This window comes from Leptospira congkakensis (assembly GCF_004770265.1).
GTDB lineage: Bacteria > Spirochaetota > Leptospiria > Leptospirales > Leptospiraceae > Leptospira_A > Leptospira_A congkakensis.
The window spans coordinates 576,714-634,384 of record NZ_RQGQ01000004.1; the positions used below are offsets into that span (position 1 = coordinate 576,714).

Genomic DNA, 57,671 nt, shown 5'->3' on the forward strand with positions numbered 1-57,671 from the left:
CCCTGGACTTTCCACTGCTTCACAAATCACCAATGTTTCTGGTCGTGGTGTAGGCCTTGACGTAGTTTTACAAAACATCGAATCCTTACGTGGGAACATTACTGTAAAATCAACTCCGAACCAAGGCAGCCGATTTATTCTCAGATTACCTTTAACCTTAGCAATCATCGATGGATTTTTGGTAGAAGTTGGGAATAACCAATTCATCATACCGATGGATATGGTTCTCGAATGTTTGCATTTTACGGATGAAAACAGAGCCGACGCAAACCAATTTTTTGCCCTTCGCGGCAGTTTGATTCCTTACCTCCGTTTAAGGGATTATTATCCATCAGAATCTAATGATCAAAATTTGCGGGAAAACATTGTGATTGTTCGGAACGGCGAAAAAAAAGCAGGAATTGTTGTCGAAAGACTACTGGGAGAATACCAAACAGTCATCAAACCAATGGGATCTGTTTTTCGTCATGTAAAAGGTGTTAGTGGGTCTAGTATTTTAGGAAATGGGAATGTGGCTTTAATCATAGACATCCCTTCTCTTTTTGAAAGAACGATTACGTTAGAAAATGAAAGATTAAATCAATAATGAGGATGATATGAAAAATAATAAGATAAACACGAAACTAATCGTTTTTTTCCTTACAGGAATACTATTTGCGATTTGGACATCCGTATATTCCTGGAGAACATTCTCGGGTTCTTTCCCTACAGAAGAAACAACCAATGCTCATTTACAAAAAATGGGAAAACTGGAATCTGCTTGGAACTTGAGCCAATCGATCCAAGCAGATCTTTTGGCCCTCCTCGGAGCACCAGACGTAGATAAAACCTTGGTAGCCAAGGTAAAATATGATTTGGAAAAATTATCTTCTTCCTGGGAACAAATTTCCTCATCCCCAGCTTCCAAGGAAGAATCTACCATTCTTGCGAACTTCCATTCAGAGAAAGAAGGATACATTAGTTCCGTAAAAAACTTTATCACTGATCCAGAAGACCAAACCAAAAAAGACCTTCTAAAATCCTCTTTACCTTCCTTATGGAAAGTTTACTCCAGTTCTATTTTTAAACTGAGTGCACAACTTACCAAGGATAGCATTTTAGATATTGCAGAAAGATCCAACTCTGAAACAGGAAACCTCCTCCCCATTTATTTCTCGGGTGGACTTTTCCTGATCATCACGGCTTATCTACTTTTTACTTTGTTAAAACAAATTGAAAAACCAATGAAAGATGCAATCCAAATCAAAACAGCTTTGGACAGCGTATCTACAAATGTGATGATTGCCGATTTAGATTTAAACGTGGTGTATATGAACAAAGCCATTCATTCCATGTTTGCCAAGTCAGAAAACGAAATCAAAACACAGCTCCGCAATTTTTCACTCAAAGATTTAATGGGAAGTAATATTGATGGATACCATAAAGATCCGAGCCACCAACGCCGTTTGCTTGGAACATTCACAGCAGAACACAAAACTAGCATTACCATTGGAAGTCGTGAATTTAACTTAATTGCAAATCCGATCATAACAGCAACCGGAGAAAGGTTAGGAAGTGTTGTCGAATGGGCTGATGTTACAGAAGCCAATGCCAATTCTAGAGCCATTAACAGATCACAGGCTACGATTGAATTCAATATGGATGGAACCATTTTGACAGCCAATGAAAACTTTCTCAAAGTCATTGGTTATCCACTAGAAGAAGTCAAAGGCCAACACCATAGAATCTTTGTAGATACCCAAGAAGCCAATTCCGAATCTTACCGCCAATTTTGGGCGGCCCTCGGTCGTGGAGAATTCCAAGCAGCCGAGTACAAACGTATTGGTAAAAATGGAAAAGAAGTCTGGTTGCAAGCAACGTATACTCCGATCATTGATGCCAACGGAAAACCATTTAAAGTCATCAAATACGCAACAGACATTACAGAACAAAAGAAAATCACACTCGAAACAGCGCGTATTGTTGATGACCTAGTCATTGGACTTGCTGCTTTAGAAAACGGAGACCTCACCCAACTCATTACGAGTGATTATGATGGAGGTTTTGCAAAACTTAGAGATTCTTTTAACAATACTTCCAAAAAGTTAGTAGAAATCATCAATGATGTCAGGACAAATACGGACGCACTGGTCAACGCAGCTGACGAAGTTGCATCGACTGCCAGTACACTTTCTCAAGGTGCCAGTGAACAAGCGGCTTCTGTGGAAGAAACTTCCGCTTCCTTGGAAGAGATGGGTGCTTCCATCGACCAAAATGCAGAAAATGCAAAACAAACTGATACCATCGCCACCAAGTCAGCAAAAGATGCAAAACAAGGTGGAGAGGCTGTAAAAAATACAGTATCGGCAATGAAAGAAATTGCAGATAAAATTTCCATCATTGAAGATATCGCATACCAAACCAACTTACTCGCATTAAACGCTGCCATTGAAGCAGCAAGAGCCGGTGAACATGGAAAAGGATTTGCAGTGGTTGCCTCTGAAGTCAGAAAACTTGCGGAACGTTCCCAAAAATCTGCAAATGAAATTGGAAGTTTGGCAGGAAGTTCGGTACAAATTGCTGAATCAGCTGGAAAACTCATTGAAGAGATTGTTCCTGCCATTAACAAAACAGCAGACCTTGTCCAAGAAATCACGGCAGCAAGCCAAGAACAATCTTCTGGTGTAAACGAAGTGAATAAAGCAATGGGTCAACTGGACCAAGTCTCACAACAATCGGCCTCTGCCTCTGAAGAACTTGCTGCCATTGCAGAAGAACTACAAGCCCAAGCCGAAAAATTACTTTCCTCAATTAGTTTCTTTAAATTAGGAAAACAAGGAACATTTCCAGCAGCTTACGATTCAAAACTGACGAAATCGAAAACCTCCCGTCAGCCAGTATCCAATGTTAGAAAGTCTGATTCATCCGATGAATCTAGTAAGTTCCAAAAGTACTAAAGTAGGATATCCATATGCAGGAACTCCAATACTTAACTTTTCAAATTTCGGACGAACTTTTTGGTCTGGGAATTCTATACATCAAAGAAATCATTGAATTCGAGTCAGTGACTCATGTCCCAATGATGCCCGATTATATTCCTGGTGTGATCAATCTTAGAGGGAATGTGGTTCCGGTGATTGATCTAAACGCAAGGTTCTACAAAAAGAAAACAGAAACCAACCGTAAAACCTGTATCATCATCACGGAGGTAAAAATGGAAAATGAAATCATTGATGTGGGTCTCCTTGTGGATGCGGTCAATGAAGTAGTCGACATTACCCCAAATTCCATTGAAGAACCTCCTAGTTTCGGCTCAAAAATTCGTCTCGATTTCATCCAAGGGTTAGGAAAGTTAGAAAATAAATTTGTAATAATCCTTAAAGTAAACCAAATTTTGGAACTTTCAGAGTTACAAGCAATACAAGAAACTTCGTCCAATGTTCTGTAATGGAATCACCAAAGGAAGTTATTGATCGTTATTTAAATCCAGGAGAAATTTTTTTCGGAGGTTCAGACTTCCGAGTGAGAACCTTACTTGGGTCTTGTGTTTCCATAATTTTATGGCACCCCAATCGGCAAATTGGGGGAATGTGTCATTACCTTCTACCAACACCAGCTGACATCCATTCCGCCAAAACACATAAATATGGAATGGATGCATTTACGTATTTTTTGTCTGAAATCAAAAAACATAAATCTGAACCCAAAGAATATTATGCAAAAATTTTCGGCGGATCTAATATGTTCCTTAATGAAGAAAGAGAAATTTTGAAAGACCATTCAAGTTCCTTAATTGGAACAAGGAATGCTAACTTTGCCAAAAAAATTCTAGAAGAAAATGAAATCAAAATCATTTCAGAAGATACTGGCGGGAACTTATCACGAAAAGTTTATTTTACCGTTTGGGACGGTGAAGTGTGGGTAGAAAAAAAATAACACTATGAAAAAAATCAAAGTTTTTGTAATCGATGACTCCGCTGTCGTTAGACAAGTATTAGCTGAAATATTCAAAACTGATTCTAGTTTTGAATATTTAGGTAGTGCATCCGATCCCATATTTGCTTTGGATAAAATGAATAACGATTGGCCAGATGTTATTGTTTTAGACATTGAAATGCCAAGAATGGATGGGTTGTCCTTCCTTAAAAAAATAATGACAGAAAGACCTACTCCCGTTGTGATTTGTTCCACCCTAACTACGGAAGGTTCCGATACTGCCCTTCTTGCCATGAGCCTTGGTGCTTGTGAAGTCATTACCAAACCAAAGATTGGACTAAAAGATTTTTTACATGAATCTACTATTGAACTGACTGATGCTGTCACTGCAGCTGCATCAGTTTCATTAAGAGCATTACCATCGTTATCTGACAAAAAACAATTTTCTATCAAAACAGAAAAAAAACAAGATATCTCTCAACTGCAGGCTACTGAGAAAATTGTTGCCATTGGAACATCCACCGGTGGGACCATTGCATTAGAAGAAGTTCTTACCAAACTCCCCGCAGACAAAACTCCAGGCATTGTGATAGTCCAACATATGCCGGAAAAATTCACCGAAGCCTTTGCCAATCGTTTGAATTCCATTTGTGATATCAGTGTCAGAGAAGCAAAAGACGGCGATCGCATTGTACGTGGTCAGGCCCTCATCGCACCAGGGAACCGCCATATGACGGTTCGGCGTTCAGGGGCACAGTATTTTGTAGAGGTGATGGACGGCCCGCTCGTGAATCGCCATAGACCTTCGGTAGATGTCCTTTTCCGATCTGTTGCAAGACAGGCCGGTAAAAATGCAAAAGGAATCATTATGACAGGTATGGGTGATGACGGTGCATCAGGATTACATGAAATGAAAGAAGCTGGGGCGGAAACCATAGCACAAAATGAAGAGTCTTCTGTTGTGTTTGGAATGCCTCGTGAGGCAATCAAGAGAGGAGGAGTTGATCACATCCTTCCTCTCTCTGAAATTTACAAAACAATTATGGGTTACGGTTGATTAACCGAGACCCAATTCCTTTGTTACTTTTACCTTTCTAGTTCGAATTTCTTCCGGAGATTCTTCCTTTAGAATTTCATCTGGTTTGATTTTGAAGATTGGCTGCGCTTTTGTCACAATCTTTCCATCAGAATCCACCATTAGATTTTTAACAATGGTTCCACTCACTGGAGCAAGGATTTTGTTAAACATCTTCATAACTTCGATGATAAAGAGTGGTTGTCCTGCTTGGAAATGATCCCCTTCATTGATGAGTAAAGGAAGGTTTGGAGCTTCTTTTGAGTAGAACATTCCACCCATAGGAGCCACAATTTCATCCCCAGACATTTTTGGAGGTGGGTTTAATGTTTTGATAAACGCATCTCTTGTGTCTTTGTTTTTGTACTCGTCTGGCACAACCCCATCCAAATCAGCATTCACATCCAAACCAAAGAAGTTGGATTTGATACCGATTTTTGGTAAGAGTAAAAGGGTTTCAAGACCTGCTTGGAATCCATTATGACTTGCGATCGAGGCAGTCCAAAGTTCATCAGAAAGTGACTTAGAAGGATTTTTACCTTTCGTTAGGGCCTCGGATAACTCTTTCCAAGAACTAAGACCAGTTCGTGTAGACAATTCGGAATAGAATGCTTTGGCTTCCAATAGAAGGTTGGCATCATGATCCCAAATCTTTTCAGAACTTGCTTTGGCTTCCGTTGTATCTAAGTTCAAATAGTAATACAACGAATCCAAAAATTGGATTGGGTTTTCGTTAAACGCCACATTGTTTCCCGTGCGGGTCCAAAGTTTTCCATCAAAGTATCCTAAAAATCCACCAAGAAGATGCGGATTCGCAAGAAGTCTCTCTAAAGGACGAATGACGAGAGTCATCTTTTTATTAAGAACTTTTTTGAGATCGGCATCGGCAATTTTTGTTTTTTCAGACCACAGATACTCTAAATCCAAATCGTTGATGATGGATTGTAAAGCACCGATTCCCGCTAAATAGGAAATCATAAACGCAGTAGAAGGTTTGAACATCGCATCCTTACCTAAAATCCACTGGATGAGTCCATAGTGAACAAGTAAGTTGGTTTCGAGGTTTTGCCCTCTAAGCTCTGTTTTGCGAAGAATGTTTCCTAAAATTTCTAAGTTTTCTGTTCGGCTAGTTCCATAAGAAACAATCAGAGCTACGTTAGAATCATAAGCACCTGCTAAATTGTAATGAACAAAGGCACCTGTATCGGGGTTACGAGTACAAATCCCTTGGTCATCCCGAATCTCTTCAGGAAGTGCATTCGACCAGTTTTGAATGATCCCACCCGCATGTGGTTGGAGTGCACGGTTCGTTGCATTGATCCGAACTTCCGCCCCAGAAACATTTCTTAAAATTCTTTCTGGTTTCGGAACTCTTGTTCCATGGATAGAAAGGACTGCCATCGCTTCCACAAGAGAGTCAATATAGAAAATATCATTTGGATCGTTCGGGTTGGTGAACTTCATTTTGTACACCATCTCCGTCACACGATGTTCCACCTGAATCCTTGTGTTTACTTCCATAAAGAAGAAACTATTTCCTTCAACGATACATTCAAAAGTAGAAACAGAATTCAAACGAATGGCTTTTCCGAACACTTCCGCTTGGTGTTCCATATCTTTTAAAGTCTGAACATCTTTATCTAAGATGGCTGCTTTTTTTGAATTGGAAGAACGAACGGCATCAGCTTCTTTTTGTAATAACTCAACTGTTTGAGAAATTTCCAAAAGTTTTTGTTCGTGCATTTGTAAGGAACAATCACGACCCCCAAGGGACAAAGACCACTCACCGTTACCAATCAGCTGGATCTCGTTGTGGCGTGTGTTTTCGATGTTAAGCTCTATAAGGAAGTTTCTGTTGGAACCAACGGCAGTGACTTTGGATTCCGCAAGGATTTCCATCACGGCTGCATCAATTTCTGATTTTTCATTAATGACACGTTGGCCCTTTCCACCACCACCACCGATATACTTGAATCGGATTCGTTTGCCTGGATATTTTTTCCAAATATCTTCACAAAGAATAGCAGACTCTTTTTGTAAGTCTGAGATGGAAGTGATGTCTATGGTTTTTTCATAAGAAAGTTGGAGTAAATCTTCCGCATTGTCTTCCAATGCTTTGGAATCATTAAAAGAAAAGGTTAAGTTATTTTCTTTGGCAACTTTTAGGAGTCCATCTTTAGAATTTCCGGTTTTACGAAGTAAAGCAAGGGCAGTGATATTGTCGACCCCAGGAGTTACCGAAACATTCAAACTTCTTGCAAGTTTTTTAGCCTCATCTTTAGCTCCGGCACCTTTCGCAACATGAGAACTCGGTCCCATAAAGGTGATCCCTGCTTTTTCGATGGCTTCAATAAACTCAGCATCTTCTGCCATAAATCCGTACCCAGCAAAGATATGAGTGTATCCATTGTCTTTGGTGATTCCAATGATTTGGTGGATTCTTTGTTCTTTCTCTTCTTTACCCGCACCCATATAATCAGGAACGCGGTGGATATTTTCCGGGAATCGGAAGTTACGAAGTTCTGGAGCAAGTGCTTTTGGATAAACAATGGAATCTTTTTCAGAAAGTAAAATTCCATATTCCTTCACACCAATCGCATCAAAAACATCCATGGTTTCTTTACGAACGGGACCACGGCAAACGATGAGACATTTGATCGATTCCACACTGAAGGAACGAATCCATGCGGACTCGGACTCTTGGAATTGAATGCGTTTTAAATTCTTATCTAACATGGAATTATTCAAACTCCCTTTGAGGACCGGACATTTCCGCCGGTTTGTATTTGGACATTAGGAAACTCAAGTTTTTGGATAATACATTTCTTGTGTATCCTGGTAGAATGATGGAGGAAACAGAACCAAGAGAAAGTGCTTCTTTTGGATTCATGAGTTCTTTTTCGTATCGTTGTCCGATTTCGAAAAGTTTACCATCACGAACGGAAGCCGCTTCTTTTTCGCTCATTCCTTTTTTCACGTTTGCCAAAAATTCTTTTTGGATACTTGTGATTTCATCTTTGTAAACATACTCTTTTCCTGCAGGACCCATAACCGCAATCCTTGCTGTAGGAAGTGCAAACACCATAGAAGCTCCCGTAAAATAAGAGTTAAATGTTGCATAAGCACCACCAAAGGCGTTACGAATGATAAGAGTGAGTCTTGGAGTTCTAAGATCGATAATGGAATCGAGTAGTTTTCTACCTTCGAGAACGATACCATTTTGTTCTTGGTCACGACCTGGTAAAAATCCTGTTGTATCTTCTACAAATACCATAGGGATATTGTATAGGTTACAGAATCTTACAAATCGAGTTCCCTTACGAGAAGCACCGATGTCAATCTGACCGGAAGAAACTGCAGAGTTGTTGGCAAGAAATCCCACAACATGGCCACCAATTCTACCAAAAGCCGTTACAATGTTTCTTGCCCTTTGTGGTTGTAATTCAAAGAACTCACCATGGTCACAGATTTGTTGTAAGTAAAGAGTGATATCAAAAGGAGTGTTCATTCCTGTTGGGGAATTAAAAGTTTTTCTAAAAAGAATATCTTCTTCGTAAATGAACCTGTCGACCGGATCCGAAGTTGGATAAAACGGCGCAAAACTATGGTTATTGTCTGGTAAGTAAGAAAGAAGACGAATGGCAGTTCGTAACGAACCTAATTCATCACCTGTGACAAGGTCTACCACTCCGGATTGGCCGTGCACTTTTGGCCCACCTAAGTCCTCAGCAGAAACATCTTCACCAAGAACAGATTTTACCACCCCAGGGCCAGTGAGACCAAAGAAGGTTCCATCACATTGGATCATAAAAGATCCTTGGCGCGGAAGATAAGCTCCACCACCAGCATTAAAACCAAACATAAGCATGACGGAAGGAACCACACCGCTAATCTTACGGAGTGCTGTAAATGCTTCTGAGTAACCGTCAAGTCCACCCACTCCCGCAGGAACATAAGCTCCAGCAGAATCGTTCATTCCGATCAGAGGGATCCCATGTGTTCCCGCCATTTGGATGAGACGAGCTAGTTTGCTACCGTTGGTCGCATCCATGGAACCAGCACGAAGTGTGAAGTCGTGGCCATAAACCGCAACATCGCGACCTTTGATATTTAAAATTCCAGTAACTATCGAAGCTCCATCTAAGTTGGGGCCCCAGTTTTGGTAGGTGATATTAGGTTCTTCGTCAGTAAGGACTTTGATCCTCTCCCAAACCGTCATACGGTTTTTGGAGTGTTGGACGCGGATTCTATCTTCTCCGCCTCCCAGGAATGGCTTCTCTATGAGTTCCTTTCCTAGTTTGAGAGCATCATCATAAATTCCGGTTTGAGTTTCCGGAGCCTTAGTTTCTTTAAACGGGTTGTTTAGGGAATACTGCTTGGTTTCCATAAGTTTTTTTCCAATGTTTTGTTTAGGATCACTTAGAAAAGTGATTTTTACTTTAGTGCAGAGTCTAAATCAGGATAAATTGTAAATAGCTGCTGCATTCCAATGATATCGAATACTTTCTCTACCGCAGGTTGGAGACCGCAGATAGAAATGCTTATTTTTTGCTCTTGGCAAAGGCGTAGTGTTGTGACGAGCAACCGAAGTCCTGCAGAAGAGATAAAGGGAACATCACTCAAATTGAAAATGACTGGTTTCCCAGCGGCACCAACTAGCGCCATCAAATCCTTTTCAATTTTATGTGTATTGTGAACATCCAAATTGCCTTGGACATATACAACCAACTTGTTTCCAATTGCTTCCGAATGGATTCCAATTTTGTCTTCGTTCATACGATCGTTTTCTCCAAATAGGTAATGTTTTGTTTCCCGTTGAAGTCATAGGACACTTTGTCCATTAGAGTCTCCATAAGATAAACGCCAAATCCACCCTTCCTTTCGCCCTTAACATTGGCTTCTACGGAAGGTTTAGGAACTTTTTTTCTGTCAAAGGGTTTCCCCTCATCGATAAGAACAACCTTAAGGTTGTCTCCAATCAATTCGAGCCTACATTCAAAACTAGGTTGGTCTAGTTCTGTATCTTTGTAACTATGCATGACTATATTGGTCGCTGCCTCATCCAAAGATATAAGAATATCATCAAAGGCAAAGGGTTTTGTGATTTTGCCTTCTAAATGTTCTGAAATAAAATCACGTAAATGAGGAATTTCGTCTGCTTGCGCCGGGAAAATCCGAGAGACCTCAAAACTTGTCACTTCTGCAAATTTGAGGATCATCACAGTAAAGTCATCATACTGTTCCTCAGAACGAGAAAATTCGCGGATGTCGTCATATACTTCCTCCACGATTTTCTGAGAGGATTCATTCCTTCTTTCGATGATGAAGTTAATGAACCGATCGAGACCATATTCCTCTTCTTCTGGGTTCTTTTCTTCGATGGCACCATCCGTATAAAAGACCAAAATGTCCCCTGGTTCAATTTGAATTTCCCCGCCATGGTAATTGGTTTGGGGAACAACACCAAGAGGTGCCCCTTTTCCTTTGAGGAGTTCAAAACTTCCATCTTTTCGAATCCAAATTTGATCATTGTGTCCCGCAGATGCAAATTTCAAAGTTCGAGTGCGTCTTTGATAATTGACAAGGAACAAAGTCACAAACATACCCGATTGGGAATCTTCGTAAATCAATTGGTTGGCGCGAAACAAAAGCTCCGAAGGAGAAAGGTCCGTGGTCCGAGAAAGAGTTCGGATGATGGAACTAGACATTGCCATAAAAATAGCAGCGGGCAAACTTTTTCCAGAAACATCGGCCACTAAAAAAGAAAACTGGTCATCCCCAAAAGAATGGAAATCATAAAAGTCACCTGACACTTCTTTGGCGGCAACGGACATCACACCCAAATCAAACAAAGGAGATTGGATCAGAGAGTTAGGTAAAATATTGTTTTGGATTTTCCTTGTAATTTCGATTTCTTTTTCAATCGACTTCTTTGTAATGATTTCTTGGTTGAGACGAAGGTTTTCATAAGCCTTGGCAAGTGGCGAAGAAAGAGTTTTTAACATTCGAAGATCTGTTTCGTTAAAGGAATGAGCCGATTGTTTTCCACTCACATAGAGTGCTGCACGTAAGTTCCCTCCACGAGGGGCAATCGGTAAAATGAGAAAGTTTTTCTTTAAGGTATAAAACTCTAATTCTAAAAAAGATTCTTCCAATTGTGGGGTGACCGTAGCCATCCGCGGATTTCCCGATTCCATTAGGCTTAAAAAAAGTCGGCTTTCGGGCATAGGGAAAAATGATTCTCGAACAATGCCTAATTGCCTTGCATAAACCTGGATTCGATTTTTGTTTTTTTCCTCAATGATGACCATTCCGGCATCTTCGCATGACAATTCTTTGGTGAGAATACTTAGAGTTTTGGACATTAAACCCAGTTCATCATGAGATTCAAGTACAGCTTGTCCCAAATCAAAAATGGATTCCAAAGTACTTAGTTTTTGTTTCAGTTCTAAGTTTGTATCATTTAGATTTTTAAGAAGTCGCGTTTTTTGAATGGCAACCGCGCAGGCACTAGAAAAAGACAAAAAGGTATCGATATCATCTTGACTAAAATTGTTCCGATCAATGGTGTTGATGGCTTCAATGACACCAATCACTTCATCTCCCACAATCAGTGGACTTGCTAGAATATTTCGTGTAATGAAATTGGAGGCTTTGTCCACATCCCGAAAGACACGGTTGTCATTCTGAGCATCGTTGATGATCATGGGCTGTTTGGTAACAGCCACTGTTCCCGCAATCCCTTGGCCTACAGGAACTTTGATTTTTGCGACTTCTTCACGTTTTTCGCCTGTAACAGTGTGGAAAATCAAATATTCTTTTTTATCATCTAACAACAACAAGGAACTCGCTTCTGTTCGGAAAACGGATTTTGCCGATTCCATTACCATCACAAGAACATTTTCTAAATCAACACTGGTATTGATGAGAACCGCTACACGAATGATTTCTTCTAAAAAGTATTGAAGCCTGTTGTTATTGTTATGAATGTTTGCGTTATCAATGAGCAATAAAATGGAAGTGGTTAGTGAATTAAAAAACTGTGGTTCTGCTTCCGAAAGAACCGTATCTTTAAAAAGTGCATTCAGATTCGCACTAAAATAATTGATTAGATCCAAATCCTGTTCAGAAAAATTTTGGAAATGTTTGATCCCTTCTAAAACGAGTACTCCGAGAGCTAAATCTCCGATTTCATCTCCCACATAACAAGCTATATATGATTCTGCAACCGGGCCATCGGAATCTTTTAAATGAGAACCTTTTTTAACGAGTATACTTTGACGGGACTTAAAAACATGTTTGGCAATCGTGCCAGCAGAGGATTTGTTCTGGATCAAACCAAAACGACTTAAATTTCCTCTTTCATTTCGAAAATAGAATGCTGCGGATTTTGCAGAGACAAGTCGTTTTGCCTGACCTAGGATAAAATGGTATAAATCATCCAATTCAGAAGAAGAAGAAAGGTAAAATCCACCTTCTTCATTTTTTCGGATGATTGGCGGCAGAACACTTGGTTTCAATGGTTTAATCTTTGTTAAATTTTAATGATTCTTCTCTTAATTTTCGATTTGCATCTTCCAAGGTCTTAATTTTATCAAACGCAGACATAAGTTCATCTCGACTGAGATTGGATACCATTGAACTTGCTTGAACCGTCTCTTTCGCTTCTCTCAGTTCCACGCGAGAATAATCGATGATTTGTTCGTACATACGAATGATCTCATCTGCATTTGCTAATTCTTGTTCGTTTAGTCTAAGAACCTTTTCATAGCCTTTAATGATATCTGATTGGATTTTCAGTTTTTTAGTCAGTTCTTCTACCGTATCTTGTCCCATAACATCTCTGGTTCCTTAGCCATTTTAGGATTCTGTTGACAAGCAAACACTGTCACCCACCTTGGATTAGCGCAAGGGGACGTAGCTCAGTTGGGAGAGCGTTTGAATGGCATTCAAAAGGTCGGGGGTTCGATTCCCCTCGTCTCCAAAATCCCTCCCGAGATTTGAGCGTTTCAACCCTCCCCTGTCAAATTCTTTTTAATTTAGAAAGGAGTTCACTTGATCAATCAGTGACCTTTTTCAATCTATTCCATAATAGATTATGGCTGTTAGAAAAATCCTCAAGATTGGCAATCCCTTACTCCGTCAAACGAGCGAAGACGTAACTGAATCCGAAATTCAAACCAAGGATTTTAAAAAACTGATTCGAGATATGTTTGAAACCATGCGTCATGCTGAAGGTGTGGGTCTTGCTGCCCCTCAAATTGGAATCATGAAAAAATTGGTCGTGGTTGGTCAGGACGATGACAATGGACGGTATCCAGGTACTCCAGAAGTTCCCAACCAAATCATTCTCAATCCAGAGATCACCCCTCTTTCTCCGCCCGGAGAAGGGTTCTGGGAAGGTTGTCTTTCCGTTCCTGGTATGCGTGGGTTTGTAGAAAGACCCGATAAAATTCGAATGAAATGGCGAGATGAAAATTTCGTGGAACATGAAGAAATTATTGAAGGCTATAGAGCGATTGTATTACAACACGAATGCGACCACTTATTTGGAGTTCTTTATGTGGATCGCCTCAAAAGTACAAAGTTATTCGGTTACAACGAAGACATTGACACCGCAGGTAAGTTGTTAGATTAAATAGTTTTTCTCTCCTCTAGGAGTTTTATGGGCACATCCATCGTTGAATACTTTCTTTCGAAGAGTTTATTCGTAAACCTTCTTACCTTTCTTATTCTTCTTGTTGGTGGATTCACTGCTGCCACGATGAACCGCGAAGCATTTCCCAATATCAATTTTGATATTGTCAGTGTCACAACTGTTTATCCTGGTGCAGCACCTGCTGATGTCGAGAAATTGGTCACCAAACCTTTGGAAGATGCCATTAAAGAAGTAGATGGAATCAAAGAATTCCGATCTGCTTCTTTGGAAAACAGATCCGGTATCATCATCACCATTGATCCCAATACAAAAAATACTCAAAAAGTAGTCGATGATCTAAAGTCCGCCATTGACCGAATCCAAGATTTACCGGAAGATGTAGATGATCCCATTGTGACAGAGATCACAACGGCAAGGCAACCAGTCATAGAAATCCATTTAAGTTCTACCTTAAAAGACGGTAAACCCTTGTTAAATGGAAAAGAACTTCGTGACCAAGCAAAAATTTTAGAAGAAAAACTGAAAGACCTTCCTGCTGTAGCAAGAATTACCAAAAGAGGCTGGCGAGAAAGGGAAATGAAAGTGGATTTGGATCCAGACAAATTGAGAGCCTACTCCTTATCATCCACCCATGTCCTGAACGCCCTTAAGTTACGAAACATCAACTTCCCTGGTGGAAATATCAACGAAAGAACAAGGGAAATCATTGTTCGCACTGTTGGAGAATTTGATACTCCCGAAGAAATTGAAAATGTTTTTGTTCGTTCCAATGATGCCGGACGTTCTGTACGAATTCGTGATATTGCCCGTGTCACAGAAGGATTTGAAGATTCGGAATATTTAGACAAATCCAATGGAAATATTGCCATTGCCTTAACAGTGATAAAAAGGGAAAAAGCGGATGCCATCTCTGTCGTTGATGATTCTAAATTAGTTGTAGAAGAATTCATTAAATCCACTGGTGGAACAGTCAAACACGCATTTGTCAATGACCTTTCTAAATACATCAGAAGACGACTTGGAGTTTTAACATCCAATGCAGTATCAGGACTTTTTCTTGTAACGGCCTCTCTATTTGTTTTTCTCGGTTGGCGAATGGCACTCATGACGGCACTGGGAATTCCGATCTCCATTGCTATGACTTTTGTGGCGATGAACTATATGGGGTTAACTTTAAACTTAATCTCCATGATGGGCCTTATCATAGTTGTCGGAATTTTGGTGGATGATGCCATCATCATTTGCGAAAACGTTTACCGCCATTTAGAAATGGGAGAAGAACCCTTCGAAGCCGCGATGCGAGGAACAAGCGAGGTCATCGCTCCCGTGACGGCAACAGTAACAACAACCATTGCCGCGTTTGGGCCAATGCTTTTTATGACGGGGATCTTTGGAAAGTTTATCCATTCCATTCCTTTAGTTGTCATTTTATCTTTATGTAGTTCTTTATTTGAAGCTTTCTTTATGTTACCTTCCCATTTGTATGATGTGAGTAAAACCACAAATATGAAAGGTGAGGTGAAAGAAGAATCCCATTGGTTTATCAGATTCAAAGAAAATACCTATTTACCCCTCCTCAGTTTTGCACTGAAAAATCGATGGAAAATGATAGGCCTTCTTATGGGGTTATTTGTTTTTTCACTAGCCATCCAAGTCAAATTTGGAAAATTCAAACTCTTTCCGGGAGCCATTGAAACCTTCCAAATAAGAGTCACCGCTGAAACTGGATTAAAACTGGAAGAAACAGATCGTTTCATTCAGGCCATTGAAGTTGCTGTAGGCCAACTGCCTGACGGAGAAGTAGAAAACTATATCTCCCGTGTGGGTATCATCCAAAAAGATCCGAATGACCCCTTTACCAAAAGGGGGAAAAATTATGCGCAAGTGATGGTGTATTTAACCCCTGATGACAATCGAGAAAGATCTACGGAAACAATCATTGAAGTGGTGCGTCAAAACACCAAATTTATGTTAAATGAGAAGGCACTCCTCCTTTTAGAAGAAAAGTTAGCCAAAGAAAATGTTGGCAAAGAAGAAGAAAGTATTACAAAATCAGATGTTCCGAAAGAATTCCTTTCTTTAAAAGGAAAACTTGTTAACTTAGAATTTGAAAAACTGGCAGGTGGTCCACCAGTGGGAAAACCTGTGGCCATTGAAATCAAAGGGGATGACTTTGCCACCTTACTCAAAATTGGCGCTGAATTCAAAGCCGCCCTCGCAAAAATCAATGGAGTCACTGATATCGGTGATGATTTTAACGAAGGAAAAGATGAAATCCGAGTTTCTGTAGATGAATCACTGGCATCCTTTGCTGGTGTAAACGTTCAATCCGTATCACTTGCCATCAACACAGCTTTACAAGGAACAGTACCGACTAAAATCAAACGAGCTGATGAGGAAGTGGATGTGCGTGTTCGTTTCCCAGAAGAATATAGAGCTTCCCTCACCCATTTAAACAAAGTCTATGTCAATAACCTTACTGGTAACTTAATCCCTGTTTCTAGGCTGACTAGTTATGATAGGAACCCTGGCCGAGCCTCCATCAACCACTTAGATGGAAAAAGATTGTTAACGGTTACTTCCAATATCGATGAAACAGTCTCCACTTCCAGACAGGTCAACGTCGAAGCAAAAAAACTCACAGAAGGTATCATCGCCAAATATCCGGGTTATTCTGTGCGTTTTTCAGGTGAAAACAAAGATACGGAAGAATCCATGGCATCACTCGGAAGAGCTTTTCTTGTGGGACTTCTCATCATCTATATGATCCTTGCTTCCCTATTCCGTTCTCTCGCCCAACCTCTGATTGTGATGAGTGCCATTCCTTTTGCAGTGATTGGAGTGATTTTTGCTTTTTTACTCCACGGACAACCATTTTCCTTCCTTGCTTTTCTTGGGATCATTGGACTTGCGGGGGTGGTCGTAAATGACTCCATTGTCCTTGTGGACTGCGCCAACCAACTTCGTCTCGAAAACCCGAACAAATCCACTTTCGATTTGCTTGTGGAAGCAGGAAGCATTCGATTAAGAGCCGTTATACTAACAACAGTAACAACGGTTCTTGGACTCCTTCCGACTGCTTATGGAATTGGAGGAAAAGACCCTTTCCTTGTTCCGATGGCTTTGGCATTTGGATGGGGACTTGCTTTTGCTACCTTTATCACTCTCATTATGGTGCCGGTATTTTATTTAAACCTTTATCTATTTAAAGATTGGGCAGTGGCAAAATTCCAATCTCGGAAAAAACAGTTTGCGTAAGATAAAAAAGAAAACTTAGTCTTTTTTATCGTTTAAAACTTCTGATAAGGTCACAAATTTATATCCTTTTTCCTTCATTCGTTCAATGAAGGTAGGAAGGATATAAATCAACTTATCAAATTTTCTTGGTCCACCCAAATGCATCAGGATGATGGCTCCGTTCATTCCGTTCGGATCTGCTTTTTCCCAATGATCCAAAAAGGTTAAGGTCTCCTCACCAGTTTTGTAATGAGGATTTCTAACCACTTCCTTTTTACCTTTAGATGTTTTTTTATAAAGGAATTGTTTGCTGATATAATCTGGCAAATCAAGAGACCCTTTGGAGTTATTTGACCACATAATATGGTCTGTATAACCTAGGCTTGCATGGGCATCTAAAATCAATTGACTGAGTGCCCCATATGGTAGGCGGTAATATTTTTTTAATTCTTGTTTGGTGAGTGAATGAAAAGTATCCTCTACTCGCTTTAACTCTTCCGCCATTCTTGGTAAATCCAAAACTGATTTGGATAAATACTCAAGAACCGTCCTTTTTTTTAAGGAAGTTTCCGTTACAGATCTTTGGTAATTGAAATGAGACCAAGTATGGTTTCCAAATTCTACCGATCCAGTTTTGGCCATTCGTTTGATATAATCTAAATTATTCCGAATGAAAAAAGATCCATTGATGTCGGATGGTCTCTCATTCGAAAGAAAGAGAGTCACTTTGATTTTATGTTCTTTGATATAATTGTATAAAACAGGGAGGTCTTCTCCCGTTGCCAAATCAAAGGTAAGGGCAATTTCTTTTTGGGTTTCATTCCCACGAAGAATATTTCTGCCTTTTGTATTCTGGCTGACTTCTTTTAGAAATTGGATGTTTTCTTCGACTTGTTTGGTTAGTGCCGAATCAGGCTCTACATCACCCGCAAGAGCATATTCTTCTCGGAGTTGCTCTTGGTACATCAGAGAAAATAGAGATTGTTCGAGTTCTCTTAGATTCTTTTCTTTTTCTTTTACTTCTGTTTCGAGTTTCGTGACACTGAGACTTAAATAAAGTAAATACCCACAAAGAACAAGAACTGTAACCCCAACAAAAGCCAGTGCCGAAACAAGGGCAAACTTTCGAAGTTTTTTTGCAAATAACCTGTCCTTCTCGATGTCCTGGGAAAGTTCATGAACAATATCCTGAATTTCCTTTTCTTCATTTGTCGGGTCGAGGGACATGCGGGTATAGGTTTCCTTACTAGCTAATATCGGATTTGGTGCAAGCGTTCTAAAAGACTGGCCATCAGCTTTATGTTTTTATCTTTAAAAATTTTCCCTTCTTCCCTTGTCGGATCAGGTATTCTTTTCCCTTTTCCAAGGACAAGGAAGGATCGGTAATTTTTTCTTCATCCAAATACAATCCACCGGCTTGAACAAGCCTCCGCCCTTCCGACACACTGGGAATGAACTTCAACTGAGAGAGAACATAAACAAGTAGCGGAGGTTTTTCCGTAAAATAAGAGGAGTCCAATGTTTCCGTCGGAATTTCATCCGGCAGGGCTCTGTTTTTTGTATTGTGGATGGCAGTCCACTCTTCCACTGCCTTCCTATTTTCCTCTTCTGGATGGAGTTGGTCCATCACAAGGAGAGCTAGTTCCGTTTTCACTTCTTTGGGATGAAGAGATTTCGAACGAATCCCCTCCTTTCTTTTATCCATTTCGGAAATAGGGAGATCTGTCAAAAGTTCAAAATAATTCCACATCAGGTCATCTGAGATCGACATGATTTTTCCATACATGTCGATGGGTTTTTCAATGATGCCCACATAGTTCCCAAGTGACTTGGACATTTTTTTGACACCATCAAGTCCCACTAGTAATGGTAAAGTAACGACGGATTGTGGTTTTTGTCCGTATTCTCTCTGTAAGTCGCGACCCACTAACATATTAAACTTTTGGTCTGTTCCCCCAAGTTCCACATCTGCCTTCATCGCAACAGAATCATAACCTTGTACTAAGGGATATAGAAATTCAATCATGGAGATGGGAGTGCCCGCTTTATGACGTTTGGTAAAGTCGTCTCTTTCTAACATTCGAGAAACTGTGTATTTAGATGTTAAAACCAAAACATCTTCGAATTTCATTTCGGAACACCAGTGAGAGTTATATAGGATCTTGGTTTTATTTGGATCGAGAATTTTAAAAACTTGGTTTTGGTATGTTTTAGAATTTTCCAAAACCTCTTCTTTCGAAAGACGTTTCCTTGTTTCGGATTTGCCTGTAGGGTCTCCGATCATGGCAGTAAAATCACCAAGCATAAAACAAACTTCATGGCCCAGGTCTTGAAAGTGTTTTAGTTTTCGGAGCAAAACAAAATGTCCCAAATGTAAATCGGGAGCTGTGGGATCAAAACCCGCTTTGATGGTAAGGGAAGGTTTGGATTTTATTTTTTCTAGTAACTCTGCCTCACTGATGATCTCAACAGTTCCGCGGCGTATGGTATCTAATTCTTGGTTCAATTCTCTTTCAGTTTTCATAACAAATTCAAAAATTTTCGATGGTAGAAATGGTGACTTTTGACAATACTAACCGTAGAATCTCTATAGGCAACCACCAAAGTACGTAAAAACCCTTATGAATCATTTAGATGAAAGAAAACAAACGCTAAAACAATTAGAATCAACTGACTACGACGTCTTAGTACTCGGCGGAGGTGCCACTGGATCTGGCACCGCACTGGATGCTAGTTTACGTGGATACAAGGTAGCCCTTTTAGAAAAACAAGATTTCTCCGCGGGAACTAGTTCTCGTTCCACAAAACTCATCCACGGAGGGGTCAGGTATTTAGCCCAGTTCCATTTTAAATTAATCTACGAAGCTCTATCTGAAAGAAAACGCCTCCTCATCAATGCTCCCCATCTTGTAAAACCCTTGCAGTTTGTTTTACCAACATATGTTTGGTGGGAAAAACCTTTTTTCTCCATTGGTCTTACGATGTATGACATTCTCGCGGGAAGATCAATTGTTCCAGGACATGAAAGGATCTCAAAAGCCACAGCAGTTGATTATTTTGCCTCCATCAAAAAAGAGAAACTGAGAGGTGGAATTTCTTATTATGATGCTCAGTTCAATGACGCAAGACTAAACGTAACAACTGTTCGTGCTGCCAAAGAAAATGGAACCGATGTTCTTTCTCGAATGGAAGTGGTTTCCTTCTTAAAAGATGGAAGTGGGAAAATCATCGGTGTTACTGCAAAAGATCTCATCACCAAAAAGAAAATTAATATCAAAGCGAAAGTGGTCGCAAATACTACCGGAGTTTGGATTGATTCCCTTCGAAAACTGGATGATCCCAAAGCAGAAAATGTCCTCGCACCAAGCCAAGGAATCCACCTTGTCTTCGACAAAACAAAGTTACCTTGTCGCACAGCAATGATCATTCCCAAAACTGCTGACGGTCGTGTGGTTTTTGTAATCCCTTGGGAAGGAAAAGTTCTCCTGGGAACCACTGACACGGCGATCAAACAAATCGATGAGGAACCACTCCCTCTCCAATCAGAAGTTGAGTTTTTACTAAAAACAGGAAATGATTACTTAGATACAAAGTTAACCAAAGCAGACATTGGATCTGTTTTTTCGGGCCTTCGCCCTCTCATCTCTACGGGAGATAAAAAAGATACAAAATCCATTTCACGCGAAGAAGCCATTCTTGTCTCAAACTCTGGTCTTGTGACTATGTCTGGTGGGAAATGGTCTACCTTTCGAAAAATGGCCGAAGACCTGACTGATAAACTAATCTCTGTTGGAAACCTAGCTCCCAAAATGAAATGTGTGACGGCAAGTTTTGCTTTTCCTGGAGCCGATGGATACTCCAAACATTTGGTGGCAAAAATCCAAACCATGTATGATCTCTCTTATGACACTGCGGTTCGTTTGGTGGATGCTTACGGTGGAGAAGTATCTTTTATTTTAGGTAAAAATCCAAAGGAAATCAAAAAGGGCTCTGGATATTTCGTAGAAGAAATCAAACATTTTGTGAAAAAGGAATTTGCACTTTCCGTTACCGATGTTCTATCCAGAAGGTGGAGAGTTGTGTTTCTAGATTTAAAACTAGCGGAATCTCTCGCAGTTCCTGTCGCCAATACACTCGCCAAAGAACTAGGTTGGAAAGAAGCGGAAAAAAAATCTTCTTTAAACGAACTGACAAGTCATATCAAAGATTTAAAGAAAACGATCGCCTGATTCTGATTTGTTTCTATTTCGGTTTGGGAAGTTCATAATGATAAAAAGTTCTTCCCGATTCCTTTTCTTTTAAAACGAGTAAATAATGCGTTTTGGGATTAAATACTTCGGAGAATCGAGTTCCCAGTTTTGTTTTGAAATTTTCAAAGTCTTCATCACCCACTTCGGCACGTTTGAAAATCCAAGAGATATTTCTTTCGATACCACCCCCGTCATAATAACTTAAGTTTAACTCCAATCCTTCTTCGGAAGATTGTAGGATGCTATAAGTTCCCACAATGGATGGCAAAAATCCCAACGGGTCACCTTCTCCATACATTTCGGAAAAACTAAAGGTTTGGTCGGCTTTAAAAAAAACGGGGAGGATGGTTCCTTGATCATAAAAAGAAATGGTTCCCTTTTCATTGGCCAAAACCAATTGTTTGAATCCTGAATAATGCCTTTCGGCTTTTCCAAATTGTTCAATGGTACGTTTGATTTTGTCAAAGGATACCCAAGGATAAGAAACAAATTTTTCTTTTTGTATTTCTCCAAACTGAACCTCGGAAATACAAACCCTGCCAGTGGACCCCAAACCATGGGTTTCTAAAATTTCCAATCGAATGACATTACCATGAAACTTTGCATCTAAATCCAAAACTTGGAATCCTGATTTTCCAAATTTTGGTTTGGATAGTTCTAGATCCACAGTAGAACCTAATTTTAATTTAGATTTTAAATCATCCGTTTCCATCTCAAATGTTGTGATTCGAAGTTTTTTCACAGCATCGTTTGTTTTTAAGTCGTTTGCACTTCTATGGAATCCATTAAATATCTGTAAGGCGGAAAACTGAGAAAAAGAATTTAGATAAAGAGTAAATCCAGATCCAAATTCCTTGGCATTGGCACAAAATGCCGTAGAGACTTTATCATCCAATGAAAACTCAGGACTAAACCTCCATGGTTCTTCGGGACTGATTTGGCCGAGACTTTGTGTGCGAAGGTAATCTAGTTGTTTTTCTGATGCTTTACAGTGAAAGAATATAGGAATAAAAAGAAATACGAAAACAATACTAGAAAAGGATTTTGAATTTTGGAAAAATAAAGAAGACGGAGAAGATGATAATTGGTTCGAACCCATGGACTTTCAAACCATGGATCCGAACGAAACTTCGATCAAGCGAAAAACAATTTGATTTAATCGATATAATCTTTGAGTTTTTTTGATCGGCTTGGGTGGCGGAGTCGACGAAGTGCTTTTGCTTCGATCTGACGAATCCTTTCCCGAGTCACCTTAAACTGATAACCCACCTCTTCCAATGTTTGAGCATACCCATCATCTAAACCAAACCGCATCCGAATGACTTTCTGTTCCCGAGCAGGAAGAGTTTGTAAAACCTGACGGATTTGTTCTGAGAGAATGGAAGACGCGGCTGAGTTCAGTGGAGAGATGACTTCTTTATCTTCGATAAAATCACCAAGTTCAGAATCTTCTTCAGAACCTACCGGGATCTCAAGAGAGATTGGTTCCCGAGCCACGTTTTTCACAGCTTTGACTTTTTGGACGGGCCAACCAAGTCTTTCCGCAATTTCATCATTGGATGGATCGCGACCAAACTCTTGGACAAAAAGTCTTGTTTCCCGAATCACTTTGTTGACTTGTTCAATCATGTGAACAGGAACACGGATGGTTCTTGCTTGGTCAGAGATCGCACGAGTGATGGCTTGTCTAATCCACCAAGTGGCATAAGTGGAAAACTTATAACCTTTTTTGTATTCAAACTTATCTACTGCACGAATGAGACCGATATTTCCTTCTTGGATCAAATCAAAGAAATGCATTCCACGATTGGCATAACGTTTCGCAATGGAGACCACCAAACGAAGGTTTGCTCGCACAAGTTCTCTTTTTGCTTGTGCAATTTCCCTTTCCCCTTTGATGATTTTTTCACCCCAGTCTTTGATTTCCCCAACAGGAGAACCAGCTTCCTGTTCCATACGGCGGAGTTTTCTTTCGTTGTTGCGAATGTCTTTGATGACTTCTCTGACTTCATCAATGTCACAACCCATCATTTTTTCGATTTCATCTAAGTTTTCATTTTTTTCGATGAAACGGTTGAGGGCTTTGATTTCACGAACATCATGTCCGTATTTGGCTTTGATTTTAAGGAAATGTTTTTCGATTTCCTTAACACGAAACACCATCGATTTGATCTTTTGAGAGATCTTTTGGATTTCTTTTTGAGAAACTCCAATTTTACGAATGGCTTCATCAATTTTGCCAGTGGACAAATCAATTTTTTCTTTGAGTTCTTTGAACTTCTTAGAATTTTCAGAATATTTACGAATTCTATTTTGGGATTCGTTTAGAACTTTTTCATCCTGTTGGATGAGTTCCATGTTTTCAAAAAATACTTTTTCTAATTTGTCCGCTTGCTCTTGGTTGAGAGCGTACATTTTGTCCACTTTCACCAAGTCATAAACTTTGATTTTTTTGGACTTTATTTTTGGAATTAGTTTTGCAAAGTTTTGTCGTAGTATTGAAGAACTAAGGATTGTTTCTTCAATGATTTTTTCACCCTTCTCAATCCGTTTGGCAAGAAACACTTCTGTTTCACCAGAGATTAAAGATACTTTACCAATTTCTTTTAAATAAAGGCGAATCGGATCTTCTGAACTTGAAGAAACACTAGACTCTCTTTTTTTACGTGCAGGTTTCTCTTTTGTTTCTTTTGTAGATTCTTCTTTGGTTGTTGTGAGGGAACTAGACTCTTCCAAGGATTTTTTGGAATATTCTTCTACGATTTCAATCCCCATCTCGTGTAACAGAGTGAAGACATCATCAATCTTTTCGGAATTTAAAATTTTATCCGGAAGTATTTCATTGATTTCATCATAAGATACCTCTCGATTTGCTTTTCCGATCGAGATGATCTTTTGTACTTCTGGTAGGCTTGCTAGATTTTCCATTCTACCTCTATCCTTTTTAAACTTCTAACGTTTGGATCGTTCGGAGATACACGGATCTCTTATTTTTTTCACTTTTTAAAAGTGAAAGTTCTGACAAAAGATTGTTCTTTTCTTCAATCGTTAAGTCAGGTTTGGCCATCTCTTTGACAAGTTCTTCCATCCTTGCGTCATCCAACAAATCCGCATGGTAAAGAAACATCCCTTTAAATAGTCCTGGTGTTGTCGATTCATCGGCCGTAAAATGTTCGGCAATCATTCCCAGGTATTCCGAAGGAATCTCTTCCCTCGAAAGAATTTCTGCAGCTGTTAGGTTCTCATTCTGCAAATACTTCGTATATAAATAGTCCCAAAGAAAAGCGGATACTTCATCTCGAAACTCTAAAGACAACAAATCATCAGCGAAACTAAACAGTTCCAAATTCTGAATGAGCATTGCGATCATCTTACGTTCACAAACCAAAATGGGAGAAAGTTTCCCCGGTTTAGTTGCTGTCCGTTCTTTTTTAGTATCGACCACAGAGGGGGTCGAAGTTACACCCGGCTTGCCACGAAAATCCTGAAAAAGCGAAGAAAAAGAGAGTCCGAGTTGGCGCGCGCCCTCTTCTAAATAGACTTGTTTGTCCGTTTCTTTTTCCATGGGTTTCAGGAATTCAAAGAGTTTTTTGACACTGGCCTGCTTTTCTTCCGCCAAAGAAGAAGGACCGGCACCACCTAGGATTTCGCGAATCATAAATTGGGAAGCAGGAGCTGCCGCTTCGAGTAAATCCCGAATTTCTTGTTTATTATGATGGAGGGAATAATCAAAAGGATCTTTTCCTTCTGGGATATGACAGACCTTTACCACCACCCCTTCTTTCGAAAGGAGATTCACAGCACGAAAGGCACCTTTGGTTCCTGCTTTATCAGAATCCATCATTAAGTACACTTTGTCCGCCATGTTTTTTAAAATCCGAACATGACCTTCCGTAAATCCTGTTCCGAGTGGTGCGACCACAAACTCAATTCCTTTACGAAAGAGACCAATGGCATCAAACACACCTTCAACGATGACGGCTTCTCTTGTTTTTCGAATGCTGTCTTGGGCTAAATTCAAATTATAAAACGTACGACTTTTGTCGTAAATGAGGGAGTTGGGGCTATTGATGTATTTTGCTTCTTCTGATTCGCCCAAAATTCGTCCCGAAAAGGCAATCACTCGCCCCCGAGTATCAATGACCGGAAACATAATGCGACTTCTAAAAAAGTCATAAGGATCTCTGTTTTGGTCTTGTCTTTTGAGAAGTCCTAACTGTTCACCTAACTTAACTTCGGCTTCTGTTTTAAACAAGTCCTGACGTAAATTTCCAAATCCAGGAAGGCCAAATCCTATTTTAAAAACTTTTAAATCCTCTGCATACATCCCACGTGATTCTAAATACTTTAGAGCCACTTCACCAGCACTGGTATTTAAATTTCTTTGAAAGTATTCCAAAGCTTTTTGAGATACTTGGTAGAGAGCTTCCTTTTTACGTTCAGATTCTTCCTCTTCTTTGGTTCTTTCCACAAGAGGAATTCCAGAATAATCAGAAAGGATTTCTAAAGATTTGAGAAAGTCTACCTTTTGGTAGTCCATCACAAACCGAAACAAATCACCAGAAGCCTTACATCCAAAACAGTGATAGAATCCGCCTTCAGCGTTTACATTGAAGGATGGAGTTTTTTCATTATGGAAGGGGCAAATTCCAACGAGATTTCTGCCCATACGACGTAAGGGAACAAACCTGTTGATATAGGAATCAATGGAGACTTCTCTGCGAACTCTTTCTTTAAAACTTTGGTAAGGATTCACAGTATAACAGTATTAACGGACGCTAAGTGCTTGTTTAACGAGGGAGGATACCTTGGAGCCGTCTATATTTTGTCCTTTAAATTTTGCCATTACTTTACCCATCACCTTCCCCATATCCTGGGCTCCGCTAACATTCAATTCCACAATAACATCGTTGACTGCGATTGAGATTTCTTCTTCGGAGACTTCCTTTGGAATATAACGAGAGATGACTTCTGCTTCCTGAATTTCTTTACTCGAAAGATCAGGACGATTGGCTTTGTCGTATTCGACTGCCGTGTCCTTTCTTCGTTTGAAATTGGATTTGAGGATCTGCATCACAGCAGTATCCGTCAGTTCGGAAGCACCGGTTTTAGTTAATTCATATTGAATTTCTGCTTTGATCAGACGCAAAGTGCCGAGGACTGTTTCATCCTTGGCCTTTAATGCCGTTTTTAGATCGGTACTGATCGTCTCTTGCAGGGTCATTGGAAAACCAGCTTAAAGATTAAAGTTTATCTTTTTTAGCGAATAATCTTTTCTTTTTGTCTCGTTTGCGTTTTGCCGCTTCGACAGCCTTCTTTTTCACAACACTAGGCTTTTCGAAGTACTCACGACGTTTGATTTCGCTCATGATACCTGCATTCGCACAATCTCTTTTGAATCTACGAAGCGCCGCCTCGATAGATTCCCCTTCTTTTAAATAAATCCCTACTTGTGGGGTCATAGACAAACAACTGTCCTTTTGTAAAAATGGTCTAGTTTTGACGGTATCGGAAACCGCCCTGATTTGTCAATTCAGCCGAAAAACAAATCAGAAATTTTCAATGAAAATCGAGGAAAACCGCGAATCATCCGCCAGAATCTCCCGATCAATCGGGAAAATTTTCAGTTTATAGTCCAAAATCAAATGTTTGGACGGAAAGTAAAGCGAACCAAACCGGTTGTTGGCTCCATCCAATGTTTCGCCTGGACAAAATAGAAAATAGGAACGCGGGTTTAGTTGGAAATTGAATTCATTTTCTCTCGTTTCTTTGTGGAGGGTGGTTGTGACTTCCCTTAAAATCTCTTGGCTTTTCACCACACCCATTGGTTTGAAAAAGGGTGAAAGGTCTTGGAGGTGAAAGAAAGCAATCACTCCTGAAGTGACCTCTCCCGAAAAAGACCGTTCCATTTTTTTGCGGATTGGTTCGGTAATGGTTTGGAAGTCGAGAAGGTTCTTTTCTCGCATGGAAATGCCCGTGGCACAAAAGGTCAAAACCTGGTTGGATAGATCTTCCCAATTTCGATCTGAAAGTTCAGGTTCTATTTCTTGCACCACAAGGACAAAAACAGGAACTTCTCCCTCGGGAAGGCGCATGATATTGATTTTTAAATCTTTTCCTCTTTCGGCAAATGTTCCCAGAGGTTTTGGTTCCATAAATTCTAAACTACGAACCAGTTCCCCGCTTTTCTCAGAAACAAGACTCCGTAGCCATTCTTCCTTTTCGGTCCGGCCAAATTCATAAACAATTTCACCTGCCAGATACACCCAACCCAAATGGGCACCCACACTGGCAAAACTAATGCCAAGCCTTCGGGAATGGTAATCTGTCATTTGCATTGAGGGGGAAGTGCTTACATGAGTTGGATCTATCATTGGAATCTATCTTTAGTATCGGTTTTGGCAAGGCCAATCAAAAGGAGAAAGGATTGCTCCTGGAGTTATCCCCCCAAAATGGAGTAAAAACTACTCGGGGAACCTGTGAACGCAACACCGAAACAAAAAAAACTCATCTCTCTATCGCAATTCATTCTAGAAGAGCAACTCAAAATCCCTCATGCCTCGGGAGAATTTACAGCCCTACTCAGCCATCTCGTTTATGCTGCCAAAATCGTAGGCCGAGAAGTTAGAAAAGCCGGACTTTTGGATGATATCCTCGGGGCTACCGATGATACAAATGTCCAAGGCGAAACCCAAATGAAATTGGACCAATACGCAGACAATGCCTTCAACCAGTCCCTCAAAATTTGTGGCCACCTCTGTGTCCTTGCGAGCGAAGAACACGAACATATCATCCCCATTCCTGGTGGATACAATATAGGAAAATACACGATGGCAATAGACCCGTTAGACGGATCCTCGAACATCGACACCAACGTATCCATCGGAACCATTTTCTCCATCCACCAAAGATTAGAGCCAAACTCCAAAGAACCAGGCGACGAACGCGACCTCTTACAACAAGGCCATTTGCAACGCTGCGCTGGATATATCATCTACGGATCTTCTACAATGCTCGTGCTTTCTACCGGAAAGGGAGTTTCTGGATTTACCTTAGACCCAAGTGTGGGTGAATTTTTACTCTCTCACCCCAATATGCAAATGCCTGCATCTGGAGATATTTACTCTGCCAATGAGGGAAATGCCTCGTATTGGTCGCCAGAAGTACAAGCTTACTTACAAAAAATCAAATCCATCGAAGGTGGAAAAAAACCAAAAACAGCTCGTTACATTGGTTCCCTAGTTGCGGATTTACATAGGAACTTACTCAAAGGCGGAATTTTCCTCTATCCGAACGATACAAAATCTTCGAAATACCCAAATGGAAAGTTACGTTTGTTGTACGAAGCGGCACCAATGGCCTATATCGCAGAACAAGCAGGTGGGATGGCAGTGACAGTGAAGGGAGAAAGGATCCTTGACCTAACTCCCAAAGAACTTCATGAAAGAACAACGCTCATTATTGGAAGTAAGAAGGAAGTAGAAGAATTCCTTACCTTCGTTCCTAAAGCATAATTTTCGATTCGAATACAGAAATTTCTTTCAAAAGAAATCGCAATCGAGTAGTTTTGGCAGAATTAAAAGATTTTAGGAGAAAACTTTCAATGAATAAAAAACTACTCGTTTTAATTCTTGGTGTGACTATGGCTTCTGGACTTGCTTTCTGCAAAAAAGAAGAGCCTGTTGTTGAAGAAAAAATGGAAACTGTTGAAGATGCAGCTAAAAAAGTAACTTCAGAAGTAGAGAAAAAAGTTGATGCAGCAGTAAAAACAGCAGAAGCAGAAGCTAAAAAAGCAGCAACAAACGCGATCAAAGACGCAACAAAAGACATTAAAAAACCAGCTGGTTTCTAATCATCTTTTCTGTAAAAAGAAAACCAACCGGAAGCGGTTGGTTTTTTTATTTTAAGGCATTTTATTTTCCAAATCAAACTTAGATTTTTTTTCCCACCCTATCTTCAGTTGTTACAACCAACTAACGGTCATAGATGAAATTCTATTTTTATCTCTAACTATCAGAATATTTTATTTTTTCATGGAGTTCTTCTTCTAAAGCACATTTAGGATAAGTTCCTACATCCAAAGCAATTCCAATATGTCCAAAGGGATCTTGAGGAGAAATGATTCGAAGATCCCAACCATTGACGATCCAAGGACATTGGTAGTTTTTATCTCGGCATAAAATCTGTGCTGCTTTTGGTTTGGGATAAGCCCAAGCGGAAGTTTGGAACTTACACTTGTTTTCAATTTCTGCGATGGTTCGAATTTTTTTGATGGCTTGGTCAAATTCTTTGAATCGATCGATCATTGGATCCGCAAGATCCTTTCGAAAGAGTCCCTTCTCTGCATTATAAGTAAACATCACTAGAAGTTTTTCCGAAACATGTTCCTTATCAGAACTCACCTTTAAATTTTCCATGATATAACGGGCAATTTTTAAAGCATCCAGTGTCACTTCTGCTGTATCATCAGCGTATTCACCAGCTTCTTCTTCATCGTCACTGGCATCATCTTCCATTCCACTTCCGGTCAAAAGGTCTTGGTTGAGTTGGTGTTTGCGAAGATCATCCACATTCACATTTGCAGGGGAAACACCCGGAATTTCAAACGCACTAGAACCATGATTGTTGATTGCACTAATGACTTCTTCAGGAAGATTAAATTTTCGTGCGATTTCGAGAGAAAGACCCACGGCAGAAGTAAGGGAAGAACCAAAAAAACTTTGTTTATAAAATCCTTCTTTTGATACAGAAATATCGGCACAAAGACCAGCTAAAAAACTAAATCGATTCACCATTTTAAAGCCGTATTTTTTTTGAATGACGGCACCTAAACTAATCAATCCAAAGTCAGCTATATGATTGAAGAATTCTTTATGGCTGAGTAAAATTCGAAAAAAAGACAAAGCAAGTGATTTGGAATAAAAAGAATTTTGAATGATCCCTTTGAGGCTCGCCATTCGTTCTGCATTTTGTTCATATAAATGAAAGATAAATTCATTGGATCGGTCTTCGATACGACTTAAGATTGCTTTCGAGAGTACTGTTCGAAGCATCCGCATCAAATCTTTGGACATTGCTAGTTTAAACGAAGGGATATAGTTTCCTTCCATTCCTTCTAACTTCATTAAAATGTTTTCTTTGATCGCAACTTTTTCTTTGATCAGGATATTTCCATTTTTTCCGACAACAGGTTCACTGAGAGAAACTGATCCCAACAAATCATAATCCACAGCAAAATTTTTAAATTCATTGAATTCTAAGAATTCGATACCGGCATTCGTAATTTTCATAAGTATCCTATGGAAAGTGTCTCATAGAAGACCCTCTGAGAGCAAGATTTTTGCTTTCCTTCTGCGTCTAAATAGTGTAGTTTTTTAGTCGTTTTGGAGGTTCTCGTTGGTTTCTTCTATCCCAAAAGACTCACAATCTGTGAGCGAGTTGAAAGAGTTCTACAGACAAATGGTACTTATACGAAAGTTTGAGGAAGCCGCTGCCAAAGCCTATAGCGTAGGAAAAATTGGTGGTTTTTTACATTTGTACATCGGCCAAGAGGCTGTGGGTGTTGGATCTATCGCGGCCCTCACTCCTAAGGACTATATTGTTTCCACATATAGAGACCATGGACATGCACTGGCAAGGGGCTTAAATCCAAAACCTCTGATGGCAGAGTTATTTGGAAAAGGAACGGGTATCTCAAAAGGTAACGGCGGTTCAATGCACTTTTTTGATCGTAATGCTCATTTTATGGGAGGGCATGGAATTGTAGGAGGCCATATTTCTCTTGCAGCCGGGATTGCTTTTGCTTCCAAATTTAAAAAAGAAGATTCCGTTACCATTTGTTTTTTTGGAGAAGGTGCTGCCAATATTGGTTCGTTTCATGAAGGCTTAAACCTTGCTGCCATTTGGAAACTCCCTGTTGTGTTTATTTGCGAGAACAACCATTATGCGATGGGAACTCCCGAATACCGCGCTCTTGCAGTCAAAGATGTTTCTGTGAGAGCTTATGCTTATGACATTGCTCGTGATCATATCGAAGGAGATGAAGTCAGAAAGGTAAGAGACCATGTCCAAGTGGCAGTGGAAAGGGCACGTCGCGGTGAAGGACCAACGCTTATCGAAGTTTCTACTTATCGGTTTCGAGGGCATTCTATGTCGGATCCAGCAAAATACAGAACCAAAGAAGAATTAGAAGCCTATAAAAAGAAAGACCCTCTCATGCGTGCTAGACACGAACTTGAATTAGGTGGAATCAAAACGGATGAATTAGATAAAATGGATTTAGACATCCAAACACAAATTGATGAAGCTTATCAGTATGCAGAGACCTCACCGGAACCTCCACTCTCTCAACTACACAAGTATGTGTATGCGGAGGATAAATAAATGGCCATCCTAACTTATAGAGAGGCGTTAAACAGAGCCATGGTGGAAGAGATGGAAAAAGATCCACTCATTTACCTGATGGGAGAAGAAGTCGGACATTACCAAGGAGCTTATAAAGTTTCCCAAGGGATGTTAGATAAATTTGGGGAAGAACGAGTGATAGACACTCCTATTTCCGAAAATGGATTTGCCGGGATTGGAGTTGGTTCGGCAATGGTGGGCCTTCGCCCCATCATTGAATTTATGACTTGGAACTTTTCTCTTGTGGCTATCGACCAAATCATCAACTCAGCTGCCAAAATGAATTATATGAGTGGGGGCCAATTTCCCATGCCGATTGTATTTCGTGGTGCCGGCGGTGCTGGGGGAAGACTTGGTGCCCAACATTCCCAAGCCTTTGAATCTTGGTATGCCCATTGTCCTGGACTCAAAGTAGTTTGTCCTGCCACTCCAAAAGATGCTTACGGCCTACTCAAATCATCCATCAGAGACAATAACCCAACGATTTTTATCGAATCAGAAGTGTTATACGGATCCAAGGGAGAAGTTCCGGAACAAGAATACACCATTCCTTTAGGACTTGGAGAAATCAAAAGAAAAGGAACAGACATCACACTTGTGACTTGGTCAAGGGCTCTCGGGTTTGCGGAAGAAGCAGCGGCCATCCTAGAAAAAGAAGGAATCTCTGTGGAAATTGTAGACCTTCGCAGTTTACGCCCGTTAGATGAAAATCTAATCTACGAGTCTGTCAAAAAAACAAACCGAGCAGTTGTAGTGGAAGAAGGATGGCCTGTAGCAGGATTTGGAGCCCAGATTGCTTACCTCATCCAAAAAAATGCCTTTGCTTACCTTGATCATCCTGTGGAACGAGTCACACAAATGGATGTACCCATGTCTTACGCTGCCAACTTAGAACGAATGAGTTTGCCGAACGCAACAAGAGTTGCTGATACCATCCGCGAGATGTTACAGTAGGAGAACTGCCAATGGCAAAAATTCAAGAAATGACCCAACTTTCTCCTACGATGGAAGAAGGAACGATTGTTAAATGGTTGAAAAAAGAAGGAGATTCCGTCTCTCCGGGTGATATCATTGCCGAAGTAGAAACTGACAAAGCCGTAATGGAAATGGAAGCCTTTGAAACCGGAGTGATTTTGAAAATCCTTCATACCGAAGGTGCCAAATTAAAAGTGGGACAGGCTTTGGCTGTGATTGGGAAACCAGGAGAAGACGTATCCGCTCTGATAGCGGATCTTCCTAAACAAACACCAAGCCAAACAAAAGTGGATGCGCCACAGGCAAATAAAACCGAAACCCAAACAACAAAACCTTCCGTTTCGGAACCCACTGCCACCGTCATCTCAGCCCAACCAACTGAAACAAAACAAACACAGCAGCCAAAAGAAAACACATCGAACGCTGTCGTTTCCGCAAACAGAGGAGGACTTCGTGTCCTTGCCTCTCCCCTTGCCAAATCCATCGCTATCGAACAAGGAATTGATTTGCATACTGTGATCGGAACAGGACCTGAGGGAAGGATCACTAAAAAAGATGTTTTGGATACTTTAAACCAAGGCTCTGGTACAAGTCATTTCGCAAGCAAAACGGCAACACGTGCCGATGAAGTGGTTACCTTAAACGGAATGCGTAAAACCATTGCCAAACGCCTGACCGAATCCAAACAGAATCTTCCCCACTTCTATTTGAATGTGGATGTAAATGCAAAAGCAATGGAAACCTTTCGTTTAGAACTTTCGGAATTCCAAAAACATTTGGATCCAGAATTACAAGTGAAGGTCAGCCTAAACGATATCATTGTGAAAGCTACAGCAGCAGCCCTCAAGTTTCATCCCAAAGTCAACGCGAGTTTCCAAGGAGATTCTATTTTACAATTTGGACGAGTGGACGTTGGGATTGCCGTTTCTTTGGACGGAGGACTATTAACGCCCGTTATCCGTAATGCAGATGGGAAATCCATTTTAGAGATTTCTCGTGAAGTGAAGGAACTGGCCAAACGTGCCCGCGAACGAAAACTGAAACCTGAAGAATTTTCCAATGGAACCTTTACCATTTCCAATTTGGGAATGTATGGGATCAGTCGGTTTACAGCCATCATCAACGAACCAGAAAGTGGAATCCTAGCGGTTGGATCTGTAGAAGACAAACCTGTTGTGGAAAACGGGGCCGTGGTAGCTGGCCGGGTTTTGTCTCTGACCCTTTCTTGCGACCACCGAGTGATCGATGGTGCTGTTGGGGCCGAATTCTTAAGAACCCTAAAGAGTCTTTTAGAACAGCCAAACCTTTTGGCAGCTGTAATTTGATTCTTTAGGTGGCATAGGGGTTTTAAGCAGCGAAAAAATCGGCACTTTGGATGTCAGCGACGGGAATGCGCACAACACCACTCGCTAAGTTACCGATCACTACATCGTCCATCATTTGGCGATTTTTATCGAGTTCAATGCTTTGTCCGTCTTTGAGGTGGAGAACGATATCGATTCCTCGGTAGTGGATGTATCTTTCGAGTGTGCTTTTGAATTTGTGTGCTTTGTCCATCTGGTTTTCTGTTCCTTATCTTTGTAACTTACAAAGGGTATCGTACGAATTTATGAGACCTTTAGAAAATTTTGTCTCATTAGGTAAGTTTTTTTTGACAGTAACAGGAAACCGGGAGAATTATGTCACATGAAGCCTGAGAACAGTACATCCGCCACTCCTGGCGTACGGAAAGCCGCCCTCCTCCTTTTATCCCTTGGCAAAGAAAGAGCTGCCGATGTTCTGAAACACCTAGACGACTCGATGCTTGAAGCAGTGATTCTGGAAATGTCAAAGATTAGGTCCATTTCCAAAGAAGAAAGAGAAGTCATCCTAAAAGAATTCCATAATACCATTGAAGATTTGAACGAAACCACATCCGGTGGCCTCTCGACTGCCAAATCTCTGCTGGAACATACTGTGGGCGCTGAAAAAGCCAATGTGATCTTGAAGAAGATCCACAAAGAAGAAACAAAAAACGATTTTGAATTTTTAAACCAAGTAGAACCAGGAGTTCTACAAGGAATGCTCGGAACCGAATCCCCACAAATCATAGCGGTGACCCTCTCTCACTTGGATCCCAAAAAGGCTGCCGATGTTTTAAAACTATTTCCCAAACCAGAACAGGCTAAAATTGCCGTAAGACTCGCCACCACATCCAAAACCCATCCCGATGTGATTCAAAACATTGCTCGCATTCTCAAAAAACGATACGAAGAAAGAGACAAACAGGAATATTCCGAAGCTGGTGGCGCCCATGTCCTTGCGAACATTTTGAACTTTATGGAAAAAGGAGCCGAAGAAACGATTCTTTCCGAATTAGAAGAATCTTCTCCCGATGTTGCCGACCAAGTTCGTGAAAAACTCTATACCTTCGAAGATATTCTTTCTCTTGATAACAAAGAAATGCGAATCTTAATCAACAGGCTCGCGGATGACACTTCTATCTCTCTTGCCATCCGTGGTGCAGGAGATGAGATTCGAAAAAAATTCCTAAACAATATGAGCCAAAATAGATCAGAAGATATTTTGGATGCTCTGGATATGAAACCGCGAGTCACCTTACGAGAGATAAACGAAGCAAGAAGTAAGATTGTGCAGGTAGCTAGAGTATTAGAAGAAGAAAATCAGATTCTGTTCAAGAAAGAAAAAGAAGAGTATATTGAATGAGGGGAAAAACCGATGGCGGAGTTGACGGGGCTCGAACCCGCGACATCCTGCGTGACAGGCAGGCACTCTAACCAACTGAGCTACAACTCCATCGGAATAAAGACCAAACTATAGAATCGACTTCGAGAGTCAACACAGTTTTCATTTGTTTTCTTGCCTTTCGTTAGAATTTTTAGAATCTGGTATTGGTTCTATGCAAATCGAAGAAAAAAAAGCCAAAGACCTTTTCCAGGATCGAATCCTTACCCTTTCCAATTTCCTTTCTATATCAAGGGTATTGTTATTACCTTTTTTCTTCCAAAGCACTTATACTTATGCACATGATCCGGCGAACGTAAAAGAATTATTTGCTTCCATATTCTATGCACTTGCAGCAGTTTTCAGTGATTATCTAGACGGACTCTTTGCTCGCCTCCTCCACCAAGAAACAACTCTCGGAAGATACTTAGATCCAGTTTGCGACAAACTAGTGACACTTGGTGGACTCTTTGTTGTCACCATTCATTTTGATTTTCCAAGTTGGATCCTCATTGTTTATTTTATCAGAGAGATCCTCGGAGTATGGCTTGGTGGGTATCTGTATTTAAAAAGAGGATTACAAGGTCGACCTAACTGGTGGGGAAAATTTGGAGTGGGAATTGTTGCCGTCTCTGTGATTTGGTATATGTCATTGCCATACTTTTTACAGTTTGGTGCTCCTTATTCTTTTTTACTCCACCCAGGTATCTCGGCTTATGTTTTACTTTTTGTACTCAGTGCAGGTGTTGTGGCTTATATTCTTCGGTACTGGAATATTGTTTTCCATCCAGAAGCGATTGAGTTAGATCCAGAAAACAAAAAACAAGCAAAGAAATACCAAAAGATATAATTTGATTTCTACAAATGATTTCGATAACGATTTTAGGATTTTCATATACACCTTTCGCAATATCTGCTGACATTTCCATGACAGCACCGGTAGCAATACTTTTACTCATTCAAAATCGGGTGTCCGAACAGTAATATCATCCTACTTAATATCCAAACGACTGTTTGTTTTCAACTACCCTTCTTCTTTTGTTTGGATTTTTGTTTTGCTAATTTTTCAAATTCCCTTAGCCTTAACTTTAGAATCTCTAAAGTTTCTTTCATAACCGCTTTTCCATGATCCAAGTCAATTTCACGAACAAATCGAATGACCATACCAAGGGTGTGACTGAAATACAATGCAAAAGGTCTGACTTCTGATTCCTTTAAGATAGGTAGGCAACGCAAAGTTGTTTTTATGATTAAATCCGCATTTCTATAGGTATCACGATTGTCTTCTGATACTAATTCGGGAATGGCTCTGGCACCTGCCCAAAGATTGGCAAGGGCCGGGTCTTTTTGAAATATAGAAATAAATTGTTTGAATGCAATTTCAGCCGCAACTTCCAATTCAACGATGGTTCGCACTGGCTCTAAAATTCTTTTTGTTTCCTCATACAATGAATTGTAATATTGATTCATAATGGTTAACAATAAGGCACTTTTTCCTGGGAAGTATTGGTATAAAGATCCAATTTGAATCCCTGCCGTTTGAGCAATCTCACGCATACTCACAGCATCTATTCCTTTTTCACCGATTAATTCCCTGGCAGTTTTTAAAATGAGTTCGACTCGTTCACGACTTCTAGTTTGGACAGGGATTTTGAACTCAAGACTCATAAGAAAAGGAGAATTTCCTTATGATAATTTGCACTTCTTTTTTTCCCAAAAGACTCAATTTGACCTTGACTGATTCTAATTTATGATCAATGATCGCCTTAATGTGATCATTGATCATATTAAGGGTGGTAAGGACTATGGACCTCGTAAAAAACAACCAATCTGATTCTACTGGAATCATCGACAAATCAGATACAATTTGTATTGTCGGTGCCGGGCCTGCTGGCTTAACAATGGCTAGATCCCTGCTAGCAAAAGGAATCCCCTTTCAAGTTTTTGAAAAGCACAGCGATGTGGGAGGAATTTGGGATATCAGTAATCCAGGTTCTCCCATGTATGAAAGTGCTCACTTTATTTCTTCAAAGTATTTATCTAGCTATTTTGATTTTCCGATGCCTGAAGAATATCCGGACTATCCATCCAATCGACAAATTTTAAAATACCACAGAGATTTTGCGAAAACCTACAATCTCTATCCATGGATTCAATTTAACACATCGATAAAAGAAATCAAAGAAAAAGACGGAAGTTGGATTGTTGAAACAAACGCTAATCAAAAGTATTTGTTTGGCGGAATTGTTTGTGCCAGCGGAATCACTTGGTCACCGAACCAACCAAAAATGGAAGGTGAAAATAGTTTTACAGGACAAATACTACATAGCGTAAATTATAAATCTCCGAATCTTTTTCATGGGAAACGAGTGCTCATTGTAGGCGCAGGTAACTCTGGATGTGATATTGCTTGTGACGCAGGAGCCAATGCCGAACAAGCATTTATTAGCGTTAGACGAGGTTACCATTTCATACCAAAACATATACTGGGACAGCCTGCAGACGTTTTTGGAGATGGTGCTCATTGGATCCCCAATTGGGTTTCACAGTTGATATTTGGTAAGTTATTAAAATTTCTTGTCGGTGACTTAACAAAACTTGGATTACCGGCACCAGATCATAAAATCTTTGAAACTCATCCGATCATCAACGACCAGTTAATCCATAATTTAAGACACGGAGATGTCATTGCAAAACCGGATATCGAAAAACTTGAGGGTGATTCAGTCGTTTTTAAAGACGGGTCTAAGGAAAAAATAGACCTCATCATTCTTGCAACCGGATATAACTGGTCCATTCCCTATATGGATAGGAAATACTTTGAATGGAAAAATGGAAGACCCGATCTTTATTTAACTTTGTTTAATCGGAATTTCGAAAATTTGTATGCCCTAGGTTATATGGAAACCGATGGCGGTGCCTACAAGATGTTTGATGAAATGGCAAATTTAATTGCATCCTATATAGAAGCAAAACGGAAAAAAAACTCATCATATCTGCGTTTTGCCAATCTCATCAAAACTGATAGACCATTATTAAATGGTAAAATCCAATACTTGAATACAGGGCGCCATTCCGTTTATGTCAATCAAGTAGCTTATAAAAACTATAGATCCAAAATTCAAAGGAAAATGGGATGGTTCGATTTGAAACCAGGGCAATTTAACTTTCTAAAATCATCAATGGTCCCTTCTGGATCCCACGATCAAACTACTTCCTCTGGAATTTCCTAATGAAAAAAGACAATGCCCATCCAAAGAAAAAAATTGCATTGATTACCGGTGGAGGTGGTGCCATTGCAGAAGCAATTGCCCTCCGATTGGAAAAGGAAGGATACCAACTACTTCTCTCCGACATCAGTTTAGAAAAAATGTCTCAGGTAAAAGAAAAACTAAATGGGAATCCACGTTTTTTTGTCTGCGACCAAACGAACCCAGAAGAAATCCAAAATCTAATCCACTCCATTCAGGAAGATTATCCAGAAATCAGTGTTTTAATTAACAATGCAGGATATACCAAAGAAGGTCCTTTTACGAGCCAATCCATAAACGACATCCAAAGACAGATATGGATCAATTTACTCAGCCCCATTCATATTACACATGGAATCCTTCCGCTGATGTTGAAACGAAATGAAGGTGCCATTGTATCCATCGTTTCGATTGGAGGAATCATTGCATTGGCAGATTCTTCTCTTTACTCCGCCGGTAAATTTGGCCTGAGGGGATTTTTAACCGCACTTTATGAAGAGCTAAAAGATACGAAAATTAAAGTGTCGGGCATTTATCCGGCAGCAGTTGATACTCCCATGCTCTTACATGAAGCGTTAAACGGTGGTACCGCACTCAATTGGGTGAATCAAGTCCAAACACCAGACGAAGTGGCACATGCTGTCATGAAAGGAATCAAAAAAGGGAGATTAGAAATCTATGTTCCTTACTCGGATGGGCTTCTCTCTAGGTTGGTAGCTGTTTTTCCTTGGCTTATGGGAAAACTGTCACCTGCCCTCTTATGGATCGGCAAAAGGAACCAACAAAAATGGTTAAAAGACAAGGGAATCATCCCTACAAAAACAATGCCTTAACTTAAGATCAAGGTTTGTCATTGCCACAGGCGAACAACTTTAGATGGATTAGAAATGAGGAACTTAGGATGGAATTCCTATAGAGTGGGATAATAGAATCAATCTTAATTCGGAAAGGAAATTCCGAACGGAACCAATCTATTACCCCATACGTAATTAACGTCTTTTTTTCTTTCTTGCGGCTTTCTTCTTCGCTGCTTTTTTCTTAGCAGTTTTCTTTTTCGCCGGTCTCTTTTTAGTGAGAACTTTTTTGGCTTTTTTCTTAGCCACTTTCTTCTTTTTAGCAGCTTTCTTCTTCTTTGCTGCCTTTTTCTTTTTAGGAGCTGCTTTTTTCTTCGCTGCTTTCTTTTTTGCGGCTTTTTTCTTCTTAGGAGCTGCTTTTTTAACCACTACTGCTACTTCCGGAGCAGGTTCTTCTTGAATCTGTGGTATTTCTATTGTTTCGTTTTCTTCCATACATGTAACCTTATGAAGATAGTATCAAATCTTCCTTCTTGGTACGATAACAAGGCGAGGATTATTAAAAGTAAATTCATTTTTATGATAAGCAATAGAACAAAACTAATTTATTTAAAAATGATTCTATTTTTCTGAGTTTGATACCAAAACTTCCTAACATCACCCATAAAGTTGAATAGGGAAAATTCACCTAACCCAAAAGATACGAATTCAAACATCTCCTTGGGGCTTTGCCGATCCATTTTGCAATCGAAGGATTTCTTTTTGGTATTCTTCTGCTTTGTCAGGTTGTTTTGACTTTTTATAAAGGCGCGAAAGAATCCTGATTACGGGGATCACTTCTGGTTTTCGACTATAAATTCGTTCTGCCATATCAATTGCTTCCTCGATCAGACTTGCTTTCGCATACTGAATGGCTCCATCAAGGATCATTTGGAGTCCAGATGGATGATGATTGGAAAAATTCTCTGCGGCCTGGCCTGCTTCTGCCGGTTTCTCCAATTTACGATACACTCTGTGTAATAACTTCCATACTGCCGGGTCAGATGAATAAATATCAGCATAATTTGTCAGTAAAGTGAGGGCTTCTGTATCATTATTTTTTTTTAAGAGACGGATTGGTTCCTCCAAACCCTTTTCACGACTATTTGTATCCCATTGGGGCTTAGGACGAAATCGAATGCTGAGTAAGGAAAGATCATCCGTAAGCTCCCCCACTTTTTGAAGGCGTTCCCCTAAAATGTCAATCTCACCCGCGCTTGCTTCTACTTGTGACAAAATAGAAGTATGATCCATATTGATCACGCGATTTGCTTCGGCATCAATCCCTATGCTGAGATCATCTCGCCCATCAGAACCAATCACAATCGTATCACCAGGACGAATCCAACAAGTTTCAATCCTAGCTTTGTCTTTTTTCATCCCTAGTTTGAAATTGGTAGCTTCTTCGGATAAAAAACTTGCCTTCCCCTCTCGGTATCGAATGGGAAATGGATGTTCAGCGTTGATATAATATAAAAATCCATTTTCTTCATCCACCAAACCAAGAAGGAGCGACATGGACATCGATCCATCAAATCCTTCGAAGACATCGTTAAGATCACTCAGAGCCGTATGCAACCATCGTTCAGGATAGTATCCTGATAATATTCCTTCTCTATGGGTTCGTTCGACTAAAGCTCGAAAGGCAGTTCCAAAAACTAGAACCCCACCTGCTCCTTGCATGGATTTACCCATGGCATCCCCATTAGCAAATACACAATAACTTCTACCCCGAAGGACAATTTGATCGGCAACACAGATATCGCCTCCCAGTTCATACTCTCTATTTTTGAATTGGAATGCTTTTTTCTGTTTGATATAGGATTGGAACTCCACTGTTTTCGAACGAATGCGAATTCCAGAAAGAGGACGAGTCAGAAGTGAAGTGAGATAATAATCTCCATCTTGTTGGTATTTCAAACGACTCACTTCTCCAATGGCATCTTCATAAGAGCGGTTGAGCGTGCGTAACATAAGTCCTAATAAAAATAAAATGGAGATGCCTGTGATGAGAAAATCTTCACTCCTTGCTTTTTCAGATGAATAATCATAAAACAATTCAGGGTGTTGGGTTTGGAGGTAATTCACTCCAAAAAGTGCAGAGACAAAAAATACAATGGCTAACCAATCAAATTTTTTTCCCAAGATGAGCATATTCAAAACAAGGATAGGTGCAAGTAACATCACATTGGCACTGACAATTCCACCACTGTATTGAATTTGCAAAAACGAAGTGAGGGAACTGATGATAAAGGTAGGAAGGATAAGGATTTTAAATTGGTGTTTGAACCGAGCAAGATAATAAAAGATAGTTGCAAATCCAAATGCTATCCAAAGTGCAATGAGTCCGACAATTTCAAAACCCTCCCGAAAAAATTCAGAACTAAGTCCCACTCCCATTGCAATGATGCCGGCAAGTAAGGTTCCATTTAGAATCCTATGCCGCATGACAAATTTTTCCGGTGCCCCCAAAACAAAAGAAACAAACTCAGCTAAAATTTTTTTGGTTTTCCGGATTACAAGGCTAAGGTTTATTTCGAACATCGGATTCTCCTTTATCAAAATCCGAAGACTCTAGAAAACTTCTTTCTAAAAAACAAAAGAGAAAGAACAACTAGCACCGACTTAGGATGTAAGAAGTAGTCCGACAAAAACCGACATTTGTCGATTATTTTTTTAAGGAAGGAAAACAAATAAAAGGAAATTAGGAAAGTAATTTCACCTACGATTCAAATATTCAGGGAGGTAACATCTTAAATAAGCGATGGCTGCCCTTCCTGCCTCATTCACCATCTCGTCCGAAATATCCCCTCCTTCGCGGTAAGAGTAACGAAAAACGGAATCAATGAGAGAAACCGCGATGGCAAACTTCCTTGCCATTTCCGATAGGTTCGGTAGTACAAACTGTTCTTCCACTTGTGCTAAGGCAAGATTTACAATAGTAGAATCCAAAGTTTTTCCTATATGTTTGGTTTCTTCACTGCGAACCCCATACACAACTCTCAGAAGTGCCCTATCTTCTCGCACAACAGAAGCAGCTTCTTTTGCAAGAAGGCGTACATAGTCTTGCCAAGTAACAAAGTCTGAAGCCTTTAGTTTTTCTAAACGAAGAGAAACAAGATCCGCATGAACCAAACGAAGTCCAAGATACATGGCTCCCATATTAGGAAAAAAATGATAAGCGGAGGCTCTTGGAATTTCTGCTCGCGCACAAACCTTTGCAAAAGTAACTGCTTCTGGTTCTTCGATTCGAAGGAGTTCGCGTAAGGCATGGAGCAAAACCTTTCTGCGGTCTGGATCGATTGTTTTTTCTTCCTCCGTTTTCACGGGCAAAATCGATAACCTCGATTCCTTCCCTTGGGTTTGGTTTTGCCGGAGATTGCCCATAACATCGACAGATGCCGACTTTTTTCCAGTTTTCAAGCAAAATTTAACCATTTTACAGAAAATTACTCGACAAATGCCCAAAATGAAATATTTTATAATCGACAAATGTCGGGTTTTGGTGCTGTTCCATTCCCTTCAGAAGGAAAAGTAGATGAAAGATTCAAAAATAGATTCCGTTAGGAAATCCATGCTTGCCGCCTGTGTTAAGTTAGCTGATTTAGGATTTTTAGCTGGGGTTGGTGGAAACTTAGCTGTGAGAATCGATTCCAAACTAATGGCAGTCACTCCCTCTGCCACCGATTATTATACAATGAAACCAGAAGACCTTTGTATCTTAGAAATCAAAGGCCTAAAAATGGTAGAAGGAACCAAACAACCTACAACCGAAAGTGGAATCCATGCATCGTTTTTTACATTAAGACCCGAAATTGAAGTGAGTTTACATACTCACCAACCACTAGCAAGTGCTGTCACTCTTCTTGGTTTGGACATGGATATCAAATCTGCAGAGGGGATTAAAAATATTGGTCCCTATTTAAGATCCGTATCTTATGCACCATCAGGAACCTCCTTTTTAGTGAATGCATTTCGAAAACGAATCAATTCCGAAACCAATGGTTATTTACTTAGAAATCACGGACTTGTTTGTGGGGCATATACTTTAGAACAAGCCATTGAAAGTGTTAAGTTAATCGAAAAAGAAGCCGCTCGTTTCCTACGCACGAGAATTGAAAAAAATACAAACTTATCTCATATGACAAGTGGCATGAAACAACAGTTACTTTCTGCCCTGTAACCGATACAAAAGGAAAAATCATGAAGACAAACACGGTTCACAAAAAAAATCTGAAACAAATTACATCTTCCGATGAATTAGAACTGAAAAGTTTATGGCATAGACTCGAAACAAAAGGTTTATTACAAGACCACAAAGCAGATCTTTCTTTCCGACTTCCGGGAAAAGGAAGTTTCCTTCTCATGCACCGCGAAGAAGGGAAAAAATCAAAAGTCGAAATTGCAGAGTATAAAATTGAGAATCCCACAAATTCTTTACGCATTCATTTGATGAGTGATGAGACATTAAATCTAATTCGATTTCATGCAAGTCTGTATTCCTTAAGACCAGATATTGGTGCCATAGCTTCTTTTCAACCGGCTTGGAGTTCTTTACTGAAAACATTAGATCATCCTCTTCCGCTAGTTTTTGATGAACAGTGCCGCCAGTTAGGTGCTCCTGTGGTGAATCTTCCCAAACAGATCGATGGTTCAGTGGAAAAAAGCCCCGTTGTCCAAAGTGGTGCCAATGCATTTTTAGATGAAGATAATGTTGTGATCACAAGTGTGACTCGAGACAAAGCCATTTATAATTGTGAGTTGATTGAAAAATGTTCCAAAGCTTATCTTTTAGCACATTCCACAGGGAACCCTATCCGAAGGATTCCGTGGTGGGTGCGATTCATTGCAAAAAGTAGACTGATCAAAGATGAAAAGAAAGCCAGTGCTGCCTATGCTCTTGGCCAAGCACCAACTGGATTCAAAGCTTATTAGTCTTATGAAGGAACAAGTATATATTTAGGAAAGGACTTACTTAATTCCTAAATATATATCAAATTGGGAGTTTATGGGATTCATAGCATTGGTTCCATAAATTTCCAAATCAGCAATATAAGTTCTTTTCTTCTTGTATTCGTCCTCTGTCCAAATTTTTTTCCAAGTTTCAAGACCAATTGTTGTTAAATGGCCCCATTCTGTGGGAACTTTTAAATATCTAGAACCTGGGATTTGTATCGAAGATAAATGTGGTTTTAAACTTTCTACTTTGTTTACAGAAGCACCAATAAACATTGTATATTCGCCATTTTCATCCGATTCAAATTCTGTATAAACCACCATCCACTCCGAGAGACTTGTTCTGTTCGGAATCTGGGAAAGGATTTCTTCCTTTAAAAATTGTTCCCAAAGCGCGGCAATCTTTCCATTCCCAGCCATTTCCTTTTCATTTGATGTACGTGTTTTGATTCCAACGACTGTGATTGGGTTTAATTGAATTTTCTCTGAGGTTTTGTTTTCCATACTCAGATATTAGCAGAAATGGATTTCCCTCTCTTGACAATTTGTGCTTTTTTAGAGAGCCAGATTGAAACTAAGAACCCAAAAGGACGCGCGAAGCGATTAAAATTCCAAAAGAGAAGTTATGGAAAATGGATCTAAAAAAGAAAGATACAATTCCCTATTTAATAGGAATATAAATTTCGGATTCTGGATTTGTTTCTGATTGGAAACGGTCATCAAAGACATCAAAATCATCACTAAACTCACGCTCATAACCCGTATTCGGCATCCAAGTTCCGTAGATGTATTTCCATCCATTCAGAATGTCTTCGTTTGTATTTCCTGGAACGGTGAATACCATATATTTCGTTGGTTTCATTCGGTGGATCACAAATCCATCGGGAACCTTTGAATCGTCTTTGACTTGAGCTCCAATGATCACATCAAAATTTTCCGCATAATCCCAGTTTGTATAAATACCCATAAGAGAATTTCCAATACGATTGGGGATAAAATTCATAAGTCCCTCTCCAAAAAAATCTCCCCAAAACTTAGGAATGTCGATTTCGTTCTGGCATTTCTGCATGGTGGTTCGCCGCGGTTTTCCGATCAGAACAAATTCATTTTTTGTAATGATTTGAGTTTTGATCCTGGATCCATCGATTCGAATTTTATCTCTTAAAGGTTCGATCTCCAATTTGAGAAAATTTCGGTGTTCGGAAGTTTTTCTAAAGTCAGAAGGATTGATGCCAAATTCCGTACGAAATGCACGAAGGAAAGATTCAGGGGTTGCATAATGGTATTTTAATGCAATATCAATGATTTTTTCTTTTCCAAGAATCAGATCATTGCCGGCTTCTGTTAACCTACGTTTTTTTAAATAAGTATAAACCGAATATCCAGTAACGTAACGAAAAATTCTCTGGAAATGCCACCGAGATTGGAAAGCATTTTTAGAAACATCCTCTACACGGATGTTTTCCGTTAAATGTTTTTCCATAAAACTTATAGCAAGTTCGATATGATCATAATAGTCCATAGAATTTAACTAAAAATCTCTATAGAATCAAATTTGTGAATATTTTTTTTACGTTTCCTCAGGCCATTGGTTTTTGATTTCAAGAATTGTAGGTAACACGGAAACGAATTTTTGAACTAAATTTGGATCAAAATGAGTTCCCGATTCTTTCTTTAAAAATTCAATAGCGGCATCAACTTCCCAAGCTTTTTTGTAAGGCCTAACAGTGGTTAGTGCATCAAAAACGTCAGCAATAGCAATGATACGTCCTTCCAGTGGAATTTTATCTCCCTTCAAACCATAAGGATAACCTGTTCCATCATATTTTTCATGATGTGTGATGGCGATTGATCTGGCCAATTTTAAGAGACTTGAATTATGATCTCCGATGATTTCCGCTCCAATTTCAGGATGGCGTTTCATAATCTCCCATTCCTCTGGAGTTAGTTTCCCAGGTTTTTGAATGATATGATCTGGAATTCCAATTTTACCCACATCATGCATAGGAGCTGCATTGAGAATTTCTTCTGCTGCCTCAGAAGAATACCCATAGGCCAAAGCAAGGCTTTGCGAATAATGACTCATACGAATCACATGCATCCCTGTTTCATTGTCCTTGTATTCGGATGCCATCCCCAATCGTTGGACAATTTGTAACCTAGTGGTTTTGACTTCATTTACATCCACTAATGATAGATGGTTTTTGATTCTAACCTTTACGATTGGAGGACTTACTGGTTTTGTGATGTAATCAACTGCTCCCAACTGAAATCCTTTTTCCTCATCGCCCACATCGGTTAGTGCTGTTACAAAGATGACTGGAATGAATTTTGTTTTCTCATTAGACTTTAAGATCTTACAAACCTCATGCCCTGTCATTTCAGGCATCATCACATCCAAAAGAATTAGTTCCGGTTCTTGCGATTCTGCTAATTCGATTCCTTTCAAACCATCTTTTGCAAATAAAAGAGTATAATCATTCTGCAGAATTTCGTTTAAGATCTGCAAATTAGTCGGTTCATCATCAACAATTAAAATTTTAGGTTTAGAGTTAATTTCCACCAGGATCTCCTGAAATGATATCTTCGAGATTTTTTAGCTTTTTAATCGTATTTTCAAAATCAAATTGTAAAATCGATGATTCAATATCAGAAATCATCGCGGAGTTTTCCGTTCCCCTTAAAAGTTCAGTCAAAATCTTCACCTGATTTTGATCTACAGACCCGCGTGAAAAAGATTCCGTTAAAACCTTAATAGATGTTAGGAGAAGATTTTTGTCTTCTAAGGAAAGTGATTTTTCTGGAAAACTTTCTGTTTTGCTTTTAGAAATTTTTGATCCAAATGTTTTTTGAAACTCTAAATAAGAATTCTTAAAAACCATCTTTAAACTTTCAAAATCGGTTTTTGTCAGTTGGGAATTCGATAGTTTTCCTTCTAATTGGAGAGAGGCCGAAGAAATGGGAAGAATTCCTAAGTTGGCAGAAACACCTTTTATTTTATGTAAAAATTGTTGTTGTTCGGATGTACTTTGCGAGTGATGAACACTATCCTCAATTTCTTGTTTGAAATCGGCAAAAAAGCCATCCAACATCAGTGCATACTTCTCTAAAGATCCAAACAAAACCTTTCCTCGATCGATTTGAAAAATTTCGTCTGCATCCGACTCTGTTTTCTTTGCGACAGAATTTTCACGAGTCCCTACCAACAGTTTTTTGATTTCAAAAAATAAATCATGAATGTCGATTGGCTTCGAAACAAACCCATCCATTCCAGCATCTTTTGCAGATTGTTTGTCTTCTTCAAATACACTTGCCGATAGAGCAATGATTGGAGTCCGAACAGAATTTTGTTTTTCAAAAATACGAATCTGTCTTGTGGCTTCTAATCCATCCATCTCGGGCATTTGGATGTCCATAAGAACCAAATCGAATGGTTTGGATTTAAAGATCTCCAATGCTTCGATTCCATTTTTGGCAATCTCCACCTTATGACCATTAGATGTCATTAACAACTGAATAAGCTCAACATTTTGTTTGACATCATCCACGATTAATATTTCTAAACTAGGCAAATCAAAATCGATTCTTTCATTTATTTCAAAAATGGGATTTCCTTTTTCTAATGGAAGAGATACATAAAAATTTGTACCGACCCCAAGTTCACTTTCTACCCAAATTTTACCTTTCATCAACTCAACTAATTGTTTAGAAATTGTGGTACCAAGACCTGTTCCACCAAATTTTCGACTCATGGAAACATCGGCTTGTGTGAATGGATCAAAAATCTTTTCCACTCGATCCGCGGCAATTCCTATCCCTGTATCCTGGATATGGAAAAGCACCTCACCGTTTTTGGTTGTGATCTTTAAATGAATAAAACCTTCCTTGGTAAACTTAATCGCGTTTCCAATCAGGTTTGTTAAAATTTGTCTTATACGAAGACTATCACCTTTATAATACTCTTCTAAATTATCATCTAGTAAATACTTAAACTCTAATCCTCTTCGTTTGGATTCAATCCCCATGGCAGAACAAACTTGGTCGACAAGTGAAATCAAAGAAAAATCTATAATTTCAAGCTCAACGGCACCACGGTCAAGTTTTGCGGAATTTAAAACATCATTTAAAAGTCTTAACAATGATTTGGCGGAGTTTTTAACAGTCTCTAGATGATTTTTTTGATTTCCGACTAAGTCCCCAGATAATAAAACTTCTGTGAATCCAATGATAGCGTTCATTGGAGTTCTGATCTCATGACTCATATTTGCCAAAAAGGTTGTTTTGGTAATCGCTGCCATCTCCGCTTTTTCTTTGGAGTCAATGAGTGCTTCTTCGATCATCCTTCGATCTGTATTGTCTAAGATCACTCCATCCAAAAATTTCACTTTATTGTTTTCATCTAAAACAAGGCCACCATACTCTAAAACCCAACGAATATCCCCTGTTTTCTGAATGATTCGATAGTTCAGCACAAAAGTATCGGATAAATCAATCGCATTTTGAATGATGTTAGCAACGTGAGCCCTGTCTTCCGGGTGAATGATTTCTGTGAAAGTACGTTTGCGATTTGGTTTTAAAAAGTCTTTCGCAGGATATCCTGATAAAGTTGAAATTGCATCACTCATAAAAACAGAAGTCCAGTCTTCATCCACGAGGCACCTGTAAACCACTCCAGGAATGTTCTGAATGAAGGATTTTAATTGTTCCTCATTTTCTTTGAGAGCATTTTCGATCATGATCCTTTCAGAAATATCACTAATCAGTCCAACGAAGATATCATCTTGAGGCAGTTTTGTATGACCAATTGCCAACCGAATGGGAAAGGTAGTCCCATCTTTTCTAATAGCAATGGTTTCTCTGCCGATTCCAATGATTTTAGCTTCACCAGTCCTTAGATAATTAGAAAGATAGTGATCATGTTCACCTTGGTAAGGATTAGGCATTAGAATATTAACGTTTTTACCGATGATTTCTTTTGCTTTCCAACCAAACATCTTTTCTGCGGTGATATTAAATTCTTGGACAATTCCCTTGGTATTAATCATCACTATCGCATCAGCGGCTGTTTCAATAATGGCACGTAACCTGGATTCGCTTTTTAAAAGATTTTGAAAAAGATCTTTATAACTAATAAAGGCAATTGTGACCACTGCCGAACCTATCACAAAAATACTTCCAAAACCTACCAAAGCCACCATGAACAATTGGTCTGAATTGGACTTATCTAAAACTTGATTCTGTTCGATCACAAAACGTGCTGCTGCCATCCCAGTGTAATGCATCCCCGAGATGGCACTACCCATAACAATACCGCTAAACAAAGTGAGATAAAAACTCCTTATCTTTAACTTGGAGTTCTTCAATCGAAATTGAATGAAAATGGATAAAATCGCAAAGGAAATAGCAACAACAAGTGACACCAAAAATAAAAGAGGATCATACATTAACCTTGGCCGCATTTCCATGGCAGCCATACCCATATAATGCATAAAACCAATTCCGGCACCAACAAGGATTCCAACAGAAATCAATTCCTTTCTTGTGATTCTTTTTTTACTTAATGTTTGTAAGGCAAAATAAGAAGCAATAAAACTGGGAAGGATGGAAAGAATCGTAATGAGTTTATGGTAAGTAACTTTTGTGCATAACTCAAAGGACATCATTCCAATAAAGTGCATTGACCAAACGGCCCCACCCATCGACAAACTAGAGGTAAACAAAATTGCTAAACGAGAATACTTGTTCTCAACGTTTGAAAAACGAGTGAGCATGTATAAAGAAATCCAAGAAGCAAAGATCGAAATCAAAATAGAAAGGGAAACCAACCAATAGTTATAAGTCCCTTCTACAAAATACAATTGGCTAGCATCTATGATGAAAAAATGTTTTAGAAATTCGATACCCATTTGCGTGGTTCCTACACCAACTAAATCCTATCATTCATTTAGGGATTCTTTGGATACTCGCAAATTAGATGAATTCTAATTTCTACTTTTTATTTTAAGTACTATCACTAAAAAAAAGAGAATCTGTTCTTTGAATGAACATAATTGTCGCAATATTCACTATAGGATCTAGTGTGTTAATTTCCAAAAGAACCAAAGCAACAAATATATTCATATATCATAATATACAAACACAGATATTCTCATAAATAGCCCAATCAGTTCACTAAGTTTTTCACGTAACAAGTAGACCAATCAGATCACTTATGTAAATCCTCGAAGAAAAAAAGATCTGGAATTCGCTTGCGTTGTTTTAAATCCAATAGCTACTCTTGGTCATGGATCAAATTTTAAAAAACAAAAATGCAATTATTACAGGAGGTGCTCTTGGAATCGGAAGAGAAACATCCTTACTACTCGCGCGGAAAGGGGCTCATGTCATTGTATCTGACATCAATCTAACAGAAGGAAACAAAGTTGTCGCGGAAATTGAACATTTAGGTGGGTCAGCTGAATTTATCAAATGTGATGTCACCTGTGAGGAAGAAATCATTACACTTGTCGAAACATTCAAATCAAGGAACAATCGTTTGGATATTATGGTAAACAATGCCGGAATTGCAAACAAACCAACATTTATGCACAAGGTGACAACCGAAGTCTGGAACCGTTTAATTTTAATGGATTTAACAAGTGTATTTTGGTGCCAAAAATATGCCACAAAACTAATGCTTGGTGACCGTATTGGCGGATCCATTATCAATGTTGCCTCAATCGCAGGGCTTGGTGCTTCTCCTTCGCTTGGTCCTTATTGCGTAGCCAAAGCGGGAGTGATTGAACTGACAACCACAGGTGCCTTAGAAGTCGCACGATTTGGTGTTCGGATCAATGCAGTTTGCCCCGGTTGGACTGAAACTGCAATCCTCGATGTGGCAGGAGAACGAGGAAAAGAGGCCATGGAAAAAAATATTCCGATGGGAAGGCTTGGTAAACCGGCGGAGGTGGCAAACCTGATTGGATTTCTAGCATCAGAAGAATCGAGTTTTATAACGGGATCAGTGTATCGTGTGGATGGGGGAACAAGGAGTTAGCGAGGATTAGTAAAAATTATTTACACATATCAGAAAAAATGTCATCGGGGGTTTCTATGATTTTGGAGCTATACGAATCGTTTTTGATATCTACTTCGATATAAACAGATTGATTGGCTTCGACAGTAAAAAATCTATAAACATAGAAATTATCATAATGAGGCAATTCAAAATCGCGTCGATTATCAAACATTGAAAATTCGTAAATATATTCACCTTTTGGTATTGGAAAATAATTATTACAAAACTCAATTATGGAATTTTGTCGATGTAAATTTCCTCTAGCTTTATAATATACAGATTTATGAATAGAAGAATATGGAATTACAGAATTGCGGATAGGGTAATCCCAATAACGCATCCTCATCCAAAATCGATTTTTACCAAAAACAAAATAATAAGAATAACTATTTGATTCATTTCCCGATTTTTCGCCCAAGACATTTACAATAAAATAATTATTTTGATGATCTGGAACTGGTACTGCCTTAAAAATATATTCGCTTTTACCTTGCAATAAAGGACTGGTTGCAATATTTAACAAACTGGTAACAGGATCTGCTTGAGTGACAGATAATACATGAAAATCTAGAAAAAATAAAAATAGAATTAGAAAAATAGCCTTAGTTTTCCACATACAATTCACCTGATTTTGATTTTTTTTTGACGCGAAATTTTTGTTTTTTGTCCTTTGCAAAAGAAAACGAATATGCCTTTTCCATCTCATCTTTACGATACCGGATCTGAATTGTCTGATTTCTGCATGGGATTTTATGGAAAAAACCATTTTTAGGATCAATATGCAAAGGCAATCTATATTCTGAATCAGGATCAGTGTGAACATTTAATTCATCTAGTAACTCTTCTTCAACATCGAAAACGTTTGTTCGATCCAATACAATTGAAATTGATGTTATATTTTCCAAAGCTCCCGAAATAGCAAGTGGACAGAGATTTTTGGCTAAATAAGGATGATAAGTTAATTGAATCGTATGAGTTGTATCACAGCTACCGATATTGAGAAATAATAAACTTAACCAAAGAAACCGAAAATACATACTACCCCCTTGGTATTAAGAATCATATAGTTTCATTCAATTTCTGAAACTATATGGAATAAAAATATGATCGAAAAAACCACTAGCGGTCGCTATTTTTTTACCATTTTAATCAATGATAAGATTTTATAATCTGAAACAATAATTAAACAGAAATGGTAGGGATTAATAATATTAAAATTTAATGACAGACGATGATGGTTTATTTCAGCTTATCTTAGGTTTCGTGAAAGGGATGTGGAGGGCTTGGTCTGACGAATGTCAGACGGGAGCGAAGGCGCACCCCGTAGCAGCCCGGGCCCCGAAAGTGGATAGAATCGAAGCTCTAGTAAGAAGAATTTAATATAAATTGAATACAATGTCTTTCGGGGATTCACACGAGAAAGGAAATCTGATGATTCATTAAGGAAGATTTCATTTATCTATTCCTTCTCTGTACTAGATGCCAGTTCCTTTTTTAGGTCTTTCATCAGAGTGCGCACAACTGATTCTTTATCTTTTTTTACTGCTTTCATTCTATCTTTTAGATCTTTAGGAATATCAAAATACTTTTCAGCCCATAAGTGAATTTCCACTAAGATAGGAAGTAAATCGATTCCTTTATTCGTTAACTGATACAGAACTTTTGCTTTGCTTTCAGGATGGTCTAATTTTTCAATCAGATCATTTTCCTCGAGCAACTGAAGCCTGGATGCCAGAATATTCGTCGCAATGCCTTCTCCTGATTTCAAAAAATCACCATAAGTGCATTTTTTATGGTTCATAAGATCTCTGATAATGAGAAGGGACCACTTATCCCCCCAGATATCAAGAGAACAACTAATGGGACAATCTGATCTTTTTTGATTTGTTGGCATATTTTCCAAAAAATTCACTTGCAAAATAAAAGTAGTTTTCGTCCATTATACTTGTGAATTGCAAGTGATTAGTATATGGATCTCAATTTACATGATACAAGGCAAGGATAAAATATGAAACAGACAATTCTCGTTACAGGCGCTTCTTCCGGAATCGGGCTTCTGATTGCTAACAAATTGCATAAGGACGGTCATACTGTGGTCGGTACAAGCCGAAATCCAAAAAACCATTCTTCCCAAGTCCCTTTTAAAATGATTGAATTAGACATTACCTCGGATAGCTCCATCGAATCCTTTGGAAAACGATTATTTAATGAAATTCCAAAATTAGATGTTTTAATCAATAACGCAGGATATTTAGTCGCAGGTCTTGCAGAAGAGACTTCGGTTGATTTAGGGAAACAACAATTTGAAACTAATTTTTGGGGGACTGTGAAAATCACCAATCAGTTGTTACCCTACTTTAGAAAACAAAGATCAGGAAAAATCATTACCGTTGGATCGTTTTTGGGACTCATTGGACTACCAAACGTTGCCTACTATGCGGCTTCCAAACATGCACTGGAAGGTTACTTTAAGGTTTTGCGTTTTGAATTAAGAGATTTTAACATTCAGGTGAGTATGGTGGAACCAATGAGTTTCCAAACCAATATTGGGAATAATGCGGTTCGTTCTGATTTACAAATTGAAGATTATGATGTACTACGCAAACAAACAGCGGCTTTCTCTAAAAATGCGTTCAGTAATTCGCCAACCCCTGAACCGGTTGTGAAAACTGTCGTTGGTGTCATTGGTGAGAAGGATCCAAAGTTTAATTTTCCTGTGGGGCCAAGCGCTTCCTTTATCCTTACTATGCAACATTATGCATACAAATTGTTTGAAGGTGCTATCTTTAAACAATTGCGTAGTGCTAAATAATATTCGTTAACATATAGGGAATTTACATAAAGCAAAAAGGAACAATTCGTCCGGTAGTGGACAAAGTCTTCCCTTTTGAAAAATTCAATGAGTCTTTGGTTTATGTAGAAAGTGGAGATTCGAAAGGGAAGGTAGTTGTAAAGGTAATTTAAATTTTTACAACTACCTCTGCTGAAAGGATTTCTCTATAGTTCGAATCCAATAAATAATGCGGAAATTTATCTTACCGCATTATCTCAAATAGTCGACCAAGTAAACTGTCTTGGGTTTGCATGGTTTTAGAATTGGCTTCGTATGCACGGTTTACTTCAATCATGTCTACCATTTCCGTCACAACAGAAACATTCGAAGCTTCTAAATAACCTTGTAACACTTGTGGGGCAAGAAGTTCTGGAAAGGCAGTGGGTTCGCCGGATTCAGGAGTGTCGGAATAAAACGAGTCCCCTTCTTTGTCTAGGTGGCGCGGGTTTTCGACCGTGCGGATTTTTAATTTATCGAGTAGGACTGGGTCTTCGAATCTGTTTTCGCTGAAATTGGTTCCATCTTTGGGAGCGGTTCCGAGTTTGGCGTTGATATAGATTTCCCCATTTTCTTTCACAAGGAAATTTCCTTGGTTCACTTGGATGGGGCCTTTTTCGCCGAGAAGAGGAAATCCTTGCGGGGTCACAACAAATCCATTTTTATCTAAAACAAAACTCCCACTCCGAGTGAGGCGTTCCCCACGATTGGTGAGAACAGAAAAAAAGGCAGGTTTTTCCATACCGGGTTGGTCTTGGACCATCAAATCAAAAATATTATCCGTTTTTTTCACAGCACCTTGTTCGAAGCGAGTGTAAACTTCGTTCACTTCGGCACCAAACCCCAGTTTACCGACAACGGGAGAAGTATCAAAGGAACCCATTGGTGTTTTTCCAATCCCATCTTCCGAATAACGATGGAGTAACATTTCGGGAAAGGTTTTGAAGACCGTGGTATCTTTTTTAAATGCAGTTTTATCCACATTGGCCAAATTGTTGGCGACCACGTCCATTCTCACTTGTTGGGAAATCATCCCATTGGCACCAGTATAGAGTCCTCGTAACATAACTTTCCTACCTATAATTTCTTTCGACAAGATCTGTCGATTCCCCAAGAGAAAATGCGACATAGTCAAAAAAGAGTTGAAGTTTTCTCGAAAATTCGAGAGAAATGAAGGACATGAAGTTATCCATTGGAAACCTCCCCCAGTCGCTTACCGAAGAAGCCCTCGAAAAACTTCTTTCTGCTCATGGAAAAGTGGAACACCTCCAAATCAAACGGGACAAAATCACCAAGGTATCCTTGGGATATGGAACGGCAGATATGGCGGATGCTGATGCAGCCAAAGCGATTTCTGCTCTCAACGGAAAAGAAATCGAAGGAAAGGCAATTGTCCTAGTCAATCAGGAAGAACTTACCAAGTCGCAAAATGAAGCCGCGAAAAAGAAAGGAAGCCCTGCTGTTTCCAAACCTACTTTTGGTAGAAACCAAACGAGTGGTGGCGGCAATACTGGAGTCCAAAGGAGAGGCGGTTCTCGCGGGTCGTAGATGAAACAACTGACCGGCAGTTACCTTTCCATAGGTGCTGGAGAGAACCAAATCCCCCTCATTCGGGCTGCCAAAGCCAGAGGACTCAAAGTCATCTCCGTAGACACAGATCCCCAGGCTCCTGGCCTAGTCGAATCCGATATTCGTATATTAGAATCTACTCATGAATATAGAAAAATTCTCCATGCCATGAGTCGGGTTCCCCTCCCCTTCAAACTGATGGGAGTGGGTTCAAGATCCTACGGTAAAGCCGTGTATACAGTTTCTTACTTGGCAGAGAAAATGAAACTTCGCGGGAATCCTCGCGATACAATCAATTTGTTTTTGGACAAAGAAAAATTTAAAAACTCTGTCCAAAAGTTTGGAATCCCCCTTCCAGTTTCTCTCCAATCCAAAACAAAAGATAAAAAATTTGAACTTAGCTTTCCGGCAATCGCCAAACCAAAAGAAGGTTCAGGGAAAAAGGGAATTACTGTTTTAGAATCTGAGGCAGAATTCAAAAAATTCAGTCGTTTGAAAACAAGCGAAGGTTTCCTTTTAGAACCTTTGATTTCAGGGGATGAAGTGACAGTCCTTGGTTTTGTCATAGCGAGACGTTTTTATTTAGTTTCACTCACGGACAAAATCACTACCGGCAAACCAAGGTTTATTGAAGTCGCGCATGTAGCACCTTCAAAACATATCCACATGGCTGGGGAAATCAAAATGATCTGCCAAGCGGTTGTCACCGCAACAAAACTAAAAACAGGTCCTTTTGTAGCAGAATTTAAAATCACAAAGAATAAAGAATGCCTACTCATTGAATCGGCACCAGAAGTGGGCGGTGAATTTTTAGCGGATGTTCTCATCCCAGAACACTATGGGTATCAGTATTTCAATGATTTGCTTTCCGTTACCATTGGAGAAAAAACAAGACCTAGTTTTTTAAAAAAAGCAAAAGATGGAATCACCAAATCAGCATTAGTATTTACCCTACCTTCTGAACGCCAAAAAAAAATGGGGGAACCCGTTACCTTGGAAGCAAACATGGGTGAAACGGTATTTTTCCAAAAACAATTAATTCCAACTGGCAAAACACTAGATAAATTAGAAGGAAATCACAAAAGAACCCAAGTGTTTGGAATCACAACAAAACTTTCCACAAACACAAACGATTGGTTAGATTCCATTTTCCAAAGAATCAATTCATGAAAAATGTCTGGGATGAACACTACGAAAGACCAAAATCGAAATTGGCCTTTCCTGATGAAAATTTAATCCGTCTTTTATCGAAAATCCAACCAAAGAATCGTAACGCTCTAGACTTTGGTTGCGGATCGGGTAGGCACTCCTACCTACTCCAAAACGAAGGATATAAGGTTACTGGTTGTGATACTGCCAAAACCACCATTGATCTGTTAAACGGAGAATCTTCTTCCATTCGGTTTTTACACACTCCTGATTCCGACCTTCCCTTTTCTCCAAAAGAATTTGGCCTCATCATAAGTTGGGGAGTGTTTCATTACAACCAAAGAGAAGATGCCAAAAAACTATTATCATCCTTATATGAATCACTCGATACGAATGGTTATCTTTTGGGTTCCATTCGTGCCGATGGAGACACCCATTTAGGTCTTTCGAAAGGCAAAATGAATTTAAAAGACTTAAGCGGTGGTTATGCGGAAACCTATTCCTTGGAAGATTTACAAACTTTTTTAAGTATTTTTTCTAAAATATCAATTGGTTATTCCGAACGAACTCCACTTGGAAAACTAGAAGAACGAATTTGTCACTGGTTTTTCCTTGCTGAAAAATAATGAATCCGAATCCTTCGCTGACCGAATTATGCCCACTTGACCAAACAAATGATTGGCGGCCCTTATATTTAACCACAGGAAAATATAAAGGCCTGTCCATAGTGGAATGTAAATCCTGCAAACTCCAAGCCCTCTTTCCTCGCCCCAATCAAAAAGAACTT

The 57,671-nt window shown here is 39.4% G+C and carries 53 protein-coding genes and 2 tRNA genes (2 of these 55 cut by a window edge); 27 read left to right on the forward strand and 28 right to left on the reverse strand.

Features of this window, described 5'->3' with window-relative positions; all coding sequences use genetic code 11:
- The 5 genes in view from EHQ70_RS03755 to EHQ70_RS03775 are tightly spaced (at most 14 nt apart) and all read left to right on the forward strand, a layout consistent with a single transcriptional unit that may run on beyond the window.
- Positions 1 to 586: the end of a chemotaxis protein CheA gene (locus tag EHQ70_RS03755; RefSeq protein ID WP_135583631.1), read on the forward strand. The gene continues 1,580 nt to the left of window position 1, outside the view; 586 of the gene's 2,166 nt are visible here — the last part of the coding sequence; the start codon falls outside the window, past its left edge; it ends in the stop codon at positions 584 to 586.
- Positions 587 to 596: 10 nt separating this feature from the next.
- The gene (locus EHQ70_RS03760; protein ID WP_135583633.1) at positions 597 to 2,936 is read left to right on the forward strand and encodes a methyl-accepting chemotaxis protein; all 2,340 of its coding nucleotides are present in this window, start codon (positions 597 to 599) and stop codon (positions 2,934 to 2,936) included.
- Positions 2,937 to 2,950: 14 nt separating this feature from the next.
- On the forward strand, positions 2,951 to 3,427 hold the full coding sequence (locus EHQ70_RS03765) for a chemotaxis protein CheW (protein WP_135583635.1): 477 nt from the start codon (positions 2,951 to 2,953) through the stop codon (positions 3,425 to 3,427).
- Entirely contained in the window at positions 3,427 to 3,915 is a 489-nt protein-coding gene (locus EHQ70_RS03770; protein WP_135583637.1) for a chemotaxis protein CheD, read from the forward strand. Before EHQ70_RS03765 ends, EHQ70_RS03770 begins: the two co-directional genes overlap by 1 nt.
- 4 nt (positions 3,916 to 3,919) lie before the next feature.
- Complete coding sequence (locus EHQ70_RS03775) at positions 3,920 to 4,972, forward strand: protein-glutamate methylesterase/protein-glutamine glutaminase (protein WP_135583639.1); 1,053 nt, start codon at positions 3,920 to 3,922, stop codon at positions 4,970 to 4,972.
- Here the strand turns inward: EHQ70_RS03775 and EHQ70_RS03780 are convergent, their stop codons facing one another.
- Genes EHQ70_RS03780 through EHQ70_RS03800 form a run of 5 tightly spaced genes read right to left on the reverse strand, consistent with a single transcriptional unit; the run spans position 4,973 to position 12,826 of the window.
- Positions 4,973 to 7,726 carry an ATP-binding protein gene (locus tag EHQ70_RS03780; protein WP_135583641.1) on the reverse strand — a complete coding sequence of 918 codons (2,754 nt, stop codon included), beginning with the start codon at positions 7,724 to 7,726 and terminating at the stop codon, positions 4,973 to 4,975. It abuts the gene before it with no gap.
- Between the two features lie 4 nt (positions 7,727 to 7,730).
- Positions 7,731 to 9,377, reverse strand: a complete 1,647-nt coding sequence (locus EHQ70_RS03785) for an acyl-CoA carboxylase subunit beta (protein ID WP_135583643.1) — start codon at positions 9,375 to 9,377, stop codon at positions 7,731 to 7,733.
- 47 nt (positions 9,378 to 9,424) lie between these two features.
- A complete protein-coding gene (locus EHQ70_RS03790) occupies positions 9,425 to 9,766 on the reverse strand; it encodes an STAS domain-containing protein (protein ID WP_135583645.1) in 342 nt (113 codons plus the stop codon).
- Entirely contained in the window at positions 9,763 to 12,510 is a 2,748-nt protein-coding gene (locus EHQ70_RS03795) for a SpoIIE family protein phosphatase (RefSeq protein ID WP_135583647.1), read from the reverse strand. Before EHQ70_RS03795 ends, EHQ70_RS03790 begins: the two co-directional genes overlap by 4 nt.
- Positions 12,511 to 12,514: 4 nt before the next feature.
- Positions 12,515 to 12,826 (reverse strand): hypothetical protein, encoded by a 312-nt coding sequence (locus EHQ70_RS03800; RefSeq protein WP_135583649.1) that lies wholly within the window; start codon positions 12,824 to 12,826, stop codon positions 12,515 to 12,517.
- Positions 12,827 to 12,901: 75 nt separating this feature from the next.
- Here EHQ70_RS03800 and EHQ70_RS03805 point away from each other — a divergent pair.
- From EHQ70_RS03805 to EHQ70_RS03815, 3 genes are all read left to right on the forward strand, one after another.
- A tRNA-Ala gene (locus EHQ70_RS03805) sits at positions 12,902 to 12,974 on the forward strand.
- A gap of 114 nt (positions 12,975 to 13,088) precedes the next feature.
- Positions 13,089 to 13,628 (forward strand): peptide deformylase, encoded by a 540-nt coding sequence (gene def / locus EHQ70_RS03810; RefSeq protein WP_135583651.1) that lies wholly within the window; start codon positions 13,089 to 13,091, stop codon positions 13,626 to 13,628.
- A gap of 27 nt (positions 13,629 to 13,655) precedes the next feature.
- Positions 13,656 to 16,907, forward strand: coding sequence for an efflux RND transporter permease subunit (locus EHQ70_RS03815; RefSeq protein WP_135583653.1), 3,252 nt, complete (start codon positions 13,656 to 13,658; stop codon positions 16,905 to 16,907).
- A 15-nt stretch (positions 16,908 to 16,922) separates the two neighbouring features.
- Here the strand turns inward: EHQ70_RS03815 and EHQ70_RS03820 are convergent, their stop codons facing one another.
- Complete coding sequence (locus EHQ70_RS03820) at positions 16,923 to 18,113, reverse strand: polysaccharide deacetylase family protein (protein WP_135583655.1); 1,191 nt, start codon at positions 18,111 to 18,113, stop codon at positions 16,923 to 16,925.
- Between the two features lie 70 nt (positions 18,114 to 18,183).
- Positions 18,184 to 19,410, reverse strand: a complete 1,227-nt coding sequence (gene tyrS, locus EHQ70_RS03825; RefSeq protein ID WP_135583657.1) for a tyrosine--tRNA ligase — start codon at positions 19,408 to 19,410, stop codon at positions 18,184 to 18,186.
- 97 nt (positions 19,411 to 19,507) lie between these two features.
- Here tyrS and EHQ70_RS03830 point away from each other — a divergent pair, with 97 nt between their 5' ends.
- Complete coding sequence (locus EHQ70_RS03830; protein WP_135583658.1) at positions 19,508 to 21,115, forward strand: glycerol-3-phosphate dehydrogenase/oxidase; 1,608 nt, start codon at positions 19,508 to 19,510, stop codon at positions 21,113 to 21,115.
- Between the two features lie 13 nt (positions 21,116 to 21,128).
- Here EHQ70_RS03830 and EHQ70_RS03835 read toward each other — a convergent pair whose 3' ends face one another.
- The 6 genes from EHQ70_RS03835 to EHQ70_RS03860 form a co-directional block, all read right to left on the reverse strand.
- Entirely contained in the window at positions 21,129 to 22,235 is a 1,107-nt protein-coding gene (locus tag EHQ70_RS03835; RefSeq protein WP_135583660.1) for an NADase-type glycan-binding domain-containing protein, read from the reverse strand.
- 56 nt (positions 22,236 to 22,291) lie between these two features.
- Positions 22,292 to 24,064 carry an RNA polymerase sigma factor RpoD gene (gene rpoD / locus EHQ70_RS03840; protein WP_135583662.1) on the reverse strand — a complete coding sequence of 591 codons (1,773 nt, stop codon included), beginning with the start codon at positions 24,062 to 24,064 and terminating at the stop codon, positions 22,292 to 22,294.
- Positions 24,065 to 24,080: 16 nt separating this feature from the next.
- Positions 24,081 to 25,892, reverse strand: coding sequence for a DNA primase (dnaG, locus tag EHQ70_RS03845; protein WP_135583664.1), 1,812 nt, complete (start codon positions 25,890 to 25,892; stop codon positions 24,081 to 24,083).
- Positions 25,893 to 25,904: 12 nt separating this feature from the next.
- Positions 25,905 to 26,360: a GatB/YqeY domain-containing protein gene (locus EHQ70_RS03850; RefSeq protein ID WP_135583666.1), complete on the reverse strand. Its 456-nt coding sequence runs from the start codon at positions 26,358 to 26,360 to the stop codon at positions 25,905 to 25,907.
- Positions 26,361 to 26,379: 19 nt separating this feature from the next.
- Positions 26,380 to 26,598, reverse strand: coding sequence for a 30S ribosomal protein S21 (rpsU, locus tag EHQ70_RS03855; protein WP_002973784.1), 219 nt, complete (start codon positions 26,596 to 26,598; stop codon positions 26,380 to 26,382).
- Between the two features lie 87 nt (positions 26,599 to 26,685).
- The gene (locus EHQ70_RS03860; RefSeq protein ID WP_135583668.1) at positions 26,686 to 27,510 is read right to left on the reverse strand and encodes a hypothetical protein; all 825 of its coding nucleotides are present in this window, start codon (positions 27,508 to 27,510) and stop codon (positions 26,686 to 26,688) included.
- Between the two features lie 105 nt (positions 27,511 to 27,615).
- Between EHQ70_RS03860 and fbp the strand changes: the two genes are divergently transcribed.
- Positions 27,616 to 28,650 (forward strand): class 1 fructose-bisphosphatase, encoded by a 1,035-nt coding sequence (fbp, locus tag EHQ70_RS03865; RefSeq protein WP_135583670.1) that lies wholly within the window; start codon positions 27,616 to 27,618, stop codon positions 28,648 to 28,650.
- Positions 28,651 to 28,703: 53 nt separating this feature from the next.
- A complete protein-coding gene (locus EHQ70_RS03870) occupies positions 28,704 to 28,988 on the forward strand; it encodes a hypothetical protein (protein WP_244288214.1) in 285 nt (94 codons plus the stop codon).
- A gap of 154 nt (positions 28,989 to 29,142) precedes the next feature.
- Here the strand turns inward: EHQ70_RS03870 and EHQ70_RS03875 are convergent, their stop codons facing one another.
- Complete coding sequence (locus EHQ70_RS03875) at positions 29,143 to 30,426, reverse strand: hypothetical protein (protein WP_135583672.1); 1,284 nt, start codon at positions 30,424 to 30,426, stop codon at positions 29,143 to 29,145.
- Positions 30,427 to 30,532: 106 nt separating this feature from the next.
- On the opposite strand from EHQ70_RS03875, the gene pdhA reads away from it, so the two are divergent.
- Genes pdhA through EHQ70_RS03890 form a run of 3 tightly spaced genes read left to right on the forward strand, consistent with a single transcriptional unit; the run spans position 30,533 to position 33,840 of the window.
- Positions 30,533 to 31,519 carry a pyruvate dehydrogenase (acetyl-transferring) E1 component subunit alpha gene (gene pdhA / locus EHQ70_RS03880; RefSeq protein WP_135583673.1) on the forward strand — a complete coding sequence of 329 codons (987 nt, stop codon included), beginning with the start codon at positions 30,533 to 30,535 and terminating at the stop codon, positions 31,517 to 31,519.
- Entirely contained in the window at positions 31,520 to 32,494 is a 975-nt protein-coding gene (locus EHQ70_RS03885) for a pyruvate dehydrogenase complex E1 component subunit beta (protein ID WP_135583675.1), read from the forward strand. It abuts the gene before it with no gap.
- A gap of 11 nt (positions 32,495 to 32,505) precedes the next feature.
- A complete protein-coding gene (locus EHQ70_RS03890; protein ID WP_135583677.1) occupies positions 32,506 to 33,840 on the forward strand; it encodes a pyruvate dehydrogenase complex dihydrolipoamide acetyltransferase in 1,335 nt (444 codons plus the stop codon).
- 22 nt (positions 33,841 to 33,862) lie between these two features.
- Here EHQ70_RS03890 and EHQ70_RS03895 read toward each other — a convergent pair whose 3' ends face one another.
- On the reverse strand, positions 33,863 to 34,072 hold the full coding sequence (locus tag EHQ70_RS03895; RefSeq protein ID WP_004788926.1) for a hypothetical protein: 210 nt from the start codon (positions 34,070 to 34,072) through the stop codon (positions 33,863 to 33,865).
- Positions 34,073 to 34,201: 129 nt separating this feature from the next.
- Between EHQ70_RS03895 and fliG the strand changes: the two genes are divergently transcribed.
- Complete coding sequence (gene fliG / locus EHQ70_RS03900) at positions 34,202 to 35,221, forward strand: flagellar motor switch protein FliG (protein ID WP_100742779.1); 1,020 nt, start codon at positions 34,202 to 34,204, stop codon at positions 35,219 to 35,221.
- A gap of 13 nt (positions 35,222 to 35,234) precedes the next feature.
- Here fliG and EHQ70_RS03905 read toward each other — a convergent pair.
- Positions 35,235 to 35,311: transfer RNA gene (locus tag EHQ70_RS03905), tRNA-Asp, on the reverse strand.
- A gap of 103 nt (positions 35,312 to 35,414) precedes the next feature.
- Between EHQ70_RS03905 and EHQ70_RS03910 the strand changes: the two genes are divergently transcribed.
- Entirely contained in the window at positions 35,415 to 36,089 is a 675-nt protein-coding gene (locus EHQ70_RS03910; protein ID WP_135583680.1) for a CDP-alcohol phosphatidyltransferase family protein, read from the forward strand.
- Between the two features lie 170 nt (positions 36,090 to 36,259).
- Here the strand turns inward: EHQ70_RS03910 and EHQ70_RS03915 are convergent, their stop codons facing one another.
- The gene (locus EHQ70_RS03915) at positions 36,260 to 36,907 is read right to left on the reverse strand and encodes a TetR/AcrR family transcriptional regulator (RefSeq protein ID WP_135583682.1); all 648 of its coding nucleotides are present in this window, start codon (positions 36,905 to 36,907) and stop codon (positions 36,260 to 36,262) included.
- Between the two features lie 137 nt (positions 36,908 to 37,044).
- Between EHQ70_RS03915 and EHQ70_RS03920 the strand changes: the two genes are divergently transcribed.
- Positions 37,045 to 38,472 (forward strand): flavin-containing monooxygenase, encoded by a 1,428-nt coding sequence (locus EHQ70_RS03920; RefSeq protein ID WP_135583684.1) that lies wholly within the window; start codon positions 37,045 to 37,047, stop codon positions 38,470 to 38,472.
- On the forward strand, positions 38,472 to 39,323 hold the full coding sequence (locus EHQ70_RS03925; RefSeq protein ID WP_244288216.1) for an SDR family NAD(P)-dependent oxidoreductase: 852 nt from the start codon (positions 38,472 to 38,474) through the stop codon (positions 39,321 to 39,323). Before EHQ70_RS03920 ends, EHQ70_RS03925 begins: the two co-directional genes overlap by 1 nt.
- 156 nt (positions 39,324 to 39,479) lie before the next feature.
- Here EHQ70_RS03925 and EHQ70_RS03930 read toward each other — a convergent pair whose 3' ends face one another.
- From EHQ70_RS03930 to EHQ70_RS03940, 3 genes are all read right to left on the reverse strand, one after another.
- Positions 39,480 to 39,779 (reverse strand): hypothetical protein, encoded by a 300-nt coding sequence (locus EHQ70_RS03930; RefSeq protein WP_135583686.1) that lies wholly within the window; start codon positions 39,777 to 39,779, stop codon positions 39,480 to 39,482.
- A gap of 213 nt (positions 39,780 to 39,992) precedes the next feature.
- Positions 39,993 to 41,867 (reverse strand): SpoIIE family protein phosphatase, encoded by a 1,875-nt coding sequence (locus EHQ70_RS03935; protein WP_135583688.1) that lies wholly within the window; start codon positions 41,865 to 41,867, stop codon positions 39,993 to 39,995.
- 174 nt (positions 41,868 to 42,041) lie between these two features.
- Complete coding sequence (locus EHQ70_RS03940; protein WP_135583690.1) at positions 42,042 to 42,710, reverse strand: TetR/AcrR family transcriptional regulator; 669 nt, start codon at positions 42,708 to 42,710, stop codon at positions 42,042 to 42,044.
- A 151-nt stretch (positions 42,711 to 42,861) separates the two neighbouring features.
- Between EHQ70_RS03940 and EHQ70_RS03945 the strand changes: the two genes are divergently transcribed.
- Both EHQ70_RS03945 and EHQ70_RS03950 read left to right on the forward strand, forming a co-directional pair.
- Positions 42,862 to 43,506 carry a class II aldolase/adducin family protein gene (locus EHQ70_RS03945; RefSeq protein WP_135583692.1) on the forward strand — a complete coding sequence of 215 codons (645 nt, stop codon included), beginning with the start codon at positions 42,862 to 42,864 and terminating at the stop codon, positions 43,504 to 43,506.
- Positions 43,507 to 43,526: 20 nt separating this feature from the next.
- Positions 43,527 to 44,258, forward strand: coding sequence for a class II aldolase/adducin head domain-containing protein (locus EHQ70_RS03950; RefSeq protein WP_135583694.1), 732 nt, complete (start codon positions 43,527 to 43,529; stop codon positions 44,256 to 44,258).
- Positions 44,259 to 44,294: 36 nt separating this feature from the next.
- Here EHQ70_RS03950 and EHQ70_RS03955 read toward each other — a convergent pair whose 3' ends face one another.
- From EHQ70_RS03955 to EHQ70_RS03970, 4 genes are all read right to left on the reverse strand, one after another.
- Positions 44,295 to 44,783, reverse strand: a complete 489-nt coding sequence (locus tag EHQ70_RS03955; protein WP_135583696.1) for a GyrI-like domain-containing protein — start codon at positions 44,781 to 44,783, stop codon at positions 44,295 to 44,297.
- Positions 44,784 to 44,940: 157 nt separating this feature from the next.
- Positions 44,941 to 45,801, reverse strand: a complete 861-nt coding sequence (locus EHQ70_RS03960; RefSeq protein WP_135583698.1) for an AraC family transcriptional regulator — start codon at positions 45,799 to 45,801, stop codon at positions 44,941 to 44,943.
- 48 nt (positions 45,802 to 45,849) lie between these two features.
- Complete coding sequence (locus EHQ70_RS03965; protein WP_135583701.1) at positions 45,850 to 46,842, reverse strand: response regulator; 993 nt, start codon at positions 46,840 to 46,842, stop codon at positions 45,850 to 45,852.
- Positions 46,832 to 50,185, reverse strand: a complete 3,354-nt coding sequence (locus tag EHQ70_RS03970) for an MHYT domain-containing protein (RefSeq protein WP_135583703.1) — start codon at positions 50,183 to 50,185, stop codon at positions 46,832 to 46,834. Before EHQ70_RS03970 ends, EHQ70_RS03965 begins: the two co-directional genes overlap by 11 nt.
- A 377-nt stretch (positions 50,186 to 50,562) precedes the next feature.
- Here EHQ70_RS03970 and EHQ70_RS03975 point away from each other — a divergent pair, with 377 nt between their 5' ends.
- Positions 50,563 to 51,315 carry an SDR family NAD(P)-dependent oxidoreductase gene (locus EHQ70_RS03975; RefSeq protein ID WP_135583705.1) on the forward strand — a complete coding sequence of 251 codons (753 nt, stop codon included), beginning with the start codon at positions 50,563 to 50,565 and terminating at the stop codon, positions 51,313 to 51,315.
- A gap of 16 nt (positions 51,316 to 51,331) precedes the next feature.
- Here EHQ70_RS03975 and EHQ70_RS03980 read toward each other — a convergent pair whose 3' ends face one another.
- From EHQ70_RS03980 to EHQ70_RS03990, 3 genes are all read right to left on the reverse strand, one after another.
- Positions 51,332 to 51,952: a hypothetical protein gene (locus EHQ70_RS03980; protein ID WP_135583707.1), complete on the reverse strand. Its 621-nt coding sequence runs from the start codon at positions 51,950 to 51,952 to the stop codon at positions 51,332 to 51,334.
- Positions 51,939 to 52,373 (reverse strand): hypothetical protein, encoded by a 435-nt coding sequence (locus EHQ70_RS03985; protein ID WP_135583709.1) that lies wholly within the window; start codon positions 52,371 to 52,373, stop codon positions 51,939 to 51,941. Before EHQ70_RS03985 ends, EHQ70_RS03980 begins: the two co-directional genes overlap by 14 nt.
- 422 nt (positions 52,374 to 52,795) lie before the next feature.
- Positions 52,796 to 53,230, reverse strand: a complete 435-nt coding sequence (locus EHQ70_RS03990) for a winged helix-turn-helix transcriptional regulator (RefSeq protein ID WP_135583711.1) — start codon at positions 53,228 to 53,230, stop codon at positions 52,796 to 52,798.
- A gap of 114 nt (positions 53,231 to 53,344) precedes the next feature.
- Here EHQ70_RS03990 and EHQ70_RS03995 point away from each other — a divergent pair, with 114 nt between their 5' ends.
- Together EHQ70_RS03995 and EHQ70_RS04000 are read left to right on the forward strand one after the other, a co-directional pair.
- A complete protein-coding gene (locus tag EHQ70_RS03995; RefSeq protein ID WP_135583713.1) occupies positions 53,345 to 54,148 on the forward strand; it encodes an SDR family NAD(P)-dependent oxidoreductase in 804 nt (267 codons plus the stop codon).
- 44 nt (positions 54,149 to 54,192) lie between these two features.
- Complete coding sequence (locus EHQ70_RS04000) at positions 54,193 to 54,300, forward strand: zinc-binding dehydrogenase (RefSeq protein WP_279638497.1); 108 nt, start codon at positions 54,193 to 54,195, stop codon at positions 54,298 to 54,300.
- A gap of 71 nt (positions 54,301 to 54,371) precedes the next feature.
- Here EHQ70_RS04000 and EHQ70_RS04005 read toward each other — a convergent pair whose 3' ends face one another.
- On the reverse strand, positions 54,372 to 55,232 hold the full coding sequence (locus tag EHQ70_RS04005; RefSeq protein ID WP_135569832.1) for a flagellar hook-basal body protein: 861 nt from the start codon (positions 55,230 to 55,232) through the stop codon (positions 54,372 to 54,374).
- 113 nt (positions 55,233 to 55,345) lie between these two features.
- Here EHQ70_RS04005 and EHQ70_RS04010 point away from each other — a divergent pair, with 113 nt between their 5' ends.
- The 4 genes in view from EHQ70_RS04010 to EHQ70_RS04025 are tightly spaced (each overlapping or abutting the next) and all read left to right on the forward strand, a layout consistent with a single transcriptional unit that may run on beyond the window.
- Positions 55,346 to 55,714 carry an RNA-binding protein gene (locus EHQ70_RS04010; RefSeq protein WP_004788891.1) on the forward strand — a complete coding sequence of 123 codons (369 nt, stop codon included), beginning with the start codon at positions 55,346 to 55,348 and terminating at the stop codon, positions 55,712 to 55,714.
- On the forward strand, positions 55,715 to 56,905 hold the full coding sequence (locus EHQ70_RS04015; RefSeq protein WP_135583715.1) for an ATP-grasp domain-containing protein: 1,191 nt from the start codon (positions 55,715 to 55,717) through the stop codon (positions 56,903 to 56,905).
- Positions 56,902 to 57,510, forward strand: coding sequence for a class I SAM-dependent methyltransferase (locus tag EHQ70_RS04020; protein WP_135583717.1), 609 nt, complete (start codon positions 56,902 to 56,904; stop codon positions 57,508 to 57,510). The genes EHQ70_RS04015 and EHQ70_RS04020 overlap by 4 nt, the downstream gene beginning before the upstream one ends.
- Positions 57,510 to 57,671: the 5' portion of a class I SAM-dependent methyltransferase gene (locus EHQ70_RS04025; protein WP_135583719.1), read on the forward strand. Its footprint extends 720 nt past the window's final position; the window shows 162 of its 882 coding nt (coding positions 1-162); it begins with the start codon at positions 57,510 to 57,512; its stop codon lies off the right edge, out of view. Before EHQ70_RS04020 ends, EHQ70_RS04025 begins: the two co-directional genes overlap by 1 nt.

Coding starts and splice junctions, on each gene's coding strand:
- EHQ70_RS03940 (WP_135583690.1), bottom strand. CDS start 42,710: ATGGGCAATCTCCGGCAAAACCAAACCCAAGGGAAGGAATCGAGGTTA.
- EHQ70_RS03800 (WP_135583649.1), bottom strand. CDS start 12,826: ATGGGACAAGATACGGTAGAAGAACTGACTAAAAAACTGAAAATCCAA.
- tyrS (WP_135583657.1), bottom strand. CDS start 19,410: ATGAAAACTGAAAGAGAATTGAACCAAGAATTAGATACCATACGCCGC.
- EHQ70_RS03815 (WP_135583653.1), top strand. CDS start 13,656: ATGGGCACATCCATCGTTGAATACTTTCTTTCGAAGAGTTTATTCGTA.
- EHQ70_RS04015 (WP_135583715.1), top strand. CDS start 55,715: ATGAAACAACTGACCGGCAGTTACCTTTCCATAGGTGCTGGAGAGAAC.
- EHQ70_RS03960 (WP_135583698.1), bottom strand. CDS start 45,801: ATGGACTATTATGATCATATCGAACTTGCTATAAGTTTTATGGAAAAA.
- EHQ70_RS03980 (WP_135583707.1), bottom strand. CDS start 51,952: ATGTGGAAAACTAAGGCTATTTTTCTAATTCTATTTTTATTTTTTCTA.
- EHQ70_RS03950 (WP_135583694.1), top strand. CDS start 43,527: ATGAAGACAAACACGGTTCACAAAAAAAATCTGAAACAAATTACATCT.
- EHQ70_RS03835 (WP_135583660.1), bottom strand. CDS start 22,235: ATGGGTTCGAACCAATTATCATCTTCTCCGTCTTCTTTATTTTTCCAA.
- EHQ70_RS03955 (WP_135583696.1), bottom strand. CDS start 44,783: ATGGAAAACAAAACCTCAGAGAAAATTCAATTAAACCCAATCACAGTC.
- rpsU (WP_002973784.1), bottom strand. CDS start 26,598: ATGACCCCACAAGTAGGGATTTATTTAAAAGAAGGGGAATCTATCGAG.
- EHQ70_RS03790 (WP_135583645.1), bottom strand. CDS start 9,766: ATGAACGAAGACAAAATTGGAATCCATTCGGAAGCAATTGGAAACAAG.
- EHQ70_RS03995 (WP_135583713.1), top strand. CDS start 53,345: ATGAAACAGACAATTCTCGTTACAGGCGCTTCTTCCGGAATCGGGCTT.
- EHQ70_RS03910 (WP_135583680.1), top strand. CDS start 35,415: ATGCAAATCGAAGAAAAAAAAGCCAAAGACCTTTTCCAGGATCGAATC.
- EHQ70_RS03830 (WP_135583658.1), top strand. CDS start 19,508: ATGAATCATTTAGATGAAAGAAAACAAACGCTAAAACAATTAGAATCA.
- EHQ70_RS03885 (WP_135583675.1), top strand. CDS start 31,520: ATGGCCATCCTAACTTATAGAGAGGCGTTAAACAGAGCCATGGTGGAA.
- EHQ70_RS03860 (WP_135583668.1), bottom strand. CDS start 27,510: ATGATAGATCCAACTCATGTAAGCACTTCCCCCTCAATGCAAATGACA.
- EHQ70_RS03970 (WP_135583703.1), bottom strand. CDS start 50,185: ATGGGTATCGAATTTCTAAAACATTTTTTCATCATAGATGCTAGCCAA.
- EHQ70_RS04005 (WP_135569832.1), bottom strand. CDS start 55,232: ATGTTACGAGGACTCTATACTGGTGCCAATGGGATGATTTCCCAACAA.
- fliG (WP_100742779.1), top strand. CDS start 34,202: ATGAAGCCTGAGAACAGTACATCCGCCACTCCTGGCGTACGGAAAGCC.
- EHQ70_RS03850 (WP_135583666.1), bottom strand. CDS start 26,360: ATGACCCTGCAAGAGACGATCAGTACCGATCTAAAAACGGCATTAAAG.
- EHQ70_RS03760 (WP_135583633.1), top strand. CDS start 597: ATGAAAAATAATAAGATAAACACGAAACTAATCGTTTTTTTCCTTACA.
- def (WP_135583651.1), top strand. CDS start 13,089: ATGGCTGTTAGAAAAATCCTCAAGATTGGCAATCCCTTACTCCGTCAA.
- EHQ70_RS03765 (WP_135583635.1), top strand. CDS start 2,951: ATGCAGGAACTCCAATACTTAACTTTTCAAATTTCGGACGAACTTTTT.
- EHQ70_RS03875 (WP_135583672.1), bottom strand. CDS start 30,426: ATGAAAATTACGAATGCCGGTATCGAATTCTTAGAATTCAATGAATTT.
- EHQ70_RS04020 (WP_135583717.1), top strand. CDS start 56,902: ATGAAAAATGTCTGGGATGAACACTACGAAAGACCAAAATCGAAATTG.
- EHQ70_RS03945 (WP_135583692.1), top strand. CDS start 42,862: ATGAAAGATTCAAAAATAGATTCCGTTAGGAAATCCATGCTTGCCGCC.
- EHQ70_RS03990 (WP_135583711.1), bottom strand. CDS start 53,230: ATGCCAACAAATCAAAAAAGATCAGATTGTCCCATTAGTTGTTCTCTT.
- EHQ70_RS03975 (WP_135583705.1), top strand. CDS start 50,563: ATGGATCAAATTTTAAAAAACAAAAATGCAATTATTACAGGAGGTGCT.
- EHQ70_RS03780 (WP_135583641.1), bottom strand. CDS start 7,726: ATGTTAGATAAGAATTTAAAACGCATTCAATTCCAAGAGTCCGAGTCC.
- EHQ70_RS03890 (WP_135583677.1), top strand. CDS start 32,506: ATGGCAAAAATTCAAGAAATGACCCAACTTTCTCCTACGATGGAAGAA.
- EHQ70_RS03930 (WP_135583686.1), bottom strand. CDS start 39,779: ATGGAAGAAAACGAAACAATAGAAATACCACAGATTCAAGAAGAACCT.
- EHQ70_RS03935 (WP_135583688.1), bottom strand. CDS start 41,867: ATGTTCGAAATAAACCTTAGCCTTGTAATCCGGAAAACCAAAAAAATT.
- EHQ70_RS03820 (WP_135583655.1), bottom strand. CDS start 18,113: ATGTCCCTCGACCCGACAAATGAAGAAAAGGAAATTCAGGATATTGTT.
- rpoD (WP_135583662.1), bottom strand. CDS start 24,064: ATGGAAAATCTAGCAAGCCTACCAGAAGTACAAAAGATCATCTCGATC.
- EHQ70_RS04010 (WP_004788891.1), top strand. CDS start 55,346: ATGAAGTTATCCATTGGAAACCTCCCCCAGTCGCTTACCGAAGAAGCC.
- EHQ70_RS03895 (WP_004788926.1), bottom strand. CDS start 34,072: ATGGACAAAGCACACAAATTCAAAAGCACACTCGAAAGATACATCCAC.
- EHQ70_RS03920 (WP_135583684.1), top strand. CDS start 37,045: ATGGACCTCGTAAAAAACAACCAATCTGATTCTACTGGAATCATCGAC.
- EHQ70_RS03785 (WP_135583643.1), bottom strand. CDS start 9,377: ATGGAAACCAAGCAGTATTCCCTAAACAACCCGTTTAAAGAAACTAAG.
- EHQ70_RS03770 (WP_135583637.1), top strand. CDS start 3,427: ATGGAATCACCAAAGGAAGTTATTGATCGTTATTTAAATCCAGGAGAA.
- EHQ70_RS03985 (WP_135583709.1), bottom strand. CDS start 52,373: ATGTATTTTCGGTTTCTTTGGTTAAGTTTATTATTTCTCAATATCGGT.
- EHQ70_RS03915 (WP_135583682.1), bottom strand. CDS start 36,907: ATGAGTCTTGAGTTCAAAATCCCTGTCCAAACTAGAAGTCGTGAACGA.
- EHQ70_RS03925 (WP_244288216.1), top strand. CDS start 38,472: ATGAAAAAAGACAATGCCCATCCAAAGAAAAAAATTGCATTGATTACC.
- EHQ70_RS03775 (WP_135583639.1), top strand. CDS start 3,920: ATGAAAAAAATCAAAGTTTTTGTAATCGATGACTCCGCTGTCGTTAGA.